General features: G+C 38.1%; 56 protein-coding genes. 39 read left to right on the forward strand and 17 right to left on the reverse strand.

What is annotated here, in order from left to right:
- From PKC55_RS15745 to PKC55_RS15780, 8 genes are all read right to left on the reverse strand, one after another.
- A partial coding sequence (locus tag PKC55_RS15745) for a carboxypeptidase-like regulatory domain-containing protein (RefSeq protein ID WP_324373569.1) occupies positions 1 to 452 on the reverse strand: 452 nt, incomplete at its 3' end.
- A 143-nt stretch (positions 453 to 595) separates the two neighbouring features.
- On the reverse strand, positions 596 to 1,285 hold the full coding sequence (locus tag PKC55_RS15750; RefSeq protein ID WP_324373570.1) for a ComF family protein: 690 nt from the start codon (positions 1,283 to 1,285) through the stop codon (positions 596 to 598).
- Positions 1,266 to 1,751 carry a regulatory protein RecX gene (locus tag PKC55_RS15755; protein WP_291126191.1) on the reverse strand — a complete coding sequence of 162 codons (486 nt, stop codon included), beginning with the start codon at positions 1,749 to 1,751 and terminating at the stop codon, positions 1,266 to 1,268. Before PKC55_RS15755 ends, PKC55_RS15750 begins: the two co-directional genes overlap by 20 nt.
- An 89-nt stretch (positions 1,752 to 1,840) precedes the next feature.
- Entirely contained in the window at positions 1,841 to 2,680 is an 840-nt protein-coding gene (prmC, locus tag PKC55_RS15760) for a peptide chain release factor N(5)-glutamine methyltransferase (protein ID WP_291126193.1), read from the reverse strand.
- A 26-nt stretch (positions 2,681 to 2,706) separates the two neighbouring features.
- Positions 2,707 to 3,927, reverse strand: a complete 1,221-nt coding sequence (gene hflX / locus PKC55_RS15765) for a GTPase HflX (RefSeq protein WP_291126195.1) — start codon at positions 3,925 to 3,927, stop codon at positions 2,707 to 2,709.
- Between the two features lie 31 nt (positions 3,928 to 3,958).
- The gene (locus PKC55_RS15770; RefSeq protein ID WP_324373571.1) at positions 3,959 to 5,998 is read right to left on the reverse strand and encodes a glycoside hydrolase domain-containing protein; all 2,040 of its coding nucleotides are present in this window, start codon (positions 5,996 to 5,998) and stop codon (positions 3,959 to 3,961) included.
- 148 nt (positions 5,999 to 6,146) lie between these two features.
- Positions 6,147 to 6,509: a 50S ribosomal protein L19 gene (gene rplS / locus PKC55_RS15775; RefSeq protein ID WP_135106807.1), complete on the reverse strand. Its 363-nt coding sequence runs from the start codon at positions 6,507 to 6,509 to the stop codon at positions 6,147 to 6,149.
- A gap of 143 nt (positions 6,510 to 6,652) precedes the next feature.
- Entirely contained in the window at positions 6,653 to 7,561 is a 909-nt protein-coding gene (locus tag PKC55_RS15780; RefSeq protein WP_291126758.1) for a phosphatase PAP2 family protein, read from the reverse strand.
- Between the two features lie 224 nt (positions 7,562 to 7,785).
- Between PKC55_RS15780 and PKC55_RS15785 the strand changes: the two genes are divergently transcribed.
- The 4 genes from PKC55_RS15785 to PKC55_RS15800 are packed head-to-tail and all read left to right on the forward strand — an operon-like array spanning position 7,786 to position 13,102.
- Positions 7,786 to 10,833 (forward strand): serine hydrolase domain-containing protein, encoded by a 3,048-nt coding sequence (locus tag PKC55_RS15785; protein WP_324373572.1) that lies wholly within the window; start codon positions 7,786 to 7,788, stop codon positions 10,831 to 10,833.
- Positions 10,805 to 11,650 carry a hypothetical protein gene (locus PKC55_RS15790; RefSeq protein WP_291030836.1) on the forward strand — a complete coding sequence of 282 codons (846 nt, stop codon included), beginning with the start codon at positions 10,805 to 10,807 and terminating at the stop codon, positions 11,648 to 11,650. The genes PKC55_RS15785 and PKC55_RS15790 overlap by 29 nt, the downstream gene beginning before the upstream one ends.
- Positions 11,637 to 12,329, forward strand: a complete 693-nt coding sequence (locus PKC55_RS15795) for a M15 family metallopeptidase (protein ID WP_291126316.1) — start codon at positions 11,637 to 11,639, stop codon at positions 12,327 to 12,329. Before PKC55_RS15790 ends, PKC55_RS15795 begins: the two co-directional genes overlap by 14 nt.
- Before the next feature lie 53 nt (positions 12,330 to 12,382).
- Positions 12,383 to 13,102 (forward strand): hypothetical protein, encoded by a 720-nt coding sequence (locus tag PKC55_RS15800; RefSeq protein ID WP_291126314.1) that lies wholly within the window; start codon positions 12,383 to 12,385, stop codon positions 13,100 to 13,102.
- A 227-nt stretch (positions 13,103 to 13,329) separates the two neighbouring features.
- On the opposite strand, the gene PKC55_RS15805 is transcribed toward PKC55_RS15800, so the two are convergent.
- The 7 genes from PKC55_RS15805 to PKC55_RS15835 form a co-directional block, all read right to left on the reverse strand.
- On the reverse strand, positions 13,330 to 14,040 hold the full coding sequence (locus tag PKC55_RS15805; protein WP_291126312.1) for a CDP-alcohol phosphatidyltransferase family protein: 711 nt from the start codon (positions 14,038 to 14,040) through the stop codon (positions 13,330 to 13,332).
- 4 nt (positions 14,041 to 14,044) lie between these two features.
- Complete coding sequence (locus PKC55_RS15810) at positions 14,045 to 14,710, reverse strand: phosphatidylserine decarboxylase family protein (protein WP_135106821.1); 666 nt, start codon at positions 14,708 to 14,710, stop codon at positions 14,045 to 14,047.
- Positions 14,711 to 14,858: 148 nt separating this feature from the next.
- Positions 14,859 to 15,797: a ribose-phosphate pyrophosphokinase gene (locus PKC55_RS15815; RefSeq protein WP_135106823.1), complete on the reverse strand. Its 939-nt coding sequence runs from the start codon at positions 15,795 to 15,797 to the stop codon at positions 14,859 to 14,861.
- Positions 15,798 to 15,878: 81 nt separating this feature from the next.
- Positions 15,879 to 17,570: an alpha-amylase family glycosyl hydrolase gene (locus tag PKC55_RS15820; RefSeq protein ID WP_324373573.1), complete on the reverse strand. Its 1,692-nt coding sequence runs from the start codon at positions 17,568 to 17,570 to the stop codon at positions 15,879 to 15,881.
- Positions 17,571 to 17,584: 14 nt separating this feature from the next.
- Positions 17,585 to 18,409: a patatin-like phospholipase family protein gene (locus PKC55_RS15825; protein ID WP_283685742.1), complete on the reverse strand. Its 825-nt coding sequence runs from the start codon at positions 18,407 to 18,409 to the stop codon at positions 17,585 to 17,587.
- Positions 18,410 to 18,559: 150 nt separating this feature from the next.
- Complete coding sequence (locus PKC55_RS15830) at positions 18,560 to 20,134, reverse strand: Rne/Rng family ribonuclease (protein WP_006841413.1); 1,575 nt, start codon at positions 20,132 to 20,134, stop codon at positions 18,560 to 18,562.
- A 307-nt stretch (positions 20,135 to 20,441) separates the two neighbouring features.
- Positions 20,442 to 20,717 (reverse strand): HU family DNA-binding protein, encoded by a 276-nt coding sequence (locus PKC55_RS15835; protein ID WP_006841412.1) that lies wholly within the window; start codon positions 20,715 to 20,717, stop codon positions 20,442 to 20,444.
- A 158-nt stretch (positions 20,718 to 20,875) separates the two neighbouring features.
- Here PKC55_RS15835 and mutY point away from each other — a divergent pair, with 158 nt between their 5' ends.
- From mutY to PKC55_RS15940, 21 genes are all read left to right on the forward strand, one after another.
- Positions 20,876 to 21,934 carry an A/G-specific adenine glycosylase gene (gene mutY / locus PKC55_RS15840; RefSeq protein ID WP_291126308.1) on the forward strand — a complete coding sequence of 353 codons (1,059 nt, stop codon included), beginning with the start codon at positions 20,876 to 20,878 and terminating at the stop codon, positions 21,932 to 21,934.
- 67 nt (positions 21,935 to 22,001) lie between these two features.
- Positions 22,002 to 22,928 carry a glycosyltransferase family 2 protein gene (locus PKC55_RS15845; protein WP_135106831.1) on the forward strand — a complete coding sequence of 309 codons (927 nt, stop codon included), beginning with the start codon at positions 22,002 to 22,004 and terminating at the stop codon, positions 22,926 to 22,928.
- 203 nt (positions 22,929 to 23,131) lie between these two features.
- Positions 23,132 to 23,485, forward strand: coding sequence for an NADH-quinone oxidoreductase subunit A (locus PKC55_RS15850; RefSeq protein WP_291126305.1), 354 nt, complete (start codon positions 23,132 to 23,134; stop codon positions 23,483 to 23,485).
- Positions 23,476 to 24,060, forward strand: coding sequence for an NADH-quinone oxidoreductase subunit B (locus PKC55_RS15855; RefSeq protein ID WP_135106833.1), 585 nt, complete (start codon positions 23,476 to 23,478; stop codon positions 24,058 to 24,060). Before PKC55_RS15850 ends, PKC55_RS15855 begins: the two co-directional genes overlap by 10 nt.
- A 59-nt stretch (positions 24,061 to 24,119) precedes the next feature.
- Positions 24,120 to 25,751, forward strand: a complete 1,632-nt coding sequence (locus tag PKC55_RS15860; RefSeq protein ID WP_283685744.1) for an NADH-quinone oxidoreductase subunit D — start codon at positions 24,120 to 24,122, stop codon at positions 25,749 to 25,751.
- Positions 25,752 to 25,862: 111 nt separating this feature from the next.
- Positions 25,863 to 26,969 carry an NADH-quinone oxidoreductase subunit NuoH gene (gene nuoH, locus PKC55_RS15865; RefSeq protein ID WP_252637258.1) on the forward strand — a complete coding sequence of 369 codons (1,107 nt, stop codon included), beginning with the start codon at positions 25,863 to 25,865 and terminating at the stop codon, positions 26,967 to 26,969.
- 19 nt (positions 26,970 to 26,988) lie between these two features.
- Positions 26,989 to 27,570: a 4Fe-4S binding protein gene (locus tag PKC55_RS15870; RefSeq protein ID WP_291126303.1), complete on the forward strand. Its 582-nt coding sequence runs from the start codon at positions 26,989 to 26,991 to the stop codon at positions 27,568 to 27,570.
- 24 nt (positions 27,571 to 27,594) lie between these two features.
- Complete coding sequence (locus tag PKC55_RS15875; protein ID WP_135106841.1) at positions 27,595 to 28,098, forward strand: NADH-quinone oxidoreductase subunit J family protein; 504 nt, start codon at positions 27,595 to 27,597, stop codon at positions 28,096 to 28,098.
- Positions 28,099 to 28,118: 20 nt separating this feature from the next.
- Positions 28,119 to 28,463, forward strand: a complete 345-nt coding sequence (nuoK, locus tag PKC55_RS15880; protein WP_006841403.1) for an NADH-quinone oxidoreductase subunit NuoK — start codon at positions 28,119 to 28,121, stop codon at positions 28,461 to 28,463.
- Positions 28,464 to 28,484: 21 nt separating this feature from the next.
- Complete coding sequence (nuoL, locus tag PKC55_RS15885) at positions 28,485 to 30,422, forward strand: NADH-quinone oxidoreductase subunit L (protein ID WP_291126301.1); 1,938 nt, start codon at positions 28,485 to 28,487, stop codon at positions 30,420 to 30,422.
- Between the two features lie 23 nt (positions 30,423 to 30,445).
- A complete protein-coding gene (locus tag PKC55_RS15890; RefSeq protein WP_291126299.1) occupies positions 30,446 to 31,924 on the forward strand; it encodes a complex I subunit 4 family protein in 1,479 nt (492 codons plus the stop codon).
- Positions 31,925 to 31,965: 41 nt separating this feature from the next.
- On the forward strand, positions 31,966 to 33,390 hold the full coding sequence (locus PKC55_RS15895) for an NADH-quinone oxidoreductase subunit N (RefSeq protein WP_291126297.1): 1,425 nt from the start codon (positions 31,966 to 31,968) through the stop codon (positions 33,388 to 33,390).
- 89 nt (positions 33,391 to 33,479) lie between these two features.
- Positions 33,480 to 34,187, forward strand: coding sequence for a MotA/TolQ/ExbB proton channel family protein (locus PKC55_RS15900; RefSeq protein ID WP_135106848.1), 708 nt, complete (start codon positions 33,480 to 33,482; stop codon positions 34,185 to 34,187).
- Between the two features lie 31 nt (positions 34,188 to 34,218).
- On the forward strand, positions 34,219 to 34,638 hold the full coding sequence (locus PKC55_RS15905) for an ExbD/TolR family protein (protein ID WP_291126295.1): 420 nt from the start codon (positions 34,219 to 34,221) through the stop codon (positions 34,636 to 34,638).
- 118 nt (positions 34,639 to 34,756) lie between these two features.
- Positions 34,757 to 35,305 (forward strand): RNA polymerase sigma factor, encoded by a 549-nt coding sequence (locus PKC55_RS15910; protein ID WP_006841397.1) that lies wholly within the window; start codon positions 34,757 to 34,759, stop codon positions 35,303 to 35,305.
- Between the two features lie 2 nt (positions 35,306 to 35,307).
- Positions 35,308 to 36,570, forward strand: coding sequence for a hypothetical protein (locus PKC55_RS15915; protein ID WP_291126293.1), 1,263 nt, complete (start codon positions 35,308 to 35,310; stop codon positions 36,568 to 36,570).
- Positions 36,571 to 36,595: 25 nt separating this feature from the next.
- Positions 36,596 to 37,417: a hypothetical protein gene (locus PKC55_RS15920; RefSeq protein ID WP_291126291.1), complete on the forward strand. Its 822-nt coding sequence runs from the start codon at positions 36,596 to 36,598 to the stop codon at positions 37,415 to 37,417.
- Positions 37,418 to 37,519: 102 nt separating this feature from the next.
- Positions 37,520 to 38,035, forward strand: coding sequence for a mechanosensitive ion channel family protein (locus PKC55_RS15925; protein WP_135106856.1), 516 nt, complete (start codon positions 37,520 to 37,522; stop codon positions 38,033 to 38,035).
- Positions 38,036 to 38,100: 65 nt separating this feature from the next.
- Positions 38,101 to 38,565: a single-stranded DNA-binding protein gene (locus PKC55_RS15930; protein WP_135106858.1), complete on the forward strand. Its 465-nt coding sequence runs from the start codon at positions 38,101 to 38,103 to the stop codon at positions 38,563 to 38,565.
- A 129-nt stretch (positions 38,566 to 38,694) separates the two neighbouring features.
- On the forward strand, positions 38,695 to 39,258 hold the full coding sequence (gldD, locus tag PKC55_RS15935) for a gliding motility lipoprotein GldD (protein ID WP_283685751.1): 564 nt from the start codon (positions 38,695 to 38,697) through the stop codon (positions 39,256 to 39,258).
- Positions 39,259 to 39,265: 7 nt separating this feature from the next.
- On the forward strand, positions 39,266 to 40,756 hold the full coding sequence (locus PKC55_RS15940) for a glycosyltransferase family 39 protein (protein WP_291126287.1): 1,491 nt from the start codon (positions 39,266 to 39,268) through the stop codon (positions 40,754 to 40,756).
- 1 nt (position 40,757) lies between these two features.
- On the opposite strand, the gene PKC55_RS15945 is transcribed toward PKC55_RS15940, so the two are convergent.
- Together PKC55_RS15945 and PKC55_RS15950 are read right to left on the reverse strand one after the other, a co-directional pair.
- On the reverse strand, positions 40,758 to 41,573 hold the full coding sequence (locus tag PKC55_RS15945) for a hypothetical protein (RefSeq protein ID WP_291126285.1): 816 nt from the start codon (positions 41,571 to 41,573) through the stop codon (positions 40,758 to 40,760).
- Between the two features lie 217 nt (positions 41,574 to 41,790).
- Complete coding sequence (locus PKC55_RS15950; RefSeq protein WP_135106866.1) at positions 41,791 to 42,423, reverse strand: ExbD/TolR family protein; 633 nt, start codon at positions 42,421 to 42,423, stop codon at positions 41,791 to 41,793.
- A gap of 133 nt (positions 42,424 to 42,556) precedes the next feature.
- Between PKC55_RS15950 and PKC55_RS15955 the strand changes: the two genes are divergently transcribed.
- From PKC55_RS15955 to PKC55_RS16020, 14 genes are all read left to right on the forward strand, one after another.
- A complete protein-coding gene (locus PKC55_RS15955) occupies positions 42,557 to 44,380 on the forward strand; it encodes an LTA synthase family protein (protein ID WP_291126283.1) in 1,824 nt (607 codons plus the stop codon).
- 95 nt (positions 44,381 to 44,475) lie between these two features.
- Positions 44,476 to 44,946 carry a DUF4251 domain-containing protein gene (locus PKC55_RS15960; RefSeq protein WP_291126281.1) on the forward strand — a complete coding sequence of 157 codons (471 nt, stop codon included), beginning with the start codon at positions 44,476 to 44,478 and terminating at the stop codon, positions 44,944 to 44,946.
- Positions 44,947 to 45,069: 123 nt separating this feature from the next.
- Positions 45,070 to 46,110 carry a UDP-3-O-(3-hydroxymyristoyl)glucosamine N-acyltransferase gene (gene lpxD / locus PKC55_RS15965; protein ID WP_185146751.1) on the forward strand — a complete coding sequence of 347 codons (1,041 nt, stop codon included), beginning with the start codon at positions 45,070 to 45,072 and terminating at the stop codon, positions 46,108 to 46,110.
- Between the two features lie 14 nt (positions 46,111 to 46,124).
- The gene (locus tag PKC55_RS15970) at positions 46,125 to 47,510 is read left to right on the forward strand and encodes a bifunctional UDP-3-O-[3-hydroxymyristoyl] N-acetylglucosamine deacetylase/3-hydroxyacyl-ACP dehydratase (protein WP_135106873.1); all 1,386 of its coding nucleotides are present in this window, start codon (positions 46,125 to 46,127) and stop codon (positions 47,508 to 47,510) included.
- A 10-nt stretch (positions 47,511 to 47,520) separates the two neighbouring features.
- Positions 47,521 to 48,306 (forward strand): acyl-ACP--UDP-N-acetylglucosamine O-acyltransferase, encoded by a 786-nt coding sequence (gene lpxA, locus PKC55_RS15975; protein WP_324373574.1) that lies wholly within the window; start codon positions 47,521 to 47,523, stop codon positions 48,304 to 48,306.
- A gap of 96 nt (positions 48,307 to 48,402) precedes the next feature.
- On the forward strand, positions 48,403 to 50,202 hold the full coding sequence (gene typA, locus PKC55_RS15980; RefSeq protein WP_291126279.1) for a translational GTPase TypA: 1,800 nt from the start codon (positions 48,403 to 48,405) through the stop codon (positions 50,200 to 50,202).
- A gap of 313 nt (positions 50,203 to 50,515) precedes the next feature.
- Positions 50,516 to 51,064, forward strand: coding sequence for a DUF1599 domain-containing protein (locus PKC55_RS15985; RefSeq protein WP_135106877.1), 549 nt, complete (start codon positions 50,516 to 50,518; stop codon positions 51,062 to 51,064).
- A gap of 8 nt (positions 51,065 to 51,072) precedes the next feature.
- Positions 51,073 to 52,416, forward strand: coding sequence for a BT_3928 family protein (locus PKC55_RS15990; RefSeq protein ID WP_291126277.1), 1,344 nt, complete (start codon positions 51,073 to 51,075; stop codon positions 52,414 to 52,416).
- A 32-nt stretch (positions 52,417 to 52,448) separates the two neighbouring features.
- Positions 52,449 to 53,195, forward strand: a complete 747-nt coding sequence (gene tpiA / locus PKC55_RS15995; protein WP_283685760.1) for a triose-phosphate isomerase — start codon at positions 52,449 to 52,451, stop codon at positions 53,193 to 53,195.
- 79 nt (positions 53,196 to 53,274) lie between these two features.
- Entirely contained in the window at positions 53,275 to 53,781 is a 507-nt protein-coding gene (locus PKC55_RS16000) for an SPOR domain-containing protein (protein ID WP_291126273.1), read from the forward strand.
- A 15-nt stretch (positions 53,782 to 53,796) separates the two neighbouring features.
- Positions 53,797 to 54,360 carry a GTP cyclohydrolase I FolE gene (gene folE / locus PKC55_RS16005; protein WP_135106884.1) on the forward strand — a complete coding sequence of 188 codons (564 nt, stop codon included), beginning with the start codon at positions 53,797 to 53,799 and terminating at the stop codon, positions 54,358 to 54,360.
- A gap of 74 nt (positions 54,361 to 54,434) precedes the next feature.
- Positions 54,435 to 55,088, forward strand: a complete 654-nt coding sequence (locus PKC55_RS16010) for a TatD family hydrolase (protein ID WP_291126271.1) — start codon at positions 54,435 to 54,437, stop codon at positions 55,086 to 55,088.
- Between the two features lie 43 nt (positions 55,089 to 55,131).
- Positions 55,132 to 56,196 (forward strand): asparaginase, encoded by a 1,065-nt coding sequence (locus tag PKC55_RS16015; RefSeq protein WP_135106888.1) that lies wholly within the window; start codon positions 55,132 to 55,134, stop codon positions 56,194 to 56,196.
- Positions 56,183 to 56,662: a YkgJ family cysteine cluster protein gene (locus PKC55_RS16020; protein WP_291126269.1), complete on the forward strand. Its 480-nt coding sequence runs from the start codon at positions 56,183 to 56,185 to the stop codon at positions 56,660 to 56,662. Before PKC55_RS16015 ends, PKC55_RS16020 begins: the two co-directional genes overlap by 14 nt.
- Positions 56,663 to 57,155 lie beyond the last annotated feature (493 nt).

A 57,155-nucleotide genomic window follows, 5' to 3' on the forward strand; every position in this document is an offset into this window, starting at 1 on the left:
GTAAGGGCTCCTTGTTCAGCAATTACCTTATCGGAAATTACAGATATACTTTGTATCTGTTCGCTAGGGCGCAATGGCATACGTGTGATAGCATCCAGCTTTTCAGGTTGCTTGTATCGTTCGCCGAATACTTCAATCTCGCTTAGGTTTGCATTCGAAATCATATCAAACTGGAGATGAAATTCTTCATTATTTTTTAGGTCTACTTTCTTTTCATTGTTATTGTATCCTACAAAGCTTACTACCAGAGTAAGTTCCCTTTTAGGGAGGTTTGTAAATCTAAATTTTCCTGATTCGTCAGTAGATACGCCTTTTTGTAATTCTTTGATCGCTACAGTAGCAGATGCTATAGGATCTCCATTTTCGTCGAGTACCCTTCCTTTTATAACTTGAGCACTAGTAATTGTAATGCCTATGATTAGAAAAAGAAATAGAGTAATGATCTTCTTCATAGTTGATATATATATAGTTTATACGTTAATAGATAAAATTATTCGACGGCAAAGGTCTTTATAATTGTACTCTCGCACAATCACAATATATAATGAAATTTTAACCTGTATATAGCAATAAATAGGGATTGAAGGCTTCGGAGCTAGTTAGCGGAGCCTACGCTGTAGATACTTATTTTACTATTTGTGCATTTCAAGATCTCTTTAGCACATGATTCTAGGGTAGAGCCTGTTGTAATAATATCATCCACTAATAGGATGTGTTTGTTGGCGAAGATTTCCGGGGTTACCACATGGAAGATATCTTCTACATTCTTCCAGCGGTCGAAGCGGGCATTCTTTGTTTGTGAAGGATTATTTACTTTTCGTCGCAGGGTATCACTATTAATAGGTATTCCGGTTATGTGTGAAATTCCTTTGCATATTTCAAGCGACTGATTGTATCCTCTTTCTTTTTGACGTTTAGGGTGAAGAGGGACCGGGACGAGTATATCTATAGAAGAAATAAAATCGCTGTTTTTTATATTTTCTCCACATAGTTCACCAATAAATCTGCCGATGTGAGGGTTTCGATTATATTTCAATTCATGAATAATATGCTGTATGCTGCCTCCTTTTACAAAATAGGCAAAAGCGGCAATATGTTGGAAGGGAAAGCGTCCGGCGAAAAACTGTTCCAGACGATTGTCGGGTTGCAGGTGGAAATTCGTTTTGGGTATGAGCAGCAGGCAGTCGGTACAAATATGCTGCTCTCCTTCGCTCAATCGCCCCTTGCAGACAACACAGAGGCTCGGGAAAAAGAGATCGAGAAAATTATGAAATATTGTCTTCATAAGTACCGCCTAAGATTTTATCGACACATTTAATACACAAATCCATTGAGAAGCCTCGCCCCAAAGCAAAGCGTATTAGCTTGGTTTTCTTATCATAGTCATTCTTTGCCTTTACTGATTTCTCTTTTACGGATAATATACGCATCAGTTGTTTTTCGAATTCATCTCCTGCAAGGTCTTCCAAGATCGGGTTGTAAATCGATTCGGAAATATTAAGTTTTCTGAGTTCGAAAACGATTTTGGTCTTTCCCCATTTGTTGAACTTTAATTTATCGTTGATAAAGCTTCTTGCAAAACGTGTGTTGTCTAGGTATTTCTCTTTCCTTAGCCTGTCTATAATTCGTTCTATAGCATCGGGGGATAATTCCCATGCAAGTAGTTTTTTGCGTACGGAAAATTCAGATCGTTCGGCTCTGGAACAATAGGCTGCGACACGGTTGAGTGCTTGTGGTTCGGATAACTTCAATTTTTCTTGTTTTTAGAATAACACTCAAAAGTAGGAAAAATATTATCCTGAACGTAGTAAAGTTTTTTGTTTTGGTAGAATCTAGTACATTATCTGTCTACCTCTGCTCTCACCATCCTGTCGTTTTTGTTTAAGTCCTGAAATAGTGAAACGTTTATAAATCCTTTGCTTTTGACTAATTCTACTGTAGACTCTCCTTTCGCTTGATTTATTTCGAAGTATAATTTACCGTTTGGCTCGAGTAGATCTAAGGCAATATCGGCAATCCGGACATAAAACAAAAGTCCGTTATTGTCGGGTACGAACAGTGCAGTGTGTGGTTCATAATCGAGGACATTCTGATCCATTCCCGATTTTTCTTTTTCCAAGATATAAGGAGGATTGCTGACTACGATATCAAATTTAGTATCTGTAGGATAATTTTTTAAAACATCGACATTTCTGAAAGTTATATCCACAGCATTTGATTCTGCGTTGAGGGTTGCGATCTTTAATGCCTCTTCTGAAATATCCCACCCTTCGATATATGCCTCTTTTAAATGTTTTGCTAATGCTATTGCAATAGCTCCGCTACCGATGCCAATATCGAGTACTTTTAGTCCTGACTTTTTGTTTTCGTTCAAAATCAGTTCCACAAGCTCTTCCGTTTCGGGGCGAGGTATGAGTACATCCTTCGTCACATGGAAAGGAAGTCCGAAGAATTCGGTTTCACCAATAATATACTGTATTGGTTCAGACATTTTTAAACGATATAGTATAGAATGCAGTAAGTCGGTTTGTTCTTCCGTCAACTTTGTGTCTGATATCACAGTCTCAGGATACGAACGCTTGGTTATATGTTCTATTATAATACGTATAAATCCCGAAATTTCACTTTCGGGATAATACGCTTTTAGATATTCTTTTATATAAGAAATTGTTTTTTGCATCAGGCTGTACTATTTTCTTTTCTTCCTTATTCCATTTCTTCGTCGTACTTCTGAAAGAGGAAATCGTTGTAAGGGTAGCGTTCTATATGGATTGCTTTTATTCTCTCATACAACTTTTGCTTCAACTCCTCGATATTCAATTTCTCTGTAGCCGAAATAAAAATACAATCGTTGTGCATTTTGTTCATCCACGAGTTTTTGAGTTCCTCCAAAGAAATGTTTTCCTTTGTTTTAGGAGTCAAGTCATCTTCATCTTTGGGTTTATAAGAAAAAGAGTCCACTTTATTAAAAATCAATATAGTTGGTTTTTCCTCTTTGTCTATCTCTAGTAATGTTTTGTTTACTACCTCTATTTGTTCTTCGAAGTTAGGATGAGAGATATCCACTACATGTAATAACAGGTCAGCCTCTCTTACTTCGTCTAATGTAGACTTAAATGATTCGACAAGATGAGTAGGCAATTTGCGGATAAAACCTACAGTGTCGGATAACAGAAATGGGAGGTTGTCGATGATAACCTTTCTTACTGTCGTATCCAGTGTTGCAAAAAGTTTGTTTTCCGCAAAAACTTCCGATTTGCTTAGCAGCGTCATGAGGGTTGATTTTCCCACATTGGTATATCCGACTAAGGCAGCACGTACCATTTTTCCTCTGTTTTTTCTCTGAGAAGCCATTTGTTTGTCAATACCTTTCAGCTCTTCTTTTAGGAATGCTATCTTGGTAAGAATGATACGGCGGTCGGTCTCCAACTGAGTTTCCCCCACACCACGCATCATTACACCTCCCCCTCGCTGACGGTCTAAGTGAGTCCATAAACGGGTCAAACGTGGAAGCAGATATTGATATTGTGCCAGTTCTACCTGTGTCTTGGCATAAGCAGTTTGGGCACGCATGGCAAATATATCGAGGATGAGGCTTGTACGGTCAAGAATTTTCACTTGCAATTCCTTCTCTATATTCCTTATCTGCTTGGGAGAAAGTTCATCATCGAAAATGACTAGACCGATCTCATTATCTTCCATATATTGCTTTATTTCCTGTAATTTTCCTGTCCCTACGAAGGTAACGGGATTTGCCTTTTCAAGCTTTTGTGTGAATTTTTTTACAGGAACGATACTCGCCGTTTCGGCCAGGAATGCAAGCTCATCGAGGTACTCTTTTACCTGTTCTTCTGTTTGGTATTGAGTGATAAGCCCTACTAGAACTGCATGTTCGTTTTTTGATTCTGATATAATAAAGTCTTTCATATAATCTTTTAATCTCTAAAGATTTTAAATCCTATTTGTACTCTAACTCCAAAGTTCCACCTTTGAGAATGTCATTGTGGTTTATTCTGAAGTCGGAGATAATTTTTCCGTTATACTTCACCTGTCTGATTATAGCATCAGGTGATTTACGGTTCTTAGTTGTAATGTTTAATTTTTTTCCGTTATCCAACTGTATGGTAATATTATCATAAAGCGGAGAAACGATCTCGTACCACGGTTCGCCTACTACCAGAGGATATAATCCTATCGTAGAGAATACATACCATGCACTCATTGTGCCATCGTCTTCGTCCATTTCAGGCATGTATCCTTTCGGTTCTGTCTTAAAAGGCTTACCATGATAAGGCGTCGGATATTCGGCATTCCCTCCATACAGGTGGTTCAAATCTTCTTTTATGATGCGTCTTACATTCGCCTGAGCTTTATCGTATTGTTGCAAGCGATTGAAAATGTACGGAGCATGTATTCCCGGTTCGTTTCCTTGATTAAACAGATTGTTGTCAAAGAAATAGGTGAGCTGCTTCGCTAAGATGTCTTGTCCTCCTGCAATGTCAGCCATTTCGTTCAGATATTGAGGCAAAGCCCAGCGATATTGCCAGCGTGTACCTTGATAAAGTCCGCTGCCTCGCATCTTAGTAAAAGAATCGTCAATGTTATTAAAATCTGTATTCCATGTTTTTATAAATGTGCTTTTTGCTTTGTCGCTATAGTAATTAGCGTCATCCGTTTTGTTTAATATCTCCGCTATCTGAGCCATAGCCCACCAGTCGATACAGCTCTCCAGTGTCTGATCGGGACGATTGGTAGGGAGATTGTCCATTTCCTTTTTTATTCCATCGTAAGCTTCAGCTAAATTGATATTGGTAATTCCTTTCTTATACGCATCCAGTAACACAACTTGTGAATGCTCGGTACGCACTGTCGGGGTTGATTCGAAGTCTGTAGCCCAATCTTTTTTGCCGTATATATACAGATTACACAAAGAGTTTGCAATATCTCTCATCGATTTCGAATCGAGTAGGGTGATCAACGGAAATTTGGTGCGATATGTATCCCACATAGACCAGCAACTGTAATATGTATAATCCTTTTTTTGCTGTACTTCTCCATTTGTAGCCAAATACTTTCCGTCGATCGACGTCGTATTTGCCGGACTAAGAAATACTCTGTACAGAGAGGTGTAGAATAGTTTCTTTTCGTCTTCGCCAGCTCCTTTTATTTCTATTCGCGATAAGATGTTTTCCCATGCATTACTGGCTTGTGATTTTATTTGTTCAAAAGAAAGGCTTTTTATCCCTTCGTTTTCTAAACGAGCTGTTTCTGTGCTAATCGGAGAAAGTGCAATTCTTACTTCTATTGGTTGACTATCAGTGTTCCCAAAAGAAAGCTCTACATCTTGCTCGTACTTTGCATTTACTGTAAAGGGTTTACTTATGCTTATGTTGAAGTATAGTTTGTAAGCACCATGATCGCATGTATTGCCTGCATGTATATATCCTTGTATTTCCCTGTCTGAAACAATCTCATAATCACAGCCCAGTACTCTGGTGAAAGATGATGCAAAATTTATCGACATTTTTTGCGTCTCTTCCTTTGGGTACTGATAACGTTCTATAGCTACATTGTGAGTTGCTGTCAATTCTGCTTTTATTCCATTGGTAAGAGTGGTGGTATAGTAACCCGGAGTAGCAGACTCTAGTTCTTTATTCATACTGATGCTAACGTCTTTCGCTACAGGTTTGATGCTTAAATTGCCTCCTGCGCCACTACATCCGATACCAGATATACGATTGACCGAGAACCCGGAAATCTTACTTACATCATAATCGTATCCGACATGAGTTCTGGGATCAGAATCGGGACAAACTCTCGCCATACCGTACGGAACACATGCGGCAGGATCTACCTGTCCGTTATCTCCGGCTGTACCCATAAAGAGATAAACATATTCGTTCTTTGACTTTCCTTGTTGAGCAAAGAGATTATTTGTATTTATTAGTATCGAGCAGAATAGAATAATCAGAATGAGCGATGGTTTATAGAATCTCATAATTAAAGTTTTTCGCACAGAATTTGGTATAATGGGCTAAAGGTAAGAATAATCTGCAAGAGGTAGCAGTGCATAGATATTAAAAAAGAGCCTGCATTGTAGGCAGACTCTTCTGTATCTTTTTCGTACTTTGTTGTAGGATAAAGAATTAAGCTTTGTTAGATACAACTCTTTTTTCTTTGATTCTAGCTTTCTTACCTGTAAGACTACGAAGGTAATACAATTTAGCACGACGAACTTTACCCACTTTGTTTACAGTGATACTGTCAATAAATGGTGATTCGATAGGGAAAATTCTTTCTACACCGATGTTGTCAGACATTTTACGAACAGTGAAACGTTTTTTTGTTCCGTGTCCTGCAATTTTAATAACCACACCGCGGTACTGCTGAACACGTTCCTTGTTACCTTCTTTGATACGGTAAGCAATTGTCACTGTGTCACCACTTTTGAATTTAGGAAACTCTTTTCCTGTAGCAAATGCTTCTTCTGCAACTTTAATTAAGTCCATGATTATATATGGTTTTGTTGTTAATATACGCAATATACACGAGCACCTCCCGTCAGAGATTACGCAAAGCGGATGCAAAGATAACGATATTTCCGAAAATTGCAATACCTTAACCCCTATTTTTGAAACTATTAGGATGGGCGTCAGAAGGTATATTCCATTCCTATTCCGTAGCAGTTATCTCCTATATTTGGAGCTATCGCCAGAGTATGTTTCGAATTTAAGTGGTTCGGGTATAAAATTTTATTGATTGTTGGCAATAAAAGATAACTGGCTTCGACACTGAATATGCCTATACCGGCTCCCATTAAAACATCACTTACCCAATGCCTTTTGTTAAGTACACGCAATGCGCCTGTTGCGGAAGAGGCTATATATCCGCTAAAAGCTATGTAGGGTGATTTGCCTATATACTCACGGAACAGTATGTGTGCACCGACAAAACTTGTAGCCGTATGACCCGACGGAAATGAATTGCGTGTCGACCCGTCAGGTCTAAGTACTCCGGTACTGTTTTTTAGAATGTTCACAGTTCCCGCCATCAGAAGGTGAGACGTAGCCATTATGATCGTTACATCTTTCAGATCGTGATTACCTTTAATTCCCGCAAGATTTAGTGCATATACAGAAACGGCAGGAGCAAACTGTAGATAATCATCATATATCATCTTATTCTTAAAATGCTCGCCTACCTCATTGTTTGTGCTTTTGTCCAGATCTTTAAGCATATGATTCTCGTGTGCCATGATGCCGTAAGCGATAAATAGAGTAGGGGCTATTAATCTGGGATACGTTGAGTTAAAGCTTATTTGTTCAATATTTAATTCTGGGATTTTATTTTCCCATTTGTCGGAGTCGATATTTAAAGGAACCTGAGATGATGCAGATAAATCTATTTTAGGAAATAATGTCTTGTCGGGCAAAGAGCTGCTTTGTAATAATTTCGGTTTGGATGTAATTAACGGCTTATATTCTTGGGCATACAAATATATAATGCCTGTCTGCGTGAATAGTATAATGATAAAAAGACTTACTTTTCTAAGCGCATTCATATATGTCAAATTTGATAGTTTATTGATGATAAATATATAACGAAGAAGTTTTTATTTCGTTATTTATTGGATATATTTTAAGGTTAAATAATCATAACACAAGGTATTATATCTTTGTTAATCTATGTTTAATTAAAGCTTCTTATTGGTTTTATAAGGCTTATTCGTTATACTTTTGTATGTATACAGGAGAAAAAGACTTTTAATTTATTATCAAGCATAAGATGAAAATAAAATATATAGCAGCTGCAACTGCATTTTTTGCAACGATATGCCTCAATGTTGCTGCTTTGGGAAGTAAAACAACGACCCTTTACGATACGGTCGATAAAGAAAAAATGGGACATTGGGTCGACTCGGTCTATAATCAAATGTCGCTGGATGAGCGTATCGGGCAGCTTTTTATGCCTATTGTCAGCGGAGATAATACAGAGTCGAATAAAAACACAATAAAAAACCTGATAACGAGCCAGTATATCGGCGGGCTTTTGTTTTCTAAAGGCTCTCCCCAAAATCAAGCAGAACTCACCAATTATGCGCAACAGGTGGCTAAAACTCCTTTGATGATCTCGCTCGATGGCGAGTGGGGCTTATCCATGAGGTTGGATAATACAACACAGTTTCCTCGCAATATGATGCTTGGGGCAATTCAAAATGATTCCCTGTTATATTATTATGGTCTCGAAGTTGCCCGACAGTGCCGACAGATAGGAGTGCAGGTTAATTTTGCTCCGGCACTCGATGTTAATAGCAATCCCAATAACCCTGTGATAGGGAACCGTTCGTTCGGTGAAGACCCCGACCGTGTAGCCCAACTTGGTGTTATGTATTCGAAAGGCTTGGAAGCCGGCGGTGTGATGGCCGTAGCGAAACATTTTCCGGGACATGGCGATACATCCACTGACTCTCATAAAACTTTGCCTACCATTACGCATGACAAAGACAGGCTTGATGATTTTGAGATAAAACCTTTCAGAAAATACATTGATGCAGGTTTGTCGGGAATGATGATCGGGCATTTAAATATTCCTGCTCTCGATCCTAAAAGACAACCCAGCTCTCTGTCTGAACCTATCACTACGAAGCTGTTGCAAAACGATCTTGGCTTTTCGGGATTGATCTTTACAGATGGTTTACAGATGAAAGGGGTTTCGGGAGAAGATAACTATTGTGTGAGGGCTTTGTTAGCGGGCAATGATGTTCTTCTCGGACCGGTTAATACAGCAAAAGAATTCAATGCGGTAAAGAAAGCGATAGTAGATACCTTACTCACGGAATCGCAAATAGAGGTTAAGTGTAAGAAGGTATTGGCATATAAATATATCCTGGGTTTGAATCATGTCACGACTATAGAAGCTTCAGGGCTTATCCAAAGCCTGAATAATGCGAACGCCGAGTGGATAAACCGAAACCTGCATAGGGATGCGATGACATTGATAAAAGATGATGATAAAATCGTCCCGCTAAAGGGGCTTGATAAGAGAAAAATTGCCGCGATATCGATAGGTGCTTCAGTGGACAATACATTTCATAATATATTGAAAATGTATGGGGATGTTACCTGCTTCAATGTTTCGGATAGTGATGCCCTTTTACAACTCAAAAAAATACTTGAGCCATATAATACAATTATAGTGTCGGTGCACACTACAAGAACAAATTTTAGTACTGCTATACAAAATGTGATGCAAGGAAAAGAAACTGTACTAGCCTTTTTCCTTAATCCTTATCGGATAGCGGCTTATGCATCTGCTGTCAAAAATGCCGATGGGGTTTTGCTGGCTTATGAAGATACTGATCTGGCTCAGAACTATGCTGCTCAAGCTATATTTGGAGGCAATGCTATTACAGGAAAAGCTCCTGTGACAGTGAAAGGAGTGTTTAAGGAAGGAAAAGGGATCAATACTAAAAAGATAAGACTAAGTTATACTGTGCCCGAAGATGTAGGCATAGCAACAAGCCGACTGGATGGTATAGAGACTATTGTACAGGAAGGTATAAAAGCACAGGCTTTTCCCGGATGTCAGATATTGATAGCCAAAGATGGAGAAGTTATTTATAATAAGTCATTCGGCTCATTCGAATATGATGGCAAGCAGAAGGTAACGAATACCGACTTGTACGATCTTGCCTCCATGACGAAGGCTACAGCTACCGTTCCTGCCGTGATGAAATTGTATGACGATGCCAAATTGAAACTCAATACAGCTATTAGTAACTACGTATCTGCCCTGAAAGGTACGGAAAAATCGGATATAACAGTCCGCGATGCTCTCTTGCATGAAAGCCGACTTCCGGCCTTTATCCCTTACTATATGAATGCGATAGACGAAGATAGCTATGAAGGTAAATTGTTTAATCGTACACAGACTTCTCTTTATTCTGCTCAGTTTGATGCGAATACATGGGCTCGTACAGATTATAGATTTAAACCTTCGATGGTGTCTCAAACCCCTAAAGCGGGTTTCTTGCCTTTAGCTGAGGGACTTTACATCAACGAAACTTATTCAGATACTATTATCTCTGAAATAGCGAAGTCGAAATTGTCTAAAAGGAAACAATATGTGTATAGTTGTCTCAATTTCATGCTACTGAAAGAAGTTGTAGAAAAAATATCGAAAGAGGATTTGAATACATTTGTACAGGAAAACTTTTTCAGCAAGCTGGGTGCTACAACAACAACTTACAATCCGTTGACAAAATTCGATAAGCAAAGGATTGTTCCTACCGAGAAAGATGACTTTCTACGCAAACAACTCTTGCAAGGCTATGTACATGACGAAGGTGCAGCTTTTATGGGTGGAATATCGGGTAATGCAGGCTTATTTTCGGATGCGAATGATATTGCCAAACTGTATCAAATGTGGCTGAATATGGGTACGTATGGCGGTGAGGAGTATTTGTCGCCAAAAACTTGTCAACTGTTTCTTCAAGCAAAGAGCGGAATTTCACGCCGTGGGCTCGGATTTGATAAGCCGGAAACAACCACCGGCAAATCGAGTCCGACAGCATTAAGTGCTCCTGCCGGCACATACGGACATACAGGTTTTACAGGAACTTGCTTTTGGGTCGATCCCGATAATAATTTAATTTATATATTTTTGTCGAACAGAGTGAACGATAAACGAACTCATAATGCGATATCTACTTTAAATATACGTACACGTATTCAGGAAGAGATATATTCGGCGATGAAAAAAGGAACTGTATCACAAGAAACAAATATAACTAATACTAATACCAATGACAAACAAAAGACTGACGCTGAATGACGAATTGAAACCATTTTTTAGTACCGAAAACCAATTAATATGGGATTTGATAATAGAAAACAAAACCGAAGAATTGCAACCGGTATTATCGGAAGAAGATGAGTTTATAAATAAAATACTTGCCGAACTTTTTACAGAGGGTAAGAGCGATACACTAGATGTATACGATTTTGTAACGATCAAAGAGCCTAATAGCAGTTTATTCAGAGATTTGGTTCGTTTCATTTTTGCATCAGATATCAATGGAAATTATGATGAAATAAAAGAATCGATCTTGAATAAGATTTTCGATTTTACACCCGATATGATTGAGCAGTTGCAAAAGGAGACTCAAGGATATCCTATGAGGCCTGTTTCCGAAGTTGTAATCAAAGAAGCTTCATCGATTCGCATGTCATTGAATACATTGGCTTATTATTTTCGTGAAAAAGAAGATGTTGAAGGATTGCACTTCGCTACGGTTATGAGAACCAAGCTTACGTTGTCTATCATGAGTAACTACAAAAATATAGTGGGACATGATATGATAGAAGCTGCTAAAATAAAGGAACGGGTGGGAGAGACGGAAGCCGCTCTTGTTTTTTATAATGCTGCCCGTGAGAATTTGAAAAATGAACTGCATTGGTTTGTTGAAAGTCCGGAGATGGGAGCTAGCGAAGATGATGTGATCATGCTACAATCTCTTAAAGAAGCATATCAGTCTATCGACAGATTAAAGAATACAGCGGAGTTTGTGCAAACATGTGAAATTATCGACGAAATATTGAGCAGAGAATATGTTGAGTATGACTTCGATGAAGAGGATGAGGAAGATTAAAAAATATATATTTCTATATTGCTGTCTTCTGTTGTTACCTTGTGTTTTATTTGCTCAGCAGCAAAAGACAGCATTTATTAGTCTCGAAGAATATCTGCAAACGCAGGAGCTGGTAAATGTCAATGCTCTGGATAGCAGTATTCGTGTAGATTTGAAGTATGCAACAACAGATAACTTTACAAAAACAATTCTTTACGATTCGTTGACAAATATATATCTGCATCCTTTTGCTGCAAAAAAGTTGGTAGCAGCACAAAAATATTTGAAGACTCTCCACCCTGATTATAGTTTATTGGTTTATGATGCCGTACGTCCTTTAAGTGTGCAGCGTAAGATGTATCGGGTGGTGCAGAATACCAAATATGCGGCTTATGTCGCAAACCCTTCACGCACAGGTCTTCATAATTATGGAATGGCAGTAGATCTTACTATTTGTAACAAAAAAGGTGTACCTTTGGATATGGGTACTCCCTTCGATTTTTTTGGTGGTGCTGCCGGTATCAATAAGGAGGCTGAATTGGTGCAACGAGGGGTTCTTACAAAACAGCAGGTCATAAATCGTGAATTATTGCGCAAAGTGATGAGGCATGCCGATTTTTTGACTATACGTGGCGAATGGTGGCACTTCAATGCTCTACACCTTATAGAAGCCCGCAAGTTGTATAAGGTTATTGAATAACGACTTTTCTTTTTCTTTCGAAGGATATTTTGTAACTCTAAAATAATAAGCACATGAAAAGGATTTACACAGTTTTACTTGTATCATTTGTTTTGAGTATGTGCGCACAGAACGTTAACGCACAATTTGTGGTAGCGCAAGACACTGTTCGCGGACGAATTGACTTTTGTCCTCGTTTTGGAGATTTGCATAACGCTGTAGAGATTCCCAACGATTCTGTTTTTTATATGCTGCCTATAGATCAGAGTACAGATCCGTGGCGTCAGGTTTATCGTTATATGCCTGATAGAAGCGTGAGTGGCGGATATATACATGGACGGAAACTGATGCGGGTGGATGATTATGATATAGTAGAAGTAGAGCGTCTCTCGGCTCATGGTAGCATATCTTTCAAGAATGCAGATGTACGAGTCGTTGTTTCCGTTGCCCCTATTAGCCCCAAAGATACATCAGTGAAAAAAGGTGCTGACGGTACGTACATGGTAAACGGTAAAAAGGCTTACGGTGTCTCAAAGTGGTCATCTCCTCAGTTGCACTATAAATCTATTACGGTATCTATAAAAGGGCGGAATATTCCTGTTCCTCAGAGGATATTCGAGCATTTGCTTGAGCCAGATATTGAAGATATGGTTGTGTATTATAATCCTCGCAAACAAATCGTTTATATGCAAGTCAACAATGGTGGCACATCGGCTTCTTATACCGCATTGCTCACTGTTTCGATTCGGGGAGCACTAAGTCCGTATGTATTTTATCCATCTATGAATAGGTAAGAGCAGATTGATAGTCTTTTTATCCTTCTCTCCAATTTGAAAGATTTGAGTATATAGATAATTTCTTTTTTAAGAATTTATCTTATAACAAAAGGTCTTTGAAATGATTGTATGTCGATTTTGTAGTGTGCGGCAAAAAGTGACACAGCAAAAGAGTGCGAAACCTGTTACTTTTTAACAATTTAAAAAAAGGGTAATTGGATTGAGGGTGTTGATTGAGAAGGAATTTACTTCTTTAATATTCCTGTTTGTTGAAAGATAGATAAGGTGATATAGAGCAATATTCCTGCTGCTATTCCTAGTACTCCGATTGTTATTGTAGCTACGATAACGAATGCTGCTAGAAAATAACGATACTCGTTTCCTTTAAACTTGATGTTTTTTATCTTCAACGAGAACATTGGAATTTCCGATACCATGAGTAATGAGAATACTACAATGGCAACCAGAAAAGTGTATATCAACGATGGAGTAATCATCGGAACTTTGTATGCAAGACCATAACAGAAGCTAACCCAAAACATAGCATTAGCCGGAGTGTTTAACCCGATAAAAGACTCGCTCTGTCTTTCATCTACATTGAACTTTGCTAAGCGCAAAGCTGAAAAAATAGCGAGTAAGAATGCTATATATGGCAGATATTCTACTATGATCGGATTCTGAGATATGCGTATTGTGTTGTCTGACAGGAAGCGGAAGGCGGCAATGCTGGGGGCTAATCCAAAACTAACCATGTCGGCCAAAGAGTCGAGCTCTTTACCTATTGGGGAATAGGCCTTCAGCAAGCGAGCGGCAAACCCATCGGAGAAATCGAACAGGGCTGCGATGATAACCCATACTACTACCCATGTATATTCTCCCTGAAATGCCATAACGGTGGCTATCGATCCTGAAAGCAGATTGAGAGAAGTGAGTGTATTTGGGATATGCTTTTTCATCTCTTTATGCTCGGAACTTTGCTATTACAGTCTGGTTTCCGGTTACCTTTTGATCCATTTCTACAAGTATCTCAGTACCTAACGGTAGATATACATCAACCCTTGATCCAAGTTTGATGAAGCCGAGGTGTTCGTCTATGCTGCCTGTTTCTCCAACTTGCGCATAGGTTACAATCCGTCGGGCCATAGCTCCTGCTACCTGACGCAGCAATATTTGGTTTTTACCGTCTTCTGTTTCCATGACTACAGTTGATCTCTCATTCTCTGTGCTCGATTTCGGCAGATACGCCGCCATGAAACGTCCATCATGATGCTTAGACATTAGCACTTTTCCGTTGATAGGATACCAGTTTGCATGAACATTGAATGGAGACATGAATATAGATACGATAATGCGTTTATCTTTAAAGTATTCGCCTTCGTACACTTCTTCTATTGCTACTATCTTTCCATCGGCAGACGCTACTACAACACCGTTGCTATCGCCTTTGAATTGCCTATAGGGGCTCCGATAAAAGTTGAGCACTATACCGAAAAAAACAAGTGATGCTCCACCTGCAAGATAGGATAGAAATGTGTGACGGAAGAAATACCAAAGTACCCCGTTTAATACAAACAGGATTATAAAATATGTTGTTAAAACGCCTCGTCCTTCGTGATGAACCTTCATTATTTTGTGATAAACATATTTAATGTAAGGTGCAAAAGTATCTTTATTTGGCGATATATACAAATTTGGAATCTGAATTTTAGTACAAAAGAAAAGAGAGATGAACGAATCACCTCTCTGATGTATGTATTTTATATCTGTTTTATATTTACAGGATATACAGTGAACTGATAGATTCGTTGCTTAATACCCTGCGGATAGCATTTGCAAACACATCAGCCACAGATAAGATAACTACCTTTTCGCACTTTTTAGAATAAGGGATGCTGTCTGTAAATACCATTTCGGTAAGTCCCGATTGGGTTACTCTTTCCGATGCAGGGTCAGACATCACCGCATGACTTGCTATAGCTCTCACCGATCTGGCTCCGCTGGCTTTCATTATGTCGGCAGCTTTTGTTATTGTACCTGCTGTATCTACAATATCATCTACCAGCAGCACGTCCATTCCTGTAACGTCCCCAATGATTTGCATTTCGGATATTTCGTTTGCTTTCTTGCGAAGTTTATAGCATATAACCATTGGCAAACCAAAGTATTTGGCGTACGAGCTTGCACGTTTTGTACCACCCACATCCGGTGTTGCTATTACTAGATTATCGGTATCTAATGTCTTAATATAGTCTACAAATATGGCAGATGCATATAAGTGGTCTACCGGAACATTGAAGAATCCTTGTATCTGGTCGGCATGCAAGTCCATAGTTATTAGTCGGTTGATGCCTGCTGCACTAAGCATGTCCGCAATAAGTTTAGCACCGATAGAAACACGAGGCTTATCTTTGCGGTCTTGGCGAGCCCAACCGAAGTATGGTATTACAGCTATTATAGATGAGGCAGACGCTCTTTTTGCAGCGTCGATCATCAATAGAAGTTCCATAAGATTATCTGAAGAAGGGAATGTGGACTGTATTAAAAAAACCTGACACCCCCTGATTGACTCTTCGTATGAAACAGAGAATTCTCCATCAGCGAAGCGTTCAATTTTCATTTTACCCAAAGGGCATCCAAGGCTAGTACATATTTTTTCAGCTAAGTAACGAGAATTAGTTCCCGAGAAAATTTTGAAAGGTAGATTATTGTCCATCTCTTCTTTAATTTTTTAATCTTTATGGAAAGTTTTTTAATAGATTTATATGAGACTGTAAAATTAGGAAAAACAACACAATTAGCTCATAGAAAATTTAATTATTTTCCCAGAATATTCTTCTATGTTTAAAAACAGGTTCCGATCCCATTGTGGGCTTAATGTGAAATTCTTTTTAGAAAGCAGTTCTTTCGCCTTTTTTATTTCGTGCGGTTTTATTTCCATGTATTCGAAAGCATGAAAAGGGATGTGAACAGAAATATTTACAGGTTTTGAATCAAAATTAGCAACTACAATCAAGAACTCATCTTTGCCAGACCTTAAGAAAGCGTATTGCTTTGTAGAATCGAAGTCCATGTTGCTATAATTAGCATACATCAGATCAAAGAACTTTCCTGTTCTGATTGACTCTTCTTCTTTTGCTATTTTTAGAAGCTGAATATAAAACTTCCGAAGTTTGATCTGTTCCTCATTTAGTCCGCTTTCTGTGAATGTTCCTTTATTCCTCCAGCTTCTTATAGAGTCGACCGACCAATAATCAAAGATGGTTGTACGTCCATCTAGTCCGCTAAAACCTTCTTTATCCATTCCTCGTTCACCCAGTTCTTGCCCGAAGTAAATCATTACAGGATTGGTATTCATTGTTGCGGCTACAACCATTCCCGGAATGGCTTTGAAAGGATTGCCTGCAAAGAAATCTGATGCAATGCGCTGTTCGTCATGGTTTTCCAGAAAGTTTAGCATTTTGGTTTGTAGTCCGTCAATGCTTTGCCAAGAAAAGGTAATGTCCGACGAAGGTTGTTCGTGATTGATTACATTGCGTAGTGTGTCATACAGTCCAACTTTGTCGTACAGATAATCAAACAGTCCCCAATCTACATATTTGTGATACAAGTCGGGGTTATATACCTCTGCAATGAAGATGAGTGTTTTGTTTTTTGCTTTTACCCTTGGTATTACCCAGTTCCAAAATTCAACAGGAACCATTTCCGCCATATCACATCTGAATCCATCTACCCCTTTGGCAGCCCAGAAAAGAAGGATGTCTTTCATCTTGAGCCATGTGTCTGGTGTTGGTATAAAGCAGCTTGTCCTGTTATTGGTATAGTCTATTCCATAATTTAGCTTAACCGTTTCGTACCAATCTGTTATCGATGGCTTATTACTGAAGCAATCGTTGCCGGTTGCTTTAGCCGGATATTCTATATATGCGTTTTCTCCTTGTTGTGTAGGAAATTGCAGTTCTAGTTTCTGATTGGGTATATAATAGAAATTGTTATCCGGGTCGAACGCTACATCTTTATTATCATCTGCTCCCAAGTCTTTTATTTTCTTCGGTTTTGCATCAGAGTGATATTGTCGTGCAACATGATTGGGTACAAAATCAATAATTACTTTCATCCCATTTTTGTGCGTACGTTCTATCAGGTCTTCAAATTCCTGCATTCTATTGTCTACATCTTCAGCCAGATCGGGAGAAACGTCATAATAATCGCGGATCGCATAAGGCGAGCCTGCTTTTCCTTTTATTACATCGGGATGATCTTTTGGTATTCCATTTGCTGTGTAGTCGGTGGTAGAGGCATGCTCAAGTATTCCGGTATACCAAATATGGGTAAATCCCATTTTTTTTATTTCTTTCAACGCCTTATTGTCGAAGGCTGAGAACTTGCCTACTCCATTTTCTTCTATGGTTCCGCTTTCCTTATTCGTGCTGTTCTCGTTGCCGAATAATCGGGGAAGTACTTGGTATATAAAAATCTTTTCTGCCATAGCTGCTAATTTTATTATTGTGCATGTGTTATGCATGTAAGGTTGATATGTGGAAAATCTTTTGTTAAGGCTTCTTTTTTATCTTCAAAAAATTTTGTCGTTAGGTTATATCCTGCCCGATATATTTCTTCAACATGTTCCAGATCAAACATTGAATACTGAGACAAAGATGTCGACTCGATCAGGTAGTCGCATAAGTTTCGGTCTAATAAGGTGTTGGAGCCAGACATGTAGTGGAAAGACCTTTCTGCTATATATTTAATGGAGCTCCTGAATTCTGCTTTTATAATGGGGCTAACATTGACTCCTATAATTTTAACGCAATCTTTGCGTATCGTAGAAACAGGGAAGTTCTTAAATAAACCTCCGTCAACATAATAATGTTGGTTGATTTCCACAGGGCGGAAAATGATAGGTACCGAACATGATGCTATAACGGCCGGTATTAAAGCTCCTGTAGAAAATACCTTTGTTTCGCCATATTCTATATCAGTAGCGACAGTCCGCAGGGGTATTTTCAAATCCTCAAAGGTTTTAGCTCGGAGATGCTTTTTTAGAAATGAACGAAATCCATCGCTTTTGAAAAAGCCTCCATGTGGTATCGTAAATTCAGCAAACTCTCTGAATACTTTCTTTTTGAAGAATGATAGTATTTCCTCAGGAGTATACCCATCCGCATATAATACTCCGGCAAAAGCTCCTGCGCTGGTTCCGGATATAATTTGAGGATAAAGACCAATTTCATTTAGTGCTTGCAATACGCCTAAATGAGCAAAACCTTTGGCACCACCTCCGCTAAGGGAGAGACCTAGTTGATAAATGTTTTTTTCCGGACTCATGCGTTTTGTATCAATATACAAATTTAAGGATATTCTTCTTATTTGCTAATTTGTAGGTATAATAATAGTTACGACGGTGTATGTGAATAATAAAAAAAAGAGCTGTTTTTAATTATTAAAAACAGCTCTTTTTTTTATTCTGAGTAATTGTTACTTTACTTCAAAATCTTGTTTCATATCAATTTCTTCTCCATTTTCATCCATAAAATGATATTCCAGGAATGCCAGATTCTGGTTTGGGATTATCTTTACTCCCATGCCATAACGCCATTTCCATTGCCACTTTAATGAAGGAAAACCTTTATTGATAAATGCTGCTACATACGGATGTATATAGAGTTTGAAATTCTTTACTTTTAGATCTTTTACCAGATAGCTTATTTTCATGCGCAGGGTATCTGTAAACAGTATGGATGGTCTTATTTCTCCTTTTCCAAAACATGTAGGACATGCTTCGGTGGTTGATATCTCCATCTCTGGACGTACACGCTGACGTGTGATCTGCATTAGCCCGAATTTGCTCAGTGGGAGTATATTATGCTTTGCTCGATCATTCGCCATCAGCTCCTGCATTTTGGCCATTAGTTGTGCTTTGTGCTCACCTTCCGTCATATCTATGAAGTCGATTACGATGATTCCCCCCATGTCTCGTAATCTCAATTGACGTGCTATTTCTTCTGCTGCTGCGGAATTCACTTCCCATGCATTATTCTCTTGTCCTGCTTCAGGATTCTTCGACCTGTTGCCGCTGTTCACGTCTACAACGTGAAGGGCTTCGGTATGTTCCAAGATAAGGTATGCGCCATTGCGGAATGTAACTGTTTTTCCGAACAAGGCTTTTACTTGTTTCGTTACATTGAAATTATCAAAGATAGGTAACCCGCCATCATAACTTTTTACAATGTTTTTCTTGTCGGGTGCTATAAATGATATATAGTCCTTAATCTGGTTGCAGGTGTCTAAATCATTGACATGGATTTCCTGAAAGGTAGGATTGAAGATGTCTCTCAGTAAGGCCACAATACGGCCTGTTTCTTCAAAAACGAGGGTTGGAAGTTTATTTTTCTGAATCTTAGGAAGATTGTCCTCCCAACGTTTTACCAATGTTTTCAGTTCTGTATCCAGATCGGCTACCTTTTTTCCTTCAGCTACGGTTCTTACTATTACTCCGAAGTTTTTTGGTTTTATGCTTTGTATAAGTTGTCTTAGACGAGCACGCTCCTCTTTCGATTTAATTTTTTGAGAGACAGATACTTTGTCGTTGAATGGAATGACAACTAAAAAACGGCCGGCTAGTGAAAGCTCGGCTGTGAGGCGGGGGCCTTTTGTTGATATAGGTTCTTTGGCTATTTGTACCAGTATTTCTTGTCCTGGTTTTAGAACGTCGCTGATAGACCCATTTTTGTCTATGTCTGCTTCCATTTTCATCTTCGAGATGTTAGGAAACTTTTTCTTATCAGCTAAAGCCTGTTTGTAAAACTTATCAACGGATTTGAATTGAGCACCTAGATCTAAATAGTGAAGAAAAGCGTCCTTTTTGTATCCTATGTCTACAAAAGCAGCATTTAATCCGGGCATCAGTTTTTTTACTTTGCCGGCATAGATGTTTCCTACCGCGTATGAAGCGTCTCTTCCTTCTTTTTGCAGTTCGACAAGTTTCTTGTCTTCCAAGACTGCTATTGAGACTTCATTGGGCTGAACATCGACTATTAGTTCGCTATTCATAACTATGTTTTAGAATTAAAAATAAGATTTAAATTCCCTATTTAAATCTGATAGTAGAGTTTACTTCTTTATGTATCAAGAAGCTTTTTCATTAAATACACAAAGAACAAACTTAGAAATTCAACAATTTGTAAGTTTGTTCTCGTATATTTCATTAAATAAAAGAATTACAGATTATTTTTTCTTTTTGTGTCTGTTCTTTCTTAATCTTTTTTTGCGCTTGTGCGTAGACATTTTATGTCTTTTTCTTTTCTTTCCGCTTGGCATGTTATTTATATTTAGAAATTAATTTAATAAAAAGGCGAAATTACTTTCTCACTTGAGTTATGAATGTCTTGGCAGGTTTGAATGCCGGAATTGAGTGAGCAGGTATGATGATAGTCGTATTTTTAGAGATGTTACGAGCTGTTTTTTGAGCTCTTGTCTTCACTATGAAACTACCGAAACCTCTTAAATAAACGTTTTCATTCTTGCTTAGTGAGTCTTTTACAACATCCATGAATGATTCAACTGTTTTTAATACAGTGGCTTTGTCTATTCCTGTATTTTTCGCAATTTCGTTAACGATGTCAGCTTTTGTCATTTTCTTATCTTTTTAAATTCGAAACAATTAATTTTTTGGACTGCAAATATATAGCTTTTTATTTACCTTTGAAACAAATAATTATCATTTTTTCTCCTAGATAAAGAAATTAACGTTCAACTATAGCTTGTTTTGAGCGGATATTAATGTGTTCTAAAATGAATATGGAAAAAGATTTAAGATTAAGCTCTATATTAATAAGGTGGTATGATGCAAATAAGAGGGATTTGCCATGGCGTAATACGTCCGATCCGTATGCAATATGGCTTTCAGAGGTTATCTTGCAGCAGACACGTGTAGATCAAGGTTACTCCTATTATAATAAGTTTATACAAAAATATCCGAAAGTAGGTATGTTGGCAATGGCTGACGAAGATGAAGTATTGAAGCTTTGGCAGGGGCTTGGTTATTATAGCAGGGCGCGAAACCTTCAGGCGGCAGCGAAGTCGATAGAGAAGGATTATAATGGTGCTTTCCCCCGCGAACATAAAGATGTGTTGAAGTTGAAGGGGGTAGGCGATTATACTGCGGCAGCTATAGTTTCCATTTCTTATAACCAGCCTTATGCAGTGGTAGATGGTAATGTGTATAGAGTGTTGTCACGTATTTTTGCTATTGACGAACCCATCGATAGTGGCAAAGGTAAAAAAGTATTTGCAGAATTGGCTCAAGAGTTGCTCGATGATGCTAATGCAGGCTTGCATAATCAGGCAATAATGGAATTTGGGGCATTGCAGTGCGTCCCTGTTTCTCCTCGTTGTGATATTTGTCCTGCTTCGTCAATGTGTTTGGCGTATGCTCAAAACAAAGTAGCACAATATCCTAAAAAGGCGGGTAGGCAAAAAGTGCGAAACCGTTATTTTAATTATTTTGATGTCCGACACGGCGAATCTATGTATTTGCGCAAACGAAGCGATAAAGATATTTGGCAGAATTTATACGAATTGCCGCTTGTGGAGACGGAAAAAGAACTGACGATTGAGGAATTGCAAAAAGATGAAAAATTTAAAGCGTTGTTTGAAGCTGCTTCGAACGTTAAGGTGCAATACATCAGACAAATAAAACATGTTTTGTCGCATCAAATTATTTATGCAATATTTTATAAAGTAGAAGTGTCGGAAATTCGATTGGATAAAGATTATCTCAAGATCGCAGCAGCCGATATCGACGATTATCCGGTTTCGCGATTGGTGCATAAATATCTGGAACAGTTATGACTTATATATTCTAGGGCTTGTGTAAGATCGAAAAAAAATTAACTTTGTAATCAAATAATAGAGCGATATGGATAAAATATCATTGATTGTCCCGTGCTACAATGAAGAACAGGCCCTTCCGTATTTGTATAAAGAAGTAGTGAAGCTTGCGGAAGAAATGCCTGATCAAGAATTCGAATTTATTTTTATAAATGATGGCTCAAGGGACAAAACCTTAACAGTAATTAAAGAACTAAGAGAGTCGGACGAAAGAGTCCATTTTGTGTCTTTTTCCCGCAATTTCGGTAAAGAAGCGGGTATATATGCCGGCTTACAAGCAGCTACCGGAAATTATGTATCGTTAATTGATGCAGACTTACAAGACCCGCCGTCCTTGATAAAGGAAATGTATGAAACCTTAAAAGCAGAAGACTATGACTGTGTGGCTACCCGCCGGGTAGACCGAAAAGGGGAACCGCCTATCCGATCGTTTTTTGCCAAGCAGTTTTATAAGCTAATAAATAAGATATCAGATACTGAAGTTGTAGACGGAGCTCGTGATTTTCGTCTTATGACGCGGCAGATGGTTGATTCTATATTGGAAATGGGCGAATACAACCGTTTTTCGAAAGGTATTTTCGGTTGGGTCGGATTCAAAACAAAATGGATTGCCTTTGAGAATGTGGAACGTGTGGCCGGAGAAACAAAATGGTCATTTATCGGATTGTTTTTGTATTCTCTGGAGGGGATAATTGCATTCTCTACCCGCCCGTTGATTATTGCATCCGTTTTTGGTATCCTTTTTTGTATAATAGCATTCATTATGATATGCTTTATTATCTTCAAAAAGATATTGTTCGGTGATCCGGTGCAAGGTTATGCATCTACTTTGTGTATCATTTTCTTTATAGGAGGAATCCAGTTGTTTTGCCTTGGTATTTTGGGGCAATATTTATCAAAAACATATATGGAGGCAAAAAAACGACCTATTTATATCGTAAGAGAGCGGGCTTAATTCGCTATTTTGCAATCTATAGTTGCCAAATTTGCATAATTTGGCGTTTTATTTTTTGCGTTTCTGAAATAAAAGATTAATTTTGCGCCGATTGTCAGGAGGGCTCTAACCGAGTCTGTGTCTCATGCCTGTAGCAAAACGCTATGAATATTATCAAAAACTAAAGACAATCGATAGAAAAGTCTTAATTTTAATATAAAAATATGAGTTCTTCCGCTCTTTTTTTAGTAGTTTTCTTAACTGGAATCACACTCGTTTGTGCCGGATTAGGCATGGCCTTACTGTTATCACCAAAATCTTTCAATCCTCAGAAAGGAGAACCATACGAATGTGGTATCCCTACGCATGGAACTTCCTGGATGCAGTTTAAGGTAGGTTATTATCTGTATGCAATTCTTTACTTAATGTTCGACGTTGAGGCTATATTCCTTTTTCCTTGGGCTACAGTTGTAAGGCAATTGGGTGAACCCGGTCTGTATTGTATATTGTTTTTCGTAATAATATTGGGTCTGGGCTTAGCTTATGCCTGGAAGAAAGGAGCATTAAAATGGAAATAAAGAAAATATATATAAAAGGTATTCCTAACGAGGAGTTCAAGGACAATGAATACCTTGAGGATTATGTCAAAGAACTCAACGAAGGCGGGGTTCCTGTTGTAGTAGGTAAGCTTGATGACCTGATCAACTGGGGACGCTCAAATTCAGTGTGGCCATTAGCTTTTGCTACAAGTTGTTGTGGTATTGAGTTTATGGCTTCGGCTGCAGCTCGTTACGATTTGGCACGCTTTGGGATGGAGGTAACTCGCAACAGTCCGCGTCAGGCCGATACAATGGTGGTGGCCGGTACGATTGTGCATAAGATGGCTCCGCTTTTGAAACGTGTATATGATCAGATGGCAGAACCAAAATATGTAGTTGCGATGGGTAGTTGCGCTATTTCGGGAGGTCCATTTGTAGATTCATACCATGTTGTGAAGGGTATTGATGAAATAATTCCTGTAGATGTATATGTGCCGGGATGCCCTCCGCGTCCGGAAGCTTTATTTTATGGCTTGATGCAATTGCAACGTAAGATAAAAGTAGAGCGTTTTATGTTCCGTAAAGGACACAAGAACATCAAACGGGATAAATAAGAATAATATAGAACTGAGATCCCTTACTTTTCCTCAAAAGATTAAGAAACAAAGAGACAATGGAAAATATCAAGAAGGTAATACTCGAAGCTGTACCTGAAGCGGTTATTGAAGATAAAACACCTTTAACTGTAACTGTAGAACCTAATAAACTACGTCATTTAGTAAAAGCACTTCGCAACTATGCTGAAATGCCTTTCGATTACTTGGCAATGTTAACAGGGACTGATGAAGGAGAGATGCTGATGGTAACTTATTTGCTGTGTCCTTCAACAGATTTGTCGAAAGAAATAGCAGTAAAAACAGGAACAGCAGATCGCGTAAATCCATTATTGTATACAGTTACCGATATCTGGGAAACTGCACACTATAATGAGCGTGAAGTTTTTGCCATGCTGGGTATTCGCTTTATCAACAACCCTGATATGCGCCGTTTCTTTCTCAACTCAGACTGGGTTGGTTTTCCATTGAGGAAAGACTATGATGCGAGTCCTGTAAAGAATCCCGTATCGATAGAAAGTAAGGATATTATAGATACTGCTCCACGTATTGTAGAAATGCCCGATGGTAAGTTGAAAGAGGAGCGGGTAGATATTTTCGAAAAAGACGATTATATAATAAATATAGGACCACAGCACCCATCCACACACGGAGTAATGCATTTTCGTGTAGCATTGGAAGGTGAGATCGTGAAAAAGATTGATGTACATAGTGGTTACATCCACCGCGGAATAGAGAAGCTGAGTGAGAAACTCACTTATCCGCAAATACTACACTTTACAGACCGCCTTGATTATCTTTCTGCCAACATAAACCGTCATGGATTGTGTATGTGTGTAGAAAAGGCTGCTCAGATAGAAGTTCCCGAAAGAGCTCAATATATACGTACTATCATGGATGAGTTGAATCGTATCGATTCTCACTTGGTTGCATGGGGTACGATGTGTATGGACTTAGGTTCTACCACAGCCTTTATATACGGTATGCGCGAAAGGGAAGATATCCTTAAGATATTTGAGAAAAACACAGGAGGTCGTCTGATTATTAACTACAATGTCCTTGGTGGTGTGATGTTTGATATACAGCCTGATTTCCAGTCGGATGTAAAAGCATTTATACCAGTAATGCGTAAGGCTTTGGTTGAATATGATAAACTATTCACCGGAAACGTGATCGCAGTAGGCCGTATGAAAGGATTGGGACTTCTGTCGAAAGAAGAGGCCATTTCGTATGCTGTTACAGGACCTGCAGGACGTGCATCGGGATTCTCTTGCGATATACGTAAGCATATACCTTATGCGTTGTACGATAAGGTTGAATTTAATGAAGTTATCCGCGAAAATGGAGACTCTTTCGACCGATATTTGAATCGCCTTGACGAAATAGAAGAATCTTTAAAAATCATAGAACAACTAATCGATAATATACCTGACGGAGACTATCTGGCAAAAACAAAAGCGATAATAAAACTACCTGAAGGTGAGTATTATCAGCGAGTAGAAGCCGGACGTGGAGAGTTTGGTGTATATATAGAAAGCCGTGGAGATAAAACTCCTTATCGTCTCAAGTTCCGTTCTCCTTCTATGGCTGCTGTTTCAGCTATGCCATTGATCTGTGCGGATGAGAAGATATCAGACTTTATCGGTATCGGTGGGTCTATGGATTATGTGATTCCGGATATTGACCGTTGATCAAGAGCGTTTTAGGGTAGGGATAGGATAAGCACGGTTTATGCTGCTTTTGTCAGGTCACACCCGACGACTAATTAATTGAATATTTATTTCATCAATATAAGAAGATATATGTTGTTATTTGATTCTCAAGTAGTAGAAGTATCATATTGGCTTAGCCAGTTCGATGTATTTCTGACTAAGAATTTACCTACATGGGCGGTCTTGGCTATAGAGTTTGTATTGGTTGCCGTTGCATTGCTGACTTTATACGCAGTATTAGCCTTGATTCTGATATATGTAGAACGTAAAATCACAGCTTTCTTTCAGGCTCGTTTGGGTCCTAATCGTGTCGGTAAATATGGATTAGTTCAGAGTGTTGCCGATATGGTAAAAATCCTTATCAAGGAAATTATCCATGTAAGACAGTCGGACAGATTCCTGTTTTTTACAGCACCTTTCTTCATGATCATAGCATCTATGCTTACATTCGGAGCATTGCCTTTTGGTAAAGGATTACAAGCTGTAGATTTTAATATTGGAGTATTTTATGTTGTGGCTGTATCTTCACTTGGTATTATTGGGGTTTTGCTGGCCGGATGGTCTAGCAACAACAAGTACTCGATGATCGGTGCTATGCGAAGCGGTGCGCAATTTATAAGTTATGAATTGTCGGCAGGTTTTGCTTTGATGACCATGGTAGTGTTGTCGGGAACAATGAGCTTTTCTAAAATAATAGAAGGACAAACATATCTTCATCAATGGAATATAATTGCAGGGCACGTTCCGGCACTTATAGCATTCATCATCTATCTGATTTCGGGACATGCTGAAACAAACCGTGGACCATTCGACTTGCCCGAAGCAGAATCGGAATTGACAGCCGGATATCACACCGAATATTCGGGACTACAGTTTGGTTTCTTCTATTTGGCAGAATATCTGAATATGTTTATCGTAGCCGGTATTGCCACTACTGTATTTTTGGGCGGATGGATGCCTATTCAGATCCAAGGATGGGATGCCTTCAATGAGGTTATGAATTACATACCATCATTCTTGTGGTTCTTCGGAAAAGCCGGATTTCTTATCTTCCTTAGTTTGTGGGTAAGATGGACATTCCCTCGTTTGCGTATCGACCAGTTGTTGAATCTGGAATGGAAATATTTGCTACCTATCAATCTCTTCAATATTTTATTGATGGTAGTTCTTGTCGTATTTGGTTTGACTCTGAAATAATAAATTATAGTATAAGAAAATGAGTTCAGTTTCAGAATATTTTTCAGGATTATTTGGAGGTATTAAATCTCTTCTCACAGGGATGAGAATTACATGGGGCGAGCTGTGGACTAAGAAGATCACAGAGCAGTACCCTGAGAATAGGGCAACCCTTGTTATTCCCGATCGCTTTCGTGGAGAGTTGACTATGCCTCACGATGAAAACAATGAGCATGCTTGTACTGCTTGTGGTATTTGCCAGATGAATTGTCCCAATGGAACAATACAGGTAATATCGAGATCGATAGAAACAGAGGATGGCAAGAAAAAGAAAGTTCTTGACAAGTATATATACGACCTAGGATTATGTACATTTTGTAACCTGTGTGTGATTACTTGTCCGTCTGATGCTATTAAGTTTGCGAATACGTTCGAAAACTCACTGTTTACTCGTAGCAAGCTGATAGAACAATTGAATAGGGATGGATCTAAACTTCGCGAAAAGAAGAAAGAGCCAAAACCGGTAGTGGATAAGCCTGTGGCTAAAGTGGAAGTTGCTGTTGACAGTGCTGCTCCAGCTCCATCAGCACCTGTTCAAGAGGTAAAAGAAGACAAAGAATAAACAATATACGATAATCAATAGATTATGGCAGAACAAATTATATTTTACATTTTAGCAACAATCATTGTGTTTTCTACTATTATGGCAGTAACAACACAAAAGATTATTCGCTCAGCTACATTCCTGTTGTTTGTACTTCTTGGTACTGCAGGCTTGTACTTATTGTTGGATTATCATTTTCTGATGGCTGTGCAGATTGCTGTATATGGCGGAGGGGTAATGGTACTGTTTATATTCGCTATTTTGCTCACTCACGAGCCGGGAGTAGATGTTAAGTTCGAGAAGCCGGGCAGGATATTTATTTCTGCTTTAGCTGCATTGGCGGGTTTGGCTATTTGCGGACACATTATATTTTACAATGTCAACAAGTTTTATACCTACATCACGCAGAAAGAATTGAACATGCAGGATATAGGTATGGGAATGATGGGAACAGACAAATATCAATATCTGCTACCATTTGAAGCAATAAGTATATTGCTCCTTGCTTGTATCATTGGAGGAATCATGATTGCTAGAAAAAGATAAGAAAAAGAAAGATATAAGTTATGGGTGAGTTTATAACAAATTTTCTGTCCGGGCCGGTGCCAATCGAAGCATATCTGGTTGTGAGCACCATCATGTTTTTTGCAGGAGTATATGGCTTCCTGTCTCGTAAAAATATGTTGATGGTACTGATATCCGTTGAGTTGATGCTGAATGCTACCGATCTAAACTTTGTGGTGTTTAACCGCTATTTATATCCGGGACAGCTTGAGGGATTCTTCTTCACATTGTTTGCAATAGGGATTGCTGCGGCAGAAACAGCTATTGCTATAGCTATTATCATCAATATATACCGTAATGTGAAAAGTATATATGTGGATGAGAATATAACTAAAATGAAAAACTAAGCAGGGAAATAGTAATAAAATATGGAACATTTTGATTTTACATATTCGATACTGATAGTTGCTTTGCCGGCTATTATGTTTCTTATACTCGGACTGGGTGGAAAATACATGAAACCTGTTGTTGCCGGAATACTGGGGACAACTTCTCTGAGTGTAATGACAATACTATCCTACTTGACGGCATATCAATATTTCTTTGTTGTGGGTAAGGTAGACGGAGCCTATCAGGCAATTCATACAGCGGTAAGGTGGCTTACATTTACCGACAAACTGCATATTGATTTGGGTGTTTATCTTGACCCTATTTCGGTAATGATGCTTGTTGTAATCACTACAGTATCATTGATGGTGCATGTATACAGTTTAGGTTATATGAAAGGAGAAAAAGGCTTTCAGCGTTATTATGCCTTCCTTTCACTGTTTAGTTTTGCCATGTTGGGATTGGTTGTTGCAACCAATATTTTCCAAATGTATATTTTCTGGGAGCTTGTGGGGGTATCATCCTTCTTGCTTATCAGTTTCTATTATATCAAACCATCTGCAGTAGCAGCATCGAAGAAGGCTTTCATTGTGACTCGTTTTGCCGACTTCTTTTTTCTTGTAGGAATTTTATTGCTATCATATTTCTCAGGCTCATTCGATTTTACAGATATAACAGCTCAGGGTGCACCGTTTATTGCTACCATGCAAGGTTCATCGTTCTTAGGCTTGTCGATTATATCGTGGGCGATGCTACTTATATTTATGGGTGGAGCCGGAAAATCAGCAATGATGCCATTCCACATCTGGTTGCCGGATGCCATGGAAGGTCCTACACCTGCTTCGGCGTTGATCCACGCCGCAACGATGGTTGTAGCTGGCGTGTTCCTTGTTGCACGTTTGTTCCCTGTGTATGCGTTCGGAGCACCTGATATATTGCATTTTATTGGTTATGTAGGTGCCATCACCGCATTGTTTGCAGCGATTGTAGCTTGTACTCAGACCGACATAAAACGTGTATTGGCATTCTCTACTATATCTCAAATCGCATTTATGTTAACCTCTCTTGGGGTTTCCGAATATGGAGGTCACGAAGGTTTAGGATATATGGCCGGTATGTTCCATTTATTTACTCACGCATTCTTCAAAGCATTATTGTTCTTGTGTGCGGGTGCTATTATACATGCTGTTCATAGCAACGAGATGGACGACATGGGAGGATTGTGGAAAAAATTACCAATTACAGGTGTTGCCTTTGCTGTAGCTTTATTTGCGATAGCAGGTATTCCTTTCTTCTCCGGATTTTATAGTAAAGATGAAATATTAGCTGCGGCATACGAACACAATAAGGTTATATACTTTATACTATCTTTCGCTGCCGGTCTTACAGCATTCTATATGACTCGCTTGTTCCTTCGTATATTCTTCTACGAGAAGAAACACTATCATCACGAACCGCATGAGGCTGGTCCTGCAATGGCTATCCCGTTGATCATACTAGCTATATTTGCGTTCGGAGCCGGATATGTACCTTTCAGCCATTTTGTGACTTCAGACAGAATGCCATACGATGCGCATATTAATATGCAGGTGGCTATAACAAGTGTTGTGATTTCATTAATAGGAATGGGTATTGCATTTAAACTATACTATAAGAAAAATGAAATACCGGATAAGATTGCAACAAGTATCAGTACGTTGTATACATGGGCTTTGCATAAGTTCTATTTCGACGAACTGTGGTTGTTTGTAACCCGTAGCATTATATTCAAGCGTATATCTAAGCCTATTGCATGGTTTGACCGTAATGTTGTAGATGCCTTTATGGACTCTTTGGCATATGTGACTCAGGCTGCTGCCCGTTCTATCAAAGGACTACAATCAGGCTATATTCAGCAGTACGCATTGGCATACTTGTTGGGAGCATTGATTTTGGTTGTGGGTTTTGCCGGATGGCTGATATGTTTTATTTGTAAGTAAGATATAGATTAAAATATAAAACAATGAATATTCTTTCATTATTTGTTCTTGTACCTGTCTTGATGTTGTTAGCATTTATACCATGCCGCAACATTAAACAAATCCGTACCGTAGCGGTAATCGGTGCAGCCATTGAAATAGTATTGGCTGTTGCTTTACTCTTTATGTTCTATGCAGAACGCAGTGCCGGCAATACAGCCGAAATGTTGTTTACTTATGATAAGGTTTGGTTTGCGGCGTTGAATATCCATTACGCTATCGGTGTTGATGGTATTTCGGTCTTGATGCTTTTGCTTACCTCTGTTATTATATTCACCGGAACATTTGCGTCATGGAATATGAATCCGCTGCCTAAAGATTTCTTTATGTGGCTGACCTTACTTTCGGTGGGGGTATATGGATTCTTTATCTCATTGGATATGTTCACGATGTTCTTCTTCTATGAGATTGCTTTGATTCCGATGTATCTGCTTATCGGACTATGGGGAACAGGACGAAAAGAATATTCGGCGATGAAACTTACCCTGATGCTGATGGGAGGCTCTGCTTTCCTTGCAGTTGGTATATTCGGTATCTATTTCAACTCTTCAACAACGGGAGATTATACATTTAATATGCTGGAGGTAGCTGCAAACAATGCAATACCTGTAGCTGCTCAATATTGGATATTTCCACTTACGTTCTTAGGTTTTGGTGTATTGGGAGCTCTTTTCCCATTCCATACATGGTCGCCTGATGGTCACGCATCTGCGCCTACGGCTGTGTCTATGCTTCATGCCGGAGTATTGATGAAACTGGGGGGATACGGATGTTTCCGTATAGCAATGCGCCTGATGCCGGAAGCTGCTCACGAACTTTCATGGATATTCATTATCCTAACAGGTATAAGCGTTATCTACGGAGCATTGGGAGCTATTTCTCAGACTGACTTGAAATATATCAATGCATACTCTTCGGTGAGTCACTGCGGACTGGTATTGTTTGCAATATTGATGATGAATCAGACTGCAATGACAGGAGCTGTGATGCAGATGCTTTCACACGGATTGATGACAGCCCTATTCTTTGCTCTGATAGGAATGATATATGGTCGTACTCATACACGTGATATTCGACAGATGGGAGGGCTCATGAAAATTATGCCATTCCTTAGCGTGTGTTATGTTATTGCCGGTATGGCTTCTTTGGGACTTCCGGGATTGAGTGGATTCGTAGCAGAGATGACAATCTTTGTAGGTTCATTCCAGCATAGTGATCTGTTCCACCGTATATTCACGATTGTTGCCGTATCTTCAATTGTTGCGACAGCAGTTTATATATTGAAAGTAGTTGGCAAAATTTTATATGGACCGGTACAAGATCCGCACCACTTGGAGCTGACAGATGCCGTATGGCATGAAAAAGTGGCTACAGTAGGGCTGATTGTTTGTGTTGCCGGAATGGGATTGTTTCCGAATTGGATTTCCGATCTTATCAGTGCGAGTTTGGCATATATAAAATAAGTAAGGATAAATAGTAAACATTGTAATTTTAAGATATAAAGATGGATTTAAGTAATTATTTGTTGATGAAGCATGAGCTATCACTGATTGTGGTATTTCTCTTACTTATTTGTTATGATTTGTTTGCTTCAGACAACGCTAAGAAATATTATTTTCCGGTAGCTTGTGGCATATTCCTTATACATACAGTTTTTTGTTTCTTTATCAAAGACGACGGAAGCTCTTTTGCCGGAATGTATGTTACAGGCCCTGCTTATCTTACGATAAAGAATATTCTTAATATAGGCGTCTTCCTTATTTTCTTGCAAGCAAACTCATGGCTTAAAAAGCCTGATTCGATATTGAAACGGGGAGAATTTTTTATGCTGACAACCCTTACTCTGATTGGGATGTACTTGATGATATCTTCAGGGAACTTCTTGTTATTCTATATCGGGCTCGAAACAGCATCTTTACCTATCGCATCTTTAGTTGCTTTTAATAAATACAAAAAAGAATCGGCAGAAGCCGGAGCAAAATATATATTTAATGCTATATTCTCTTCAGCAATCATGACATTCGGATTGTCTTTCCTATACGGAGCTTGCGGAACTCTTTACTATACAGATATAGCTGCAAATATCTATTCTACACCACTTGTGGTTATGGCAATGGTGTTTGTTATGAGTGGATTGTTCTTTAAGATATCTTTGGTTCCTTTCCATCTTTGGGCACCAGACACATATCAGGGAGCACCTACTAATGTGACTTTGTATTTATCTACCATATCGAAAGGAGCGGCTGTATTTGCTCTTATGACTATCTTGTTTAAGGTATTCCCTGCATTACAGGATGTATGGCAAAATATAATCTGGATTGTAATCCTTGTTACCATTACTGTTGGTAACTTGTTTGCTCTTCGTCAGAAAAATATGAAACGCTTCCTTGCCTTCTCTTCTATTTCGCAGGCAGGATATATTATGCTGAGTGTATTTACCGGAACATCGGCAGGTATGGCAGCAACTATATTTTATGTATTTGTTTATATCTTTTCCAATCTTGCAGCCTTTGGCGTTATCTCAGCAGTGGAAGATAAAACAGGTAAAGTGAATATGGACGACTATAACGGATTGTATTATTCAAATCCGAAATTAGCGTTGGCAATGATGATCGCCATGTTCTCTCTTGGAGGAATTCCATTTGCCGCAGGATTTTTCAGTAAGCTGTTTGTTTTTATGGCAGCTATGGAACAAGGACACACTTTGTTGGTTTTCTTAGCGTTCCTCAACACTGTTATATCACTGTTCTATTATCTGTTGGTAGTGAAGGCAATGTTTATAAAAAAGGCAGATTCACCTATCGAATCGCTAGATACAGATAAGTATATGAAAGCTTCTTTAGTAATATCAATGATCGGTATTTTTGCCGTAGGTGTAGTAAGTTACTTCTATGAGTATATAGCACACGTTAGCTTTGGTATATATTAAAGAATATTAAAGAATAAAAATAATTCGACAGAAGGCCTTATCTTTGGGACTTCTGTCGAATTTTATGTAATAATAAGGAATCAATATATATGAATTTATTCATTTTACTACAAGCAGCAAACCCGGTGATCGAAATGGCAGATCAAGCTGCACAGACTGCACCTGAAGAAACATATTTTAGTCTTGTACTGAAAGGGGGATGGGTACTTCTACCTATATTTCTTCTGTCGTTACTCTCCATTTATGTTATTATAAACAAGTGGCTTGTAATAAGTCGTCTGGGAAAGAAAGACTCTATTTGGCTGTCTCGCGTTATCGAGTTGGTGAATGAAGGGAAAATCGATAAGGCCTTGAAATTTTGTATAGAACGTCCTTATGCTTCGGCGAAAGTTATTGCCGCGGGATTGAAAGAATTTGAATTGAGTGAAAAAGAGATAGAAGAAGCAATGGAGGTTGAAGCACGCCAACAGGTAAATATCCTTGAAAACCAAATGAACTGGTTGGGAATTACCGCTTCTATTGCACCTATGCTTGGATTTTTAGGAACAATATTTGGAGTTATAAAGATATTTTATGATATTGCACGTACAAATGATCTCGCTATCGATACTATTTCTACCGGATTGTATCAGAAAATGATATGTTCGGCAGCCGGTTTGTTAGTAGGTATTGTTGCATATTCAGGTTACTACATACTCAATGGACGTATTGATAAAGTAGTTGTAAACATAGACAAAGACTCGAACGAAGTGCTTAAAGCTATACGTGCATCTAAGAAGGGAACAATAGTAGCATAATATTTGTTTTGAGTAAAGACATTGAATTAAAATGAAGATAGAACGAAGAAAAACAAGAACAGCCGAGGTATATACTGCATCATTGAATGATATAATGTTCTTTTTATTATTATTCTTTCTTATTATATCCACGATGGTGACACCAGCTGCCATCAGAGTGCTACTTCCCAATGCCGCAACCTCGGAAAAGGTAGTGACAAAGAAAAATATAAACGTAATCATAACAAAAGATTTACGATATTACATTGATGACAAAGAACTACAAAAAAGTGAATTAGAGTCTGCATTGGGCACTGTCCTGGCAAAGGAGAAGGCTGATAACCCAAGTGTAGAAATGAACGTTTTGCTACAAGCCGATAAGTCGTTGAGCTTACAGGATGTTGTAGATGTTATAGATATAGGAAATAAACTTCAGGTGAAGATGGTTCTTTTCACTCAAAAACCTGAATGATTTATACTCAATAATCTTTATATTATAAAGTTTTAAAAAGAGGTGATATAATTTTTTTATCACTGACAGATGCAACACTTCCACAAAAAATGCATCTTTAAAGTGAGGCTTAGCCAATATGAATGAACTGCAAATGATAGCAGGCTGTAAAGAACAAAAGCGGGACGCACAAAAAATGCTCTACGAAACTTACGCTCGTAAGATGTATAGCATATGTCTCCGTTATAGTTCGGATCAGGATGCTGCGCAGGATCTTTTACAGGATGGCTTCATGAAAGTTTTTTCAAATATCGGTTCATATCAGGAAAGAGGTTCTTTTGAAGGATGGATGAAACGCGTATTTATAAACCTTGCTTTAGAAAACTTAAGAAAGAAAAAGTCAATATTTCATTCTTCTGAGGATATCCAAAATCTCCCGGAGGTCGTTGATGAATCAACAGAAGACGATCAGATGTACAGGATATCGGAAACGGAACTATTGAAAATGGTACAAGAATTACCGAAAGGTTACTCTACTGTTTTTAATTTGTATGCTATAGAAGATTACTCCCATAAAGAAATTGCTGATATGCTTGGTATAAGTGAAGGAACTTCTCGCTCACAGTATGTGAGGGCCAGGCAAATATTGCAGGATAGGGTAAAAAAATATGTAAACGAGAGAGTGTAAAGATGATAGAAGATAAAGACAAAATAAAGGATCTATTCTCCTCAAAGTTGAAAGACTTTGAGCCGGAAGTGCCTGCATCCCTATGGGGTGGGTTAGATCAACTTTTGTCTCAGCAGGCAGCACCTGCTGACCCATCTTCTGCGTCCAGCTCCACCTCTTCTTCTTCGGGATCTTCTGTTGCAACAGCCTCTAAGGTCTCTCTAATAAAGACTGCATTGATAACAGTAGGTGTTGCTGCGGCAGTTGTTACCGGTGTACTACTTATTCCGAAAGGTAGTAATTTGGTTGTACCCGAAGAACCAAAAGTAGCTACAATAGAAGAAGTTATTCAGGATACAATCAAGCTTGATGATACAACATTCGTGATTTCTCCACGACCTGCGATAAGACCTATTATAGCAAGAGCCGAGCTGCAGGAGAAGAAAGCGGTTGTTGATGTGCAGGTTTCAACTCCTTCACAAAATCCGGAGAAAGAATCGATTAAACCGGAAAAGAAAGAAGAAGTAAAAGAGAAATCCTTACGCAGTAGTGATGATCATAGGGCGGTGCAACTCTTGCCGAAAAAGAAATCGGGTTCAGGTCTTTCTGTAGGGTTTTCTGCTAATTCAGCTTTATTTGGGCAAGATATCAGTCAAAGTGGTGGACGTTTATTATTCTCTTATCCTACCAGAGGCAGATCTTTCAATGATGCCCTTGCTAAAGAAAACAAAGAATTTAAGTTGCAACATAGCTTGCCGATTTCATTTGGATTGAAGGTTTCTAAAAGCATTACTCCTAATTTATCTTTAGAAACAGGTATTGTTTACACTTATCTTTCTTCTAAGATAACCTCAAATAGTGCCTTTAATATTCGAGAAAATCAATACTTCCATTATTTGGGGGTACCATTAACGTTGAATTATAAATTCTATGAATTGGGTAAGGCTAAATTTTATTTCTCTGCCGGAGGGATGGTGCAAAAAGATATTAAGGGGCAATACGAAAGTAAGATAGCGTATACAGAATCTACCCTTATTGTTATGGGGCTCCCTCGAGATCTTTATTATTCAGAGCCATACTATATGAAAGAATCAATAAAACAGGCTAATCCTCAATTTTCTGCAAATGTAGGGATAGGAGGTGCATATCCTATTTATAAAAAATTGTATCTTTACGGAACGATTGGAGGTGCTTATTATTTTGATGCCGGAAATAAGTACTCCACAATATACTCAGATCGAAAAATTCAATTGGATTTTAATCTGGGTGTTAAGTTCGATTTTTAATATTTACGAATAATTAATTTAAAACATGAAAACATCAATACTAAAATTGATCTGTGGGGTATTCGCTGTAGGGCTTTTATTTTCTTCTTGCCTTGGAGACAGTGATAATAAGATAAATATTAACAATGACTATGTTTTTGTAACCACCAAGAACAGCATGAAAGTAGCCGCTGTAGCAAGTTACAGAACATGGATTGTAACAGATCAGGTAAATGCGTCGAATACTATAGAAGGACAGTATTATACGATGGGTTATTCTATAAATACTTCTCAATCATTGGGTAATGGGGTTTATCAAGGAACCGATTATGGCCAACCTTTGGTTAGAATAGAACAAACCAGTGTAGCCGTTAAAGCTCCGGATAGAGTAGATGACTTTAACCCAACTACATTCACATCTCCATTTCCTTATCCGATAAAAGATTTTTTTGGAGACGGATGGGTTTTTGGAGCTCAGGCACAATTGAAAGAAGGAACTGTTGCAGATATGTATTTTTATTATGACCCTTCTAATCAAAAAGAAGAAGTCAATGGTGTAGTTCAAGAAATAGGGAATAATAAGATAATTATCGATGTTAGATTTGGAAAAAGACTTGAAGGTAATGGAGCTCTAGGTAGTAGAGCTGTATTATATGTAGCGAAAATGACGCAATTAAGATCGTATTTCCAATATCAGAGTGGAAAATTCAGCTTCAATAATGAAAAAAGTGTTGCTATCCCTATAAAATTCCGTTATAACAAGACCTTGACAGAAAATGGTAAGGATGTTGTAAAAGAAACATTAGATGGAAATTGGAACACCGACTCATCGGCCAAATATCTCCTATACTTTGAGTCAGCATCTTGATAAATAGTATATGATGAAATATATGAGAAGGCACAACAATCGAAAGTTGTGCTTTTTTGTTATAAATAAGTTTTATATTAATATTTAAAAAGACTATAAGGAATGATTGAAGTTGTAGAAGAGTATTTGCCTCAGATTATAGCGTCAGTTTTTATTATATTACTAACGCCACTATCTAAATATGTATCAAGAAAGATAATAATAAAATATGGGCAACTAACCTTAAAGGCTGAAGCCCGAATATTTCAAATAATACAGGTAATCAATATACTGATTAATTTTGTTTGTGTTGTTGCGCTTGCAATTATATGGGGAGTACAACCACAGAATATGTTGGTTGCAGTTTCTTCTATATTTGCTGTTATTGGGGTTGCTTTGTTTGCGCAATGGTCTATCCTCAGCAATATTACGGCCGGTATTATAATTTTCTTTTCGATGCCGTTCAGAATAGGGGACAAAATACATATTCTTGATAAGGATACGCCGATAGAGGCTACAATAGAAAATGTGCTTACTTTTCATACATACCTCAGAACAATGGATGGAGAACAGATTATAATACCTAATTCTTTATTTCTTCAAAAAATAGTATCGGTTGGCAAACCGAAAGAAGAATAATGAAATAACAACAAGCGATTTTTTTTCTATATTTGTGTATCTATAGTTAAAAAATATTTCAAGATATGTCGATAAATAAAGTAATACTGGTAGGAAATGTAGGGAAAGACCCCGATGTAAAATATTTTGATAACGGAAGCGTTGTTGCTAACTTTACGTTGGCTACTACCGAAAGAGGCTACACAGCTGCAAACGGAACTCAAATACCTGACCGTACAGAGTGGCATAATATTGTCTGCTGGCGTGGCTTGGCTAAAGTCGCAGAGCAATTTGTGAGAAAAGGGACTCAGGTATATGTTGAAGGGAAAATTCGTTCGCGTACTTACGATGATGCCAATGGAGTGAAGCGTTACGTTAATGAGATATATGCAGACAATCTTGAACTATTGGGAAGTCGTAAACGTGAAGGCGGAGACTCTCCTGCCGGCTATGGTTCACCTACGGGGTATGGTTCGGATAACACACCGACAGAGAATACAGGATATCAAGCCCCTCCGATGATGGGAGAGGAGGATGACCTGCCATTCTGATTTAGATTAGATACTGAAAGTTATGTATAACGCTTCCTTAGAGGAAGAGTATGGAATAAAATATAAAACTGAACAGATTAAGTAAAATAGTAACCACTGTTTGATTAATCTGTTCTTTGTATTGTTACGATGAAAATATTAAGTATTCTTTTTTTTGTTTTTACATTTACTTTAAGTTCCTGTAGCGAATATACCCCTAAGCCTATTGGATATGCTCGTATAGAAAAGGTGGCGGCTGACACTGTTAGGTTACAAGCTTCCGGCTTCTCTTTTCTATACTCCTCTCTCGCAAAAATAGAATACTTGAATCCCGAAGTAAAAAATGAGGTTTGGTTCAATATTTATTATCCGACATACAAAGCAAAAATTTATTGTACCTATATTCCAACCAATAATAAAGAATTACCTAAGATGCTTGACGATAGTCATCAATTGGCATATAGCCATGCGGTGAGGGCGGAGAGCATATCACAAACTCAATTTTCTGATTCGCTAAAACATTTATCAGGCTTGATATATGATATAAAAGGCTCTGTTGCATCTCCTGTCCAATTTTACGTGACCAATAATTCTTCAAAATTTATGAGAGGTGCGCTATATTTTAACGATGCTGTAAAATCAGACTCAATCGTTCCTGTCGTTGCTTTTTTGCGTGACGATATTGTTCGCATCATGGAGTCGCTGCAATGGTAGTACGGTAATGGGGATTAGAAATAAAAACCGGAAAGTTTCTTCTGTTTATATCTTGCTTTTTGCGATAGGGATTAGCCTTTTTACTTACCTTGACTTTGCCGACTTGGCTATACCTTATGATGATGCATACTCCGTTTTTATGGTGAAATCGTCATACTCCGATATCGTAAAAATTACCGCAAAAGATGTTCATCCACCTCTCTATTACTGGGGACTCAAAGCATTCAGTGCGATCTTCGGAGACACAATCTTTTCATTAAGGCTCTTTTCCGTGTTGGGCATATTTGCTACATTCTTGCTGGGGTACTTTCCTATAAGAAAGCAGTTTGGAGACAGAGTAGCACTTATGTTTATCTCCCTTCTCATCATGTTCCCCGTTACGCAATACTTGGCAACAGATATCCGGATGTACTCATGGACTATGTTTTTTGTATTGGCTTGTGCTATTTGTGGCTATAAAGTATACTTGAAGGGGCATTTCCGCAATTGGGGGCTGTTTCTGATAACCGGACTTTGTGCTGCTTATTTGCATAACTATGGACTGCTGAGTGTTGTTGGCATTTATATTTTTCTGCTTGTATTTTTAGTACAGAAAAAGAAGGAATGGAGACGCTTGGTATACTGCGGAATAGTATTCTCCGCTTTATATATTCCTTGGCTTTTACAACTGATATGGCAGTTTTCGGATGTAGCTAATGAGTATTGGATAAAACCGCTGACATTAAACGATCTGTTCTTGCACATCTATTATTTTTATTCTCCTAAAGAAGTTTGGAGGCCATTTACCGATTTTACTAAAATACAGATGATGATAGGGCTCATTATTGTGATGGGTATTCAACTGCTAATAACACTTAAGGTGTTACGCTCAGGGATTAAAAACAGAGATGAAAAGACTTATCTGGCGATCATTTCTTTTTTGGTATTCCTTTTTCCTATTTTAATAGCGGCTCTGATTTCAATATTATATGTGCCAATATTGGCTAGCCGTTATATGACATGCTCTTTCGGACTTTTCATTTTAAGTATGGCCTTTGTTTTTGACAAGGCATACGAGTATCCGATTTCCAGGTGGTTGACGAATGTGTTTTTTGTATTATTGATTTTTGTAGGAGGGGTTCGTGTATATTCAGGAGTGAAATATTACAATGAAACAGAATCCTTATATCATAAGATTCGTCTGTTTACTACCTATGATGCAGAAAAGCAAATTCTTGTCGCAGCTGATTCATCTTACTCCGTAATGCCACGGTTACAATTGATTGTTCCCGATCATTATTTCTGTATCTTAAAAACAGCAGTTGATAATGATTTTAGCCCTTTTGTTTTTCAAAAAATAGATTCTATACCTCTTTGCGATTTTATATTGGTGCACCATGAGCCTAAAGAAATTAGTGCAGACTTTAGGAAATATCAACATCAGTTATCAGAACGTTATATTTTTTCAGATAGCATACAGGCTCTTGATTCTTATCTTTATAAGCTAAAATTGAGATAGATTAATAGTCATCATAGTATGTCGTTTTCTCCGGTTCGCCATACATGACACCAACCACTACTAGTCCGGCTCCGCCTATAATTCCCAATGTTGCATACAAGGCATCATTATTGGCTGGTTTTTCTACATAGAATAGATCTCCACGGTCTAGTAATTGATTAAACATTTCAGATGGTTTTGCTTCTGTTCTTATCAGGCTCGACAAATAGAAGTCTTGCTCAAAAACCATCGGTTTATCGGGTTGCGAATAAATGGTCAAATAACTTTTAAAAGCTAATGGAGTATTGGTTTGGTCAAAGTCTTTCCTTCTAATTTTTAAAGCGACGTCTCCTTGCCCTCCCATTGTTGCATTCTTATAGCTTTTCTTATTTATATGATCAAATTTGGGGCTTAAGATCAAAGGTATTTCACTTACCATAGTTTGTGGAGGAACAAAACTTACACTCTTAGGGAGCGATGCAGCTCCACTAAAGCTGCCCCATGAGGATGAGTTGCTGTTGATAGTACTATCCCAATCTCCTGAGTAATTAATTTCTTTTCCCGAATATGTTGTCGCTATATTATCTATGATAAGTGCAGATTTGCCCCAGTCTACATATAATGGCTTGTCAGATTTATTGAATACTGTAATTTGTACCGGACCATCTTGTCCCTTAAAACAATAAGCAATCCACAGACTATCCGTTTCTAAAAGAAAATCTCCATTATCTACTTTTTCGACATACTCGTTAGGCGTATTTAGGGTAGAGTAGAAAAATGTAGAACTACATGATGAGAAGATTAAAATAATAGATAATGTAAAAAACAAATATTTCATCTAAGTCTATTTTTTGTATTCATTATTGGTATCAAAAGGCTATTAGAGAATGGCTGCTCTCTTTGAGATAAAGGTACAAAAGATATTAACACAAACAATAAGTTTGAAAAAATATTAGCAGGGACTTTTGTCTTTTTCTAAGCTCTATTTTCTAAAAAAAGGTTGCAGCTATTTACTGCAACCCCATACTGATATTATATATATGTGTAAGGAAGAATTATTCAGGTCTGTCGGCCATGGCGGTTAATTTACCTTTTGTTTTCAGGTTTTCCATCAGTACTTTATCGCCATCTTCAAGATCTACAATTGTGTATTTCCCAACTCCGCATATTTGCATTTCATCGAGAGCGTCTACCAGATTTTTATAATTGGATTTTTCTGTTGGCTTTATCAAAACAATAAGCCCGTCCTTTGATTTTTTTACATTGCTAGACATCTCTTTAAATTCCTTTTCAGTGATTTGCTTTTTATAACGTTTTTGTCTCAACTCTTTTATCTTAGACATGTTTGCATTGTTTCGGGTTAGCAACATATTGCGTAAACCAAGAGTGTTTGTTTCTTTCAATGATGTATAATCTTCATAATTTGCTAAGCCTTCATAATAGTAAACCTTATCATTTTCTCCCAAAATCACTGTTACAGATTTTGAGTCGGGCACAGCTTGCGCTCCCTTATCTGTTGGCATAGCTACATCCATTATTTGAGGAATGCTTAATGTTGTGCAAAACATGAAGAATGTAATCAGTAAAAGATTCATGTCTACCATCGGAGTAAAGTCTACTCTTAATATCTTGCGTTCAGGTCTGCCTTTTTTAGTTTCGCTCTTACCTGTAGTATCTATGTTAGCCATAATATTTATTCTTTAAGAGGTTAAACATCTATTTTTACTTAATAGAGATAACAGATGTTGAATTTCCATAAATTACTATGACTTTTTTTTTAGATAAATTATCTTTGTGCCTCATCCAATCTTTTAGATCCAAATGAAGCAAAGAATAATCCTCTATTTGACTGTATTTTTCTATTTCGTTCTTTTATTCCTTATCGGCAAAATTCTGTTTGCTTTTATTCATGCCTCTTTAGGAGGGGGCGTTTCGGCAAAAGATATGCTTGATATACTATATAATGGTTTGCCTCTCGATTTGTCGATGAGTGGATACCTCACAGTACTTCCTGTTCTTATTCTTATTGCGTCTATTTGGATTAAACCTCAAATTATAGCGCGAACATACAATATTTACTTTGGGATTATATTATTGTTGATAGCAATAATTACGGTTGTAGACTTGGTTGTATATCCATATTGGGGATTTCACTTCGACTCTACAGTTTTTCTTTATCTAAAAAAACCAAAAGAAACTTTTGCAAGTGCCTCTATTCTCGACTTTGTATTTGGTATACTGGGTATGGCTATATATTTTGTAGTATCTTACCTAGGATATATGTATATTATAAGAAAACAAGTACTTAATTTTACGGTTCCCAAAAGTATCGCTAAATCTTGTATTGTGCTCGTCATTCTGTTGGCGGCACTCTTTCTTCCTATCAGGGGTGGAATTACTGTATCTACTATGAATATTGGTCAGGTGTACTATAGCGACAATATGTTTTTTAATCATGCGGCTATCAACCCCGAATTCAATCTGATGTCGTCGTTCTTTAAGTCTGATAATTTTGCTTCGCAATATCAATTTTATGATAAAAAAGAGGCTGAAAAGGTGTTTGCTCAACTAAACTTTCAGCCTAAAAGTGATAGTGTTCCTAATTTATTGAAAACAGATAGACCTAATATCATATTGTTTATTCTCGAGAGTTTTTCTGCTAATGTCGCTTTAGACTCTGTGGTGGCACCTAATATGAGTCGCTATGCGAAGGAAGGCGTGTTTTTCAAAAACTTTTATGCAAACAGCTTCCGTACCGACCGGGGACTTGTTTCTATTCTGAGCGGTTATCCTGCACACCCTACTGTGGCTATAATGAAATATCCTCAAAAGACAGGAACGTTAGCTACTATCCCCAAAGCATTGAAAGATGCGGGGTATAATAATCTCTCATTTTATTATGGTGGTGATGCTGATTTTGCTAATATGCGTTCTTATTTTGTGGGGGCATGCGGGATAAAAGATATTGTCTCTGATAAGAAATTCCCTTTGAGCGAGCGTCTTACAAAATGGGGTGTTCCTGATAAGTTTTTGATTAACAGACTGCACGAAGATCTACTCTCTAAAGAGCAAAGTGAACCTTACGTCAAAGTTGTGCTTACTCTTAGTAGCCATGAGCCATTCGATGTGCCCCGAGCTGGATTCAAAGAACCGTTTCTTGATGCAGTACATTATACCGATGAGTGTCTGGGCAATTTTGTAGAACAATTGAAAAAAACAAAACAGTGGGATAACACCTTGATTCTCTTCGTTGCCGATCATGCAATGCAGTCGTATCCCAAAGGTTTGAGCAATAGTGATCCGGAGCGTTTTCGTATTCCTCTTATATGGATAGGAGGCGCTATAAAACAGCCGGTAACAGTTTCATCTTATGCTTCGCAAAATGACATAGCTGCAACTTTGCTGTCTCAGTTAAACTTAAAACATGATGACTTTAAGTTCAGTAAAAATATCCTAAGCCCCGAAGGTAATAAATTTGCATTCTATTCTTATGTTAATGGCTTTAGCATGACAGACTCTACGGGAATGGTAACTTACGATAATGATAAGCAAAGCATTATTCATCATAAAGGCGTTGTGACTGATTTAGAGAAAAAAGCCAAATCATTCTTTCAGATGATGTATCTTGATTTGGGCAATAGATAAGATTTATTATTTTTTAGTTTGTTTATACTGAAATGTTTAAACAATGTTTTATGTCCAAGCGTTATTTATTATAAAATAAAATGGAGGGCTTTAACATGAGAACAATACTTGTACTGACCGCTATCGTTATTCTAGGATTTAGTTGTAAAGCGGGAGACAGCCTGACAAAGCAGGAGGTTATTACTAGGCTGACAGAAAAAATAGAATCAGCAAATTATACTTTTGTCCCTCAAACGGCTTTACCGATGAGTGGGAAATCAATAAGTCTGGATTATTCTTATTCACTTAAAGTATCAAAGGATACTATAAATTCTTATTTGCCATATTTCGGTAGAGCATATACTGCTCCCATTTCTCCAACAGATGGAGGAATAAAATTTACAAGTAAAGATTTTGAATATTCTGTTACAAAGAATAAAAAAGGGATGTGGGATGTTTCTATAACCACAAAAGATACTCCACGCAAATACTCTCTCAGCCTTTCTATCGGAGACACCGGATATGCTACCTTAGTAGTGAATGAAAATAATAGACAACCAATCTCTTTTTACGGAAAGATAGAATAATTAATAATATTTCGCTTTGATCAGCCGTTTTTTTAGCATAAAAGTAATATATTTGGAAAATTATTAGTTATTTCGCACCCTTAATAAGGGGTGCCAAATATTTATTAGTCTATTTTTATGCAAATATCCTTCACTGCAAAGCAGATTGCTACAGTCTTAAATGGAACTATTGAAGGGGATTCTTCAGTTGAAGTGAATAATTTTTCACGTATAGAAGACGGTAAACCCGGGACATTGACATTTTTAGCAAATCCCAAATATACCCATTACATATATACAACAGACGCCAGTATCGTATTGGTGAATAATGATTTTGTAGCAGAACGTCCGATAAAGGCAACGCTGGTGCGTTGTTTCAATGCCTATGCAGCTCTTGCCATATTATTGGATATGGTAGAGAAAATGAAACCTCAGAAGAAAGGAATAGAAGCAATGTCTTTTGTTGCAGATACTGCTAAGCTCGGCGAAAATGTATATGTGGGAGCATTCTCATATATTGCAGAAGGTGCAGTAGTGGGCAATAATTCGAAGATATATCCACAATCTTATATTGGAGACAATGTTACAATCGGGGATAATACAATTATCTATCCCGGAGTGAAAATATATCAAGGATGTATTATCGGTAATAATTGTATCATACACAGTGGTGCGGTTATCGGAAGCGATGGCTTTGGTTTTGCACCCGAAGGTGAGATATATAAAAAGATTCCTCAGATGGGTATTGTACGCATTGAGGATGATGTGGAAATAGGAGCAAATACAACAATTGATCGCGCCGTGATGGATGCGACTGTTATACATAAAGGGGTTAAGTTAGACAACTTGATTCAGATTGCACATAATGTTGAAGTCGGAGAAAATACAGTAATGGCGGCTCAGGTCGGTATATCCGGCTCTACTAAAGTCGGCAAACACTGTATGTTTGGCGGACAGGTCGGATTGGGCGGACATATTACCATTGGTGATAATGCGAATATAGGTGCTCAGTCTGGTATAATAAGCAATATTGAACCCGACGCAAAAATACTTGGGTCCCCGGCAGTACCAGTGAAAGATTTCTTCAGATCAAGTATCATATTTCCTAAATTGCCTGAAATGTACAGGCAGTTAGCACAGTTGCAAAAGGAAATTGATGCATTGAAAGCAAATAAACATGAATAATATATTTTAAAAAAATGAGCAAACAGCACACTCTGAAAGGCAGTTTTACATTGCAAGGAAAAGGGCTGCATACAGGATTACCTATAACCATAACATTTAATCCTGCCCCGGACAATCACGGATATAAAATAAAAAGAGTAGACCTGGAAGGTCAGCCTATAATTGATGCAGTTGCCGAAAATGTAGGAAATACGCAGCGTGGTACTGTTCTTATAAAGGATAATGTGCAGGTGAGTACTATAGAACATGCTATGGCTGCTTTGTATGCTCTTAAGATAGATAACTGTCTTATTGAAGTGAATGCTCCTGAGTTTCCGATATTGGATGGGAGTTCGATACAATATGTACAGGGAATATTTGCAGTAGGAACCGAAGAGCAAACAGAGGAAAGAGACTATTTTGTTGTTCGCAGCAAGATGGAAGTCGTGGACGAGGAAACCGGGTCTAAACTAACTCTATTGCCTGATGATCGTTTTTGCATCAATTCGTTTATTGAGTTCGAATCCAAATATATTCCGAATCAATCGGCTACTCTCGAAAATCTTGCTGATTTTCCTAAAGAAATAGCCAACGCGAGAACTTTTGTTTTTGTACGTGAAATACAAAAGTTGCTTGAAGCCGGATTGATAAAAGGTGGAGACCTTGATAATGCAATCGTTATCTATGAGCGTCAGATATCTCAGCAAGACCTTGACAGTTTAGCTGATTTGCTTGGTGTACCATATAAAGATGCTACAGAGCTTGGATATCTGAATAATAAGCAAATAATGTACCCGAATGAGCCTGCTCGCCACAAACTATTGGATATAATAGGAGATATGGCATTGATAGGGAAACCTATCAGAGGTAGAATTATTGCTACCCGTCCGGGACATAAGATCAATAATAAGCTGGCACGTTTAGTTCGCAAACAGATTAAACTGAATGAAGTTCAGCCGCCTGTATATGAGCCTAATAAACCGGCAGTGTTTGATATAAACAGAATTAAGGAGCTGTTGCCTCACAGGTATCCGTTTTTGATGGTCGATAAAGTGATTGAGGTAGGGCAAAAACATATTGTAGGTATAAAAAATATTACAACAAACGAACCTTACTTTCAAGGCCACTTTCCTCAAGAACCGGTTATGCCGGGAGTATTGCAGGTAGAAGCAATGGCACAGGTGGGAGGATTGTTGGTTCTTTCTCAGATTGATGAGCCGGAAAGATATTCGACCTACTTTCTGAAAATAGATAACGTAAAATTCAGAACCAAAGTAGTGCCGGGAGATACGCTGATTTTCAGACTGAATATGATGTCTGAGATTCGTCGTGGAATTGCCAACATGAAAGGGTTTACTTTTATTGGTGACAGGCTGGTTTCTGAAGCTGAGTTTACCGCGCAAATTGTAAAAAATAAATAATTAAAGTATTATGTCAAACATATCGAATCAGGCTTATGTGCACCCGGAAGCTAAATTGGGTGAAAATGTGACAATTGAACCTTTTGCCTTTATTGACAAAAATACAGAAGTTGGCGATGGTACTATCGTTATGTCGGGTGCTAATGTAAGAAATGGAGCCCGAGTAGGAAGTAACTGCCGCATATTTCCCGGAGCTGTAGTAGGTGGAATCCCTCAGGATTTGAAATTCAGAGGAGAGGAAAGCCTTGCAATAGTAGGAGATAATACTACAATAAGAGAGTGTGTTACCATAAACAGAGGTACAGCTTCGAAAGGATATACTAAAGTAGGTAATAATTGCTTGCTGATGGCATATAGCCATGTCGCGCATGACTGTGTGCTGAATGATAATATCATACTAGGGAATGCTACTCAGTTGGCAGGAGAAGTAGAGGTAGAGCACCATGCAATATTGAGTGGCGGAACACTTGTACATCAATTTACTCGTATCGGAGCACATGCAATGATACAGGGTGGAACCCGCTTAGGTAAAGATATTCCTCCGTATATTATTGCAGGACGCGAACCGGTTTGCTTTTCCGGAGTAAATCTTGTCGGATTGCGTAGACATGCTTATAGCAATGAAAAGATAAATGAAATACAAGAAATATACCGTGTAATCTATCAGTCGGGATTCAATTTTTCTGATGCAATCAATAAGATTGAGAGTGAATTTGAAGAAACACCAGAGATGAGACTGATTGTTGATTTTGTTAAAAGTTCGCCACGAGGCATTGTCAGAGGTTATTTGGGGTAAGTATTGTAAAAAGAATAAATTGTGATCCATTTAGATGTTCTAAATGGATTATTTTTTTATAAAAATATTGTACCTTTGCACCCTCAATTTATATATATGCAAAATATTAGAAATATTGCGATTATCGCACACGTCGATCATGGTAAGACTACTCTTGTTGATAAGATGCTTCTTGCCGGACAATTGTTCAGAGACAATCAATCTACAGGCGAATTAATACTTGACAATAATGATTTGGAGCGTGAGCGAGGGATTACCATCCTTTCCAAAAATGTTTCGATTAATTATAAAGGAACTAAAATCAATATAATAGATACACCCGGACACGCTGACTTTGGTGGCGAGGTTGAACGTGTATTGAATATGGCTGATGGTTGTTTGCTGTTGGTCGATGCATTTGAAGGCCCGATGCCTCAAACCCGTTTTGTGTTGCAGAAAGCTATTCAGATGGGATTGAAGCCAATTGTGGTTATTAATAAAGTGGATAAACCCAACTGTCGTCCTGATGAAGTGCACGAGATGGTTTTCGACTTGATGTTCAGCCTCGACGCATCCGAGGAACAGTTGGATTTCCCTACCATCTATGGATCTGCGAAACAAGCTTGGATGTCGGATGACTGGAGCAAACCAACAGAAGATATAACTCCATTGCTGGATGCTATTGTAAAATATATTCCGGCTCCCGAATATTTGGAAGGAACACCGCAAATGTTGATTACATCATTAGACTATTCTAAATATGTAGGACGTATTGCTATCGGGCGTGTACATCGTGGAGAACTCAGAGAGAATATGGATGTCTCTTTGTGCAAGCGTGATGGAAGTTTTGTAAAAACGAGAATAAAAGAAATAAATATATTCGAAGGACTGGGACGTATAAAAGTTCCGAAAGTTCAGTGTGGGGATATTTGTGCCCTGATAGGAATCGAAGGTTTTGAAATTGGCGACTCGATTGCCGACCTGGAAAATCCGGAAGCGTTACCGACAATCGATATAGATGAACCTACTATGTCGATGTTGTTTACCATCAATGATTCTCCTTTCTTTGGGAAAGATGGTAAATTTGTGACATCAAGGCATATTCACGACCGCTTGATGAGGGAGCTCGACCGCAACTTGGCACTACGTGTTGAAACAACGGACAACTCCGATTCGTGGATTGTTTATGGACGAGGTATTCTGCACTTGTCAATCCTTATCGAGACTATGCGTCGCGAAGGGTATGAGCTGCAAGTTGGTCAGCCAAAAGTTATCATAAAAGATATTGACGGACAAAAATATGAACCGGTAGAGCAATTGACTATCAATTTGCCGGAAGAATATTCAAGTAAAATTATAGACCTTGTGACACGTCGTCGTGGAGAATTGACGATGATGGGTAACAAGAAAGATCGTATCTATCTCGAATTCAATATTCCTTCACGTGGTATTATCGGGTTAAACAATGCAGCACTTACGCTCTCGGCGGGAGAAGCTGTTGTTGCACACCGGTTCTTAGAATTCCAACCATGGAAGGGGGATATCGAAAAACGCATGAATGGATCTATTATCGCTAGCGAATCCGGTAATGCGTATGCATATGCTATTGATAAACTGCAAGATAGGGGTAAATTCTTCCTTGAGCCTCAGATAGATATCTATATGGGGCAAATTGTGGGAGAACATAGCAAAGAAGGAGATCTGGTTGTAAATCTTACAAAATCGAAGAAGTTGACCAATGTGCGTGCTTCGGGGACAGATGATAAGGTGAAGCTTGCTCCTCCTGTTATTTTCAGTCTCGAGGATGCCTTGGAATATATAAAAGGGGATGAGTACGTAGAGGTAACGCCGCATGCGATACGTTTACGTAAAATCTATCTGGACGAAAATGATCGTAAGCGAATGGCAAAAAAGTGATAAAATGTTCATAATAGATTGGGGGTTATCAGATTATTCTGATAGCCCCTTTTCGTTTTTTATACTAGAATTATCTTATAAAGAAGGGTTCTTGTTTTAAGCTGGAGGGTGAAAAGTGACAGTGAAAAAGGGCGTAAAAGGTGTCACTTTTGTCACCTTTTCACTAAAAAAGGGTTTTTACAGCTTGTTATCATAGAAGCTTTAGTGCATTAAAACTTATAAAAAGTGAAGACAACTTATTATTGACAACTTCTGAATCTTATGATTAAACAATTTTTCATACCTTTGCTTCCTTAAAAATAGAGATATCCACATGGCCGATACCAAACAGCAATTTGAACATGTAATAGCAATATGCCGTACTCTTTTTGCCAAAAAGTTGAAAGATTATGGTGCTTCATGGCGCATACTCCGCCCACAATCGGTTACTGACCAGATACTGATAAAAGCAAAACGTATAAGAAGTATCGAAGAAAAGGGTGTGAGCCTTATTGATGAAGGTATTGTTCCCGAGTTTATCGGAATCGTGAATTATGGTATCATTGGCTTGATGCAATTGGAATTGGGTTTTTCGGATAGTATAGATATTACCGAAGAGCAGGCTCTCGCATTGTATGATAAACATATGACCGAAACCAAAGAATTGATGTATGCCAAAAATCATGATTATGATGAGGCATGGCGCTCTATGCGGATTAGTTCATATACAGATCTTATTCTTACAAAGATATATCGGACAAAGCAGATAGAAGAAAACAAAGGCAAGACTATTGTTTCGGAAGGAGTAGATGCCAACTATATGGATATGGTAAACTATTCTCTCTTTGGTTTGATAAAGTTAGAATTTCCTGAAGAGGGATAATTAAATAAATGGGCAAAAAGAAGGATGTAATTATAAAGATTTTAGTAGAAATATCCAGAATTATACTGGGTGTTACCTTTATTTTCTCCGGCTTTGTAAAGGCTGTCGACCCTTTTGGTACGGCTTATAAAATCGAAGATTACTTTGCTGCATTCAATCTTACTTCGCTTTCTTTTTTGTCTATGACAGGTTCTGTTCTGCAAAGTGTTGTGGAATTTGCAATGGGGGCATGTATGCTTTTCGGCTTGTATCGTAAGTGGAATTCACGACTGATGTTGCTGGTTATGGTCTTTATGACGGGGCTTACTTTGTATCTGGCTATAACAGATCCGGTAGAAGATTGCGGATGCTTTGGCGATGCTTTGATAATTACCAATTGGCAGACATTCTATAAAAATATAGTACTGCTTATATGTTCTGTTATAGTATTCCTATATTGTGAGCGTATCAGTAATTGGTTTACAGGTAAAACATACTGGCTGGCATTCTTGTATATCTTTATTTTTATTGGTCTTTTCACATTCCGCAATTATTTATACGACCCCTTGTTCGACTTTCGACCTTATAAAATAGGAGCAAATCTTCCTAAATTGATGAGTGTAGAGAGTGGAAAAGGTAGAGAAGAAAAGACTGTGCTCGTTTATGCGAAGGACGGAGTAGAAAAAGAATTTACTGAAGATAATTATCCTTGGGAAGATAGTACATGGGTTTTTGTGCGAATGGACAATCATGTTATACAAGAAGGAGAAAAGCCTCTTATTAATGATTTTTCTATAAATAAACTCGTATTTAACTCCGATAGGACAGAGGTTGAAACACAATTAGATATTACGCAAGAAGTTTTGTCGGATTCAAATTATGTTTTCTTGATGATAACCCCTTCGCTAATAAACATGAGTGATTCTTATTTCAGCAGATTCGAGGATATAGAAAACTATGCAAAAGATCATAATTATCATTTCTTTTGTGTGACCGCATCGCCTACAGATGAGATAATGAAATGGTCAAAAGAGAATACGATAAATTTTGATTTCTGTACAGCTGACGGACGTATGCTAAAAACTGTAATTCGTTCCAATCCCGGGCTTATTCTGTTAAAAGAAGGTATTGTGGTCAACAAATGGGCGGATATAGATGTTCCTGCAGAAGAGTATCTTACAAAACCTTTGACTGATTTGCCTTATGGACAGATGATAGATACGAAGGCCGAAGACAAAAAGAACTTGATCGCTGTGTGTGTTGCATTCTTTTTACCATTGTTGTTTCTGAAAGGATTGGATTTCCTGTTTTTCAGAAAGATGAAGAAAGAAGCTATTACAGAAGAAGAAAATGAAGAAGAAATTAAAGAATAATATATTAATCAATAAAAACAAATATTAAAATCATGAGAAAGAATATTGTTGCAGGAAACTGGAAAATGAACAAGAATCTACAAGAAGGTGTTGCATTTGCTAAAGAATTAGAAGCTGCATTAGCCGGGAAAACATTAAAATGTGAAGTAATTGTAGGTACTCCATTCATTCATTTGGCAAGCGTAGCTTCATCTACTAAATTGGGTGTTGCTGCTCAAAACTGTGCTGATAAAGTTTCAGGCGCATATACAGGCGAAGTATCAGCTGCAATGGTAGCTTCTACAGGCGCAAAATATGTAATCCTCGGACACTCTGAGCGTCGTACATACTACGGAGAAACAGATGCTATCTTGAAAGAGAAAGTGCTATTGGCTTTAGCTAACGGATTAAGCCCAATTTTCTGCATCGGTGAAACAAAAGAAGAAAGAGAAACAAATGTACATTTCGATGTTGTAAAAAGACAAACAGTAGATGCATTGTTTAATCTTTCTGCCGAAGACTTCTCTAAAATAGTTATTGCTTACGAACCGGTTTGGGCTATTGGTACAGGTCTTACTGCTACATCTGCTCAGGCTCAGGAAATGCACGCTTTCATCCGTCAGACAATCGCTGACAAATATGGTAAAGAAGTTGCAGATAACACTTCAATCCTATATGGTGGTAGCGCAAACGGAGGAAATGCAAAAGAACTTTTCTCATGTCCTGATATCGACGGCGGACTTATAGGTGGAGCTTCTCTCGATGTTGAGAAATTTATTCCTGTAATTGAAGGATTCTAAGAAGATCGACTAAAGTTTATATATAATGTTGCGGATGAACCCTGACCGAATATCCGCAACATTTTTAAATAACACACATATGAAAAAAAGTTTTTATATTTTCTTTTTATTAGGATTGTTTTCGGCTTCTGCGATTGCACAAAACAGTCAGAAAACAATCATTGATGAATTGAACTCATCTAAATGGGGGCAAGGGGATGTAAAAGTGATGCAAGATGATGTGTTGCAGGGTAAAATAGCGGTTCGGAGTGCCGAGCCTATAGACTCTCTCGGAGAACCTGAGCCGTCTACATCTTCGAATGCGAATGTAGCTCCCGGAACCAGAGTGAGAGAGTATAAAATTCAAGTTTTTATGGGAAATAATCAGCAACAATCCAAAAGAGAAGCTGAATCGAAGCAGGCACAGATAAGGAATGCTTATCCCGAGCTGAGAACTTCGGTTTCATTTCAGTCTCCATTTTGGCGTCTACGGGTAGGAAACTTCCGTACAAAAGAAGAAGCTGAGCAAATGATGCATGATATGCGCAAAACATTCCCTTCATTCGGACGAGAGATGACCGTCGTGTCGGAGGTCGTTAAACGATAATATATAATCTTCATAATGCAAGAAGAAAACAAAATGAACCTCCTGGAGGAGCACTATAAGAATATAATTTCTTTGTTAGGTGAAGATCCGGAGCGCGAAGGTCTGTTAATGACACCTCACAGAGTTGCCAAGGCTATGCGATTTTTGACAAAGGGCTACAGTGAAAGCCCCGAAGCTATTTTAAATAAGGCTTTGTTTAAAGAAGATTACCGTCAAATGGTAATTGTAAAAGATATAGATTTTTATTCCCTGTGCGAGCATCATATGCTCCCATTTTGGGGTAAAGCTCATGTCGCATATATCCCTAACGGATATATAACGGGATTGAGTAAGATTGCCCGTGTGGTCGATGTGTTTGCACGTCGTTTGCAGGTGCAAGAGCGTATGACCTTACAGATAAAGGAATGTATACAGCAAACTCTTAATCCTTTGGGGGTAATGGTCGTGATAGAAGCTCAGCATATGTGTATGCAGATGCGAGGGGTGGAGAAACAGAATTCGACGACTACCACCTCCGACTTTACAGGAGTATTTAATCAGGCTAAAACTCGGGAAGAATTTATTAATCTTATAAGATAGAGATGTTATAACAATATAAAAAATAACGAGATTTTTTCTGCACAGAAGATAATCTCGTTTTTTCGTTTCGGACTATGTATTTATATAATATTCATACACATAAAGTAGATAACGCTTCATGCGAAGGGTATGAGGTGAAGTCTATTCTGAATACCTATCCGGAAGATTTTTATGAGAAAAGAAATCAGCATCCTGATTGTTGGTTTTCTTGTGGGGTGCATCCTTGGAATGCCGAAGATTCTGATTCGCAACTCCGCATTTTAGAAGAAATTATTGTCGAGCCCAATGTCGTAGCCATCGGTGAAGCGGGCCTAGACAAACTAAGGGGAGCCGAAATGTCTGTGCAGACAGATGTGTTTCGCAAACAGATCGAATTGGCTATGGATGTAAATAAACCTCTTATTATACATTGCGTAAAAGCCTGGGACGAGCTAATCCGGTTGTATAAGGAATACGAAGGAAGTAACATCCCTTGGATTATTCATGGTTATAGAGGTAATCCCCAACAAACACAGCAATTGAGTCGAGTTGGCTTTAAATTTTCGATAGGGGAAAGGTTTAATGCAGATTCGCTTAAAGAGATTCCGTTGACTGATATTTTTTGCGAAACAGATGAATCTGATTTGTCTATTTGTAAGGTGTATGAAAATATTTCAAGTGAAATAGATGTAGATAAAAATCATTTTGCTATTTTAGTGGCCGATAATGTAGGTCGAGTATTTAAATAATTGACAAAAGTATATTAGGTTATTAATTCTTTTCAGGTAAACTATGATTGATGTTAATGCTCACATATTACTAATTTATACAGGAGGTACAATCGGGATGGTCGAAAATCCTGCTACGGGTTCTTTAGAGCCCTTCGACTTTGCTCATCTGAACAATCATATACCTGAACTTCAGCGTTTCAAGTTTCATGTAGATCATATTGTTTTCGATCCTGTTATAGATTCTTCGGAGATTACACCCGAACATTGGAAAAAGATGGTGCATATCATCGAAGATAATTATGACAATTACGATGGATTTGTTGTGCTGCATGGTACCGACACGATGGCATATACGGCCTCGGCTCTCAGCTTTATGCTCGAGAACTTGCATAAGCCTGTAGTCCTTACCGGAGCTCAGCTGCCTATCGGTAAATTGAGAACAGATGCAAAGGAGAATTTGATTACCGCCCTGGAGATCGCTGCCGATAAGAATCAGTTAGGCTACCCAATTGTTCCCGAAGTATGTGTTTTCTTTCAGAACGATTTGCTTCGAGGGAATAGGAGTACCAAAGTGAATGCAGATAATTTTAATGCATTCAAGTCATATAATTATCCTAATTTAGGAAAATCTGGTATTCAGATAAGGTACGAGAGAAAGGCTATTCATACACCCGACTATGAGAAGAAAACGATCTTCCATTATCGATTAGATAATAGGATCGCTTCATTAAAGTTGTTTCCGGGAATTGATAAACAAACCGTAGAGGCAATCTTGACATTGAAGAATATAAGAGCTGTAATTCTTGAGACCTACGGTTCGGGAAATGCTCCTCTGTCACCTTGGTTTCTTGATCTTATCCGCGAAACGGTGAAGCGGGGGGTTATTATAGTCAATATATCTCAATGTGAAATCGGACTTGTAAATATGCAGCGTTACGAGACCGGGCGTGAACTTTTGCGTGCAGGTGTTATCAGTGGATTTGACGCTACATTCGAAGCCGCTTTAGCTAAGCTGATGTTTCTTATCGGGCATAAGTACGATAAAGAAGATATAAAGATACGAATGCGTGTGCCTCTAATAGGAGAAATTACAAGACCCGAAGACAGAGACAATGAAACAATATGAAAATTTACAGGTATTAGCTGAGAAAGCGAAACCTCTGTTTCTTCAATATTATAAAAAGAATAAAAAGCGTCTAGGCAAAATGGATACCATTGTGCAGCAATTGCACGATGAGGTCTCCGAGAAAATTGACTGCCTGACATGTGCCAATTGTTGCCGGAGTTTAGGGCCGGCTATCTACGATAAGGATATTGAGCGGATGGCAAAAGCGCTTCGCATAAAACCATCGGAAGTTGTTTCTTCTTATTTGCGGATAGATGAAGATGGCGATTATGTATTCAAATCTATGCCTTGTCCTTTTCTTATGGACGATAATTATTGTTCGATATACGAATCTCGACCGAAAGCTTGCCGAGAATATCCTCATACGGATCGGAAAAACTTTGAGCAGATTTATAAATTAACTGTTAAAAATACGAGTACTTGTCCAATTGCATACGAGGTTCTTTGTAAATTAATGGACAAGTGATGTGCTTTTCTAAATTTAATCAATCGCTCCTTTTCCGCGTCCCTTCTTCATTTTCCCTCTAATTTTCAAAAAAGGTTTGAAAAAAAATATGTTTAACAACAGTTTGCATATAAGGGATATAGGTATTATTTTTGTAGTTCTGCCGAAAAATATTTTAAAATTAATTGGTAAAAGATTTGGAGTGTAAGGAAAAGGTTATTACTTTTGCACCCGCTTTACCGATAGAGCCGGCGGGTTTTCGAGAGCGAGTTTTGGCAACAGACAAGATTTAGAGCTAGGAACTCGGACGGTGAAAAAGGGAAAAGCGCACAGATAACGATCTTTGAAATTTTGACAACATATGAGTGTAGTACAGTAGCACTTCGGTGCTAGAAAATATTATACCGTCAATTTACTTAATAAGTGAATCGATAAGGACAGGATCACAAAAGACTTAAAAAAAAGAATATACAAAGAAGAGTTTGATCCTGGCTCAGGATGAACGCTAGCGATA

It is taken from the genome of Dysgonomonas sp. (genome assembly GCF_035323175.1).
Lineage (GTDB): Bacteria > Bacteroidota > Bacteroidia > Bacteroidales > Dysgonomonadaceae > Dysgonomonas.

Excerpts from the sequence above, each read along its gene's own strand:
- PKC55_RS15750 (WP_324373570.1), bottom strand. The coding sequence starts at position 1,285 with ATGAAGACAATATTTCATAATTTTCTCGATCTCTTTTTCCCGAGCCTC.
- prmC (WP_291126193.1), bottom strand. The coding sequence starts at position 2,680 with ATGCAAAAAACAATTTCTTATATAAAAGAATATCTAAAAGCGTATTAT.
- hflX (WP_291126195.1), bottom strand. The coding sequence starts at position 3,927 with ATGAAAGACTTTATTATATCAGAATCAAAAAACGAACATGCAGTTCTA.
- PKC55_RS15770 (WP_324373571.1), bottom strand. The coding sequence starts at position 5,998 with ATGAGATTCTATAAACCATCGCTCATTCTGATTATTCTATTCTGCTCG.
- rplS (WP_135106807.1), bottom strand. The coding sequence starts at position 6,509 with ATGGACTTAATTAAAGTTGCAGAAGAAGCATTTGCTACAGGAAAAGAG.
- PKC55_RS15780 (WP_291126758.1), bottom strand. The coding sequence starts at position 7,561 with ATGAATGCGCTTAGAAAAGTAAGTCTTTTTATCATTATACTATTCACG.
- PKC55_RS15785 (WP_324373572.1), top strand. The coding sequence starts at position 7,786 with ATGAAAATAAAATATATAGCAGCTGCAACTGCATTTTTTGCAACGATA.
- PKC55_RS15790 (WP_291030836.1), top strand. The coding sequence starts at position 10,805 with ATGACAAACAAAAGACTGACGCTGAATGACGAATTGAAACCATTTTTT.
- PKC55_RS15795 (WP_291126316.1), top strand. The coding sequence starts at position 11,637 with ATGAGGAAGATTAAAAAATATATATTTCTATATTGCTGTCTTCTGTTG.
- PKC55_RS15800 (WP_291126314.1), top strand. The coding sequence starts at position 12,383 with ATGAAAAGGATTTACACAGTTTTACTTGTATCATTTGTTTTGAGTATG.
- PKC55_RS15805 (WP_291126312.1), bottom strand. The coding sequence starts at position 14,040 with ATGAAAAAGCATATCCCAAATACACTCACTTCTCTCAATCTGCTTTCA.
- PKC55_RS15810 (WP_135106821.1), bottom strand. The coding sequence starts at position 14,710 with ATGAAGGTTCATCACGAAGGACGAGGCGTTTTAACAACATATTTTATA.
- PKC55_RS15815 (WP_135106823.1), bottom strand. The coding sequence starts at position 15,797 with ATGGACAATAATCTACCTTTCAAAATTTTCTCGGGAACTAATTCTCGT.
- PKC55_RS15820 (WP_324373573.1), bottom strand. The coding sequence starts at position 17,570 with ATGGCAGAAAAGATTTTTATATACCAAGTACTTCCCCGATTATTCGGC.
- PKC55_RS15825 (WP_283685742.1), bottom strand. The coding sequence starts at position 18,409 with ATGAGTCCGGAAAAAAACATTTATCAACTAGGTCTCTCCCTTAGCGGA.
- PKC55_RS15830 (WP_006841413.1), bottom strand. The coding sequence starts at position 20,134 with ATGAATAGCGAACTAATAGTCGATGTTCAGCCCAATGAAGTCTCAATA.
- PKC55_RS15835 (WP_006841412.1), bottom strand. The coding sequence starts at position 20,717 with ATGACAAAAGCTGACATCGTTAACGAAATTGCGAAAAATACAGGAATA.
- mutY (WP_291126308.1), top strand. The coding sequence starts at position 20,876 with ATGAATATGGAAAAAGATTTAAGATTAAGCTCTATATTAATAAGGTGG.
- PKC55_RS15845 (WP_135106831.1), top strand. The coding sequence starts at position 22,002 with ATGGATAAAATATCATTGATTGTCCCGTGCTACAATGAAGAACAGGCC.
- PKC55_RS15850 (WP_291126305.1), top strand. The coding sequence starts at position 23,132 with ATGAGTTCTTCCGCTCTTTTTTTAGTAGTTTTCTTAACTGGAATCACA.
- PKC55_RS15855 (WP_135106833.1), top strand. The coding sequence starts at position 23,476 with ATGGAAATAAAGAAAATATATATAAAAGGTATTCCTAACGAGGAGTTC.
- PKC55_RS15860 (WP_283685744.1), top strand. The coding sequence starts at position 24,120 with ATGGAAAATATCAAGAAGGTAATACTCGAAGCTGTACCTGAAGCGGTT.
- nuoH (WP_252637258.1), top strand. The coding sequence starts at position 25,863 with ATGTTGTTATTTGATTCTCAAGTAGTAGAAGTATCATATTGGCTTAGC.
- PKC55_RS15870 (WP_291126303.1), top strand. The coding sequence starts at position 26,989 with ATGAGTTCAGTTTCAGAATATTTTTCAGGATTATTTGGAGGTATTAAA.
- PKC55_RS15875 (WP_135106841.1), top strand. The coding sequence starts at position 27,595 with ATGGCAGAACAAATTATATTTTACATTTTAGCAACAATCATTGTGTTT.
- nuoK (WP_006841403.1), top strand. The coding sequence starts at position 28,119 with ATGGGTGAGTTTATAACAAATTTTCTGTCCGGGCCGGTGCCAATCGAA.
- nuoL (WP_291126301.1), top strand. The coding sequence starts at position 28,485 with ATGGAACATTTTGATTTTACATATTCGATACTGATAGTTGCTTTGCCG.
- PKC55_RS15890 (WP_291126299.1), top strand. The coding sequence starts at position 30,446 with ATGAATATTCTTTCATTATTTGTTCTTGTACCTGTCTTGATGTTGTTA.
- PKC55_RS15895 (WP_291126297.1), top strand. The coding sequence starts at position 31,966 with ATGGATTTAAGTAATTATTTGTTGATGAAGCATGAGCTATCACTGATT.
- PKC55_RS15900 (WP_135106848.1), top strand. The coding sequence starts at position 33,480 with ATGAATTTATTCATTTTACTACAAGCAGCAAACCCGGTGATCGAAATG.
- PKC55_RS15905 (WP_291126295.1), top strand. The coding sequence starts at position 34,219 with ATGAAGATAGAACGAAGAAAAACAAGAACAGCCGAGGTATATACTGCA.
- PKC55_RS15910 (WP_006841397.1), top strand. The coding sequence starts at position 34,757 with ATGAATGAACTGCAAATGATAGCAGGCTGTAAAGAACAAAAGCGGGAC.
- PKC55_RS15915 (WP_291126293.1), top strand. The coding sequence starts at position 35,308 with ATGATAGAAGATAAAGACAAAATAAAGGATCTATTCTCCTCAAAGTTG.
- PKC55_RS15920 (WP_291126291.1), top strand. The coding sequence starts at position 36,596 with ATGAAAACATCAATACTAAAATTGATCTGTGGGGTATTCGCTGTAGGG.
- PKC55_RS15925 (WP_135106856.1), top strand. The coding sequence starts at position 37,520 with ATGATTGAAGTTGTAGAAGAGTATTTGCCTCAGATTATAGCGTCAGTT.
- PKC55_RS15930 (WP_135106858.1), top strand. The coding sequence starts at position 38,101 with ATGTCGATAAATAAAGTAATACTGGTAGGAAATGTAGGGAAAGACCCC.
- gldD (WP_283685751.1), top strand. The coding sequence starts at position 38,695 with ATGAAAATATTAAGTATTCTTTTTTTTGTTTTTACATTTACTTTAAGT.
- PKC55_RS15940 (WP_291126287.1), top strand. The coding sequence starts at position 39,266 with ATGGGGATTAGAAATAAAAACCGGAAAGTTTCTTCTGTTTATATCTTG.
- PKC55_RS15945 (WP_291126285.1), bottom strand. The coding sequence starts at position 41,573 with ATGAAATATTTGTTTTTTACATTATCTATTATTTTAATCTTCTCATCA.
- PKC55_RS15950 (WP_135106866.1), bottom strand. The coding sequence starts at position 42,423 with ATGGCTAACATAGATACTACAGGTAAGAGCGAAACTAAAAAAGGCAGA.
- PKC55_RS15955 (WP_291126283.1), top strand. The coding sequence starts at position 42,557 with ATGAAGCAAAGAATAATCCTCTATTTGACTGTATTTTTCTATTTCGTT.
- PKC55_RS15960 (WP_291126281.1), top strand. The coding sequence starts at position 44,476 with ATGAGAACAATACTTGTACTGACCGCTATCGTTATTCTAGGATTTAGT.
- PKC55_RS15970 (WP_135106873.1), top strand. The coding sequence starts at position 46,125 with ATGAGCAAACAGCACACTCTGAAAGGCAGTTTTACATTGCAAGGAAAA.
- lpxA (WP_324373574.1), top strand. The coding sequence starts at position 47,521 with ATGTCAAACATATCGAATCAGGCTTATGTGCACCCGGAAGCTAAATTG.
- typA (WP_291126279.1), top strand. The coding sequence starts at position 48,403 with ATGCAAAATATTAGAAATATTGCGATTATCGCACACGTCGATCATGGT.
- PKC55_RS15985 (WP_135106877.1), top strand. The coding sequence starts at position 50,516 with ATGGCCGATACCAAACAGCAATTTGAACATGTAATAGCAATATGCCGT.
- PKC55_RS15990 (WP_291126277.1), top strand. The coding sequence starts at position 51,073 with ATGGGCAAAAAGAAGGATGTAATTATAAAGATTTTAGTAGAAATATCC.
- tpiA (WP_283685760.1), top strand. The coding sequence starts at position 52,449 with ATGAGAAAGAATATTGTTGCAGGAAACTGGAAAATGAACAAGAATCTA.
- PKC55_RS16000 (WP_291126273.1), top strand. The coding sequence starts at position 53,275 with ATGAAAAAAAGTTTTTATATTTTCTTTTTATTAGGATTGTTTTCGGCT.
- folE (WP_135106884.1), top strand. The coding sequence starts at position 53,797 with ATGCAAGAAGAAAACAAAATGAACCTCCTGGAGGAGCACTATAAGAAT.
- PKC55_RS16010 (WP_291126271.1), top strand. The coding sequence starts at position 54,435 with ATGTATTTATATAATATTCATACACATAAAGTAGATAACGCTTCATGC.
- PKC55_RS16015 (WP_135106888.1), top strand. The coding sequence starts at position 55,132 with ATGATTGATGTTAATGCTCACATATTACTAATTTATACAGGAGGTACA.
- PKC55_RS16020 (WP_291126269.1), top strand. The coding sequence starts at position 56,183 with ATGAAACAATATGAAAATTTACAGGTATTAGCTGAGAAAGCGAAACCT.